A 50,043-nucleotide genomic window follows, 5' to 3' on the forward strand; every position below is an offset into this window, starting at 1 on the left:
TGCTAATTTTTCAATGTTACTTTCTTCCTTTTTCTTCCTCTTTACCATTTAAAATACCCCCTTCTTGGTTTTATTTTACCATACCAAGAAGAGGGTTACCTATTTCCTATATTTTTCATTTACACAAAATTTTTTATGGTCTCTTTCTGCTCATCCTAAAATGATTAGATTGATTGAAAAATAATTTTTACATTGGCCAGGGTGACTTAGTGTCCTGAGTTAATAGTTTGTATTACTACAATTATTAACTTAATTTAAATTTTTGAACAGTTTCTACAAGCTTTTCTGCAATATTTGATAAACTTTCTGATAGGTTACTAATATTCTGACTAGAATCAGATAATTGTTTTAATGCTTTTGTTATTTCTTCTATTTCTTGTGCAACAGAAGTAATTGAATGTGTTGCTGAGTCCATTGCACTACTCATTTCTTCAGTTGCTGCGCTTTGTTCTTGCGTACTTGCTGCTAGATTTTCTATTTGCGTTACTATAGTTGATATTTCATTGGTTATTTTATTAAATTGATTAACTACTATATCTGCACTTTCACTTATGCTTTCAACGACTTTTACCGTTTCTTTTGTTGCTTCGTTTGCTTTTAATGAACCTTGGCTTATTTGATTTAAAATATTGCCAATCTGCTCTGTTGCATTTTTACTTTCTTCTGCAAGTTTTCTTATTTCATCAGCAACAACTGCAAATCCTTTTCCGGCTTCACCGGCTCTTGCAGCCTCTATTGCTGCATTTAATGCAAGTAAGTTTGTTTGTTCTGCTATAGAGTTAATTGTTTCAAGGATTTGGCCTATGTTTCTTGCGTGTTCACTAAGTTCTTCAACTACATTTGCTGTTTGTGAAACGGTATCTTTTGCATGTTTGATTTTTTCTACAATATTTTTTACTGCTTCATCTCCTTCTTTTGTTGCGTTATTCACTTCTGTAGAACTTTCTGATAGTTCTTGTGCTGCCTTCGAAACATTTTGTGCACTTGATGCAATTTCTTCAATTCCACTGGTTACTTCTTGGATAGAGGCAGATGTGTTTTGAATTGATAGATTTATTTCTTCCATTTGTGAAGAAATTTCTTCTGAAGATGCACTCATTTCCTCTGCAGTAGATGCAAGATTAGATGAAGAGGATGAAACTTGGATTGAAGAATTATTAATAGCTGTGGCAGTTTCTTTTAAATCTTCAACCATTTTATTTAAATAAGTTCCAATTTGACTAATTTCGTCTTTACCGTTAACTTGAAGTTGAACAGTAAGATCTCCTTGTGATACTTTTTCAAGTGTGGCAATAATTTCTTTAACCTTGGTTACCATAGTTTTTGCAAGTAAAATTAGGAATAAAAGAGTAGCAACTAATACAATAATTGATGTGATTATAGTTAATTTATAACCTTTTATCTTTTCATTAACAACTTTGCTTACATCAGATTTAGTCAAGATTGCAGCCACAACATTTCCAGAAAAATCTACCAAGGGAAAAGCTTGGTAGAAGTGTTTATCTATAAGTTTATATTCGCTTTTACCTTGAAGTATTTTTTCAAAATTAAATTCATTAGAATAGTCTGTTATTGAGTCATCTTCTTTAATAGCAATATCAATACGTTCACCTTTATTATTGTAAAAAACGTAAAGGATGTTTTCGCCTGGAAGTCGTTTAAGAAAAGTTTTTCCTAAATCTGTACCAAGTTCTACGGTTCCAATATGCATGCCGTTGTATTCAAGAGGTTGAACTACCCTGAGTCCTAACCCTTCAACTCCAACCTCGATTCCGATCACTATTTGCTTTTTTTGGTTTGCTTCAACTACAGTTTTTCGAAATGCAGATAGATCATCACCATATTTTTCAGGTTTTTGAACACGAAGAAAACTATGATTATCTGGTGTGTGAAAGTGAAGTTTGGGAACCCCTTCTTCCTTTAAAACTTTAAAAGCATCTTTTGTCAGTGAGTATAATTTTTCTCTATCATGTTTTGCAAATGCTTCAATAATTTCTTTATTAGAAGTAATTATCCCAAGGGCTCTTTCTAACCCCTGAAGTTCACTATTAAGAGTTGTTTCCACAAGTTTTTGGAAACTACTAGAGTAATTATTCATCCATGCATTGTCAAGATTATTCTGAGTTGTTTGATTTATAAAGAATATTATTCCTATAGCAGCTACTAAGATTATTGGAATAATAAAGTAAAGTGCAGTTGATAACTTCATTGTATCACCTCCTATAATTTCAAAAAAACAATTAAAATAAGATATAACATCTAGGGAGTACAAAAAATTACTTGCCAATTAATCTAATTATTTTTGATTAAATATATGTAATCTGTCTATTATCCTTGCTTATTTATCTTGCTTGCATTAAATTGCAGTTTTATTTATATATATATTTTATTTTGGTAAAATACACCTTGGCCAAAGTAAAAATTATTTTCAATCAATCTAATCATTTTTGGATGAGCAGAAAGTGTGCCTTTTAACATTGTTAACTGCTGCCCTAGTAACATATATATATAATCTGTGCCTTTAGCGTCCTTTCATTCATTCATACCTCTTATCTTTATCCTCTGTTTCAGCCTTTCTATATACCATTCTATTTCCCATCTTTTGCTATATATCAACCTATTTATTTCTCTTTCCATAAATTCTTTCCCTTTTCTTCCCCTAGGTTTGTTTTATTATGGAATAACAGACCTATTTTAAATTACCTTTAAACTCATTGTAATTTTATCACGAATAAAGTAATTTTAAAGTTTCTTATATATTTCTTTTTTGTTAATGATGTAGAAAAATAAAAAATAACCTTTTGTATGATTGTGAATAATTGATTTGTGAGTAAGCTGTTTTCAGAATAATATTTTATTGATTTGTTTTTTTTAGCAATAATAAAAATTTCAATAAAAATATTGAAAGATATGGAAATTCTTATTAATAAAATGTTTTATTGAAAATTCAAGATATCTGTGTCATTTAAATTTATGAAATTATATAAGAAAGATGTTATAATAAAAAATATGAAAATAGAAAGAGAGAAAAAGTATCTTGTAGATGAAAAACTTTTTCAAAATCTTAGGAAAAAAGCAATATATAAGCTGGGGGTTATCCAGTGGTATCTGGAAAAATGTGTATTTATTAAAGAAGAAAAATGTAGAATAAGGTATACTATAGATTCACAGGGCTGTGAAAATTGGATTGTTGCTTTTAAATCCTCTCTCTTTGGTGATTATAAAAGACTTGAAGAAGAATATGAAGTAAAATTGCAGGATTTATCCATCTTGAGTGGAAAGCCGGTAATTGCTAAGATAAGATATCTTCTATTGATGGAAAAAGCAGAAGTAATTGTTGATGAGTTTATAGAGCTTGATTATCCATTAAAAGTTAAATATTTAGCAGAGATAGAAACAGATGAAGATTTTAAAAAATTTGAAGAGATGTTTTCTTTGTCTAAGGCAGTTAAAGATTTTGAAGAATATACTAACAAAAATCTTGCAAAAGTTAGTAATTTTTCCCCTGAAGAGATTATTAGAAAAGTACAGACTATGCTATAATCAATTAGACACAAAAAAGAGGAGGGTGAATATGAAGGCTTTGATTTTATGTGCTGGAAAAGGGACAAGACTTAGACCACTCACATTCACTATAGCTAAACATTTAATTCCAATAGCAAATAAACCTGTAATATCATACAGCCTTGAAAAAATAAAGAGTGTTGGAATTGAAGAAGTCGGTATAGTAGTAAATCCAGAAAATATAAAAGACTTTAAAAATTTTTTTGGAAATGGTGAAAAATTTGGTTTGAAAATTGAATATATTCTTCAGCAGGAGCCAAAAGGACTTGCTCATGCTGTTATGGTTTCAAAAGATTTTCTTAAAGATGATGATTTTTTGATGTATCTTGGAGATAACTTGATATTGGATGATATAAGTTCATTTGTTGAAGAATTTGAAAGTGATGAGGATATGAAAGCTTCTATATTACTTTCACCAGTTAAGGATCCCTCAAGGTTTGGTGTGGCTGTTGTAAAAGAAGGAAAAATAATAGAAGTTGTAGAAAAGCCAAAAGAACCAATATCTAACCTTGCTATAATAGGACTTTACTTATTTAGAAATACAATTTTTGAAGGAATTGCAAATATAAAACCTTCATGGCGCGGAGAACTTGAAATAACAGATGCAATTGGATATTTGATAAAGAATAATTATAAAGTAAAAGGGCATGTTGTTTACGGTTGGTGGAAAGATACTGGAAAACCTGAAGATTTAATAGAGGCCAACAGAAAAATTTTGGATGATAATCATTTTAAAGTGCAAATTGATGGTATAGTTGACACTTCAAGTGTAATACAAGGAAGGGTATCCATTGGAGAAAATAGTGAGATTATAAATAGTACTATTAGAGGCCCTGTGGTAATTGGTAAAAATTGTATAATTAAAGATTCTTACATTGGGCCATACACGTCAATAGGAAATAATGCAGTGATTGAAGATTGTGAGATAGAAAACAGCATATTGATGGATCATGTAAAACTAATGAATCTTCCATACCCTATTGATTCATCTCTTATAGGTAAGAATGTGCAGATAGTAAATAATGAAAAAAAGCCAAAAGCTATGAAGTTTGTTATTGGTGATATGGGAAAAGTCGAAATAGTGAGGTGAAGTCTGTATTGATAAAGTTAATAATTACTGATTTAGATGGTACATTATTAGATGATCAAAAAAACATACCACCCCAAAATGCTTTTGCTTTAAGGAAAGCTATGGAAAAAGGGATTCATGTAAGTATTGCAACGGGTAGAAATTATTATTCAGCTAAAAGGTATATTGATGAATTAGGTTTGGATGTCCCTGTTATACTGCAAAATGGTGCTTTTGTCTACATGCCTTTGGAGAATAAAGTTTTGTACGAGTCGTTATTAGACTCAGCCATTGCAAAAGACCTTATAAATTATGCAAGAAAATTTGATCTTGATTATATTTTGTATTCATATTTTTTAGATGAGATTGATATGTATATGGACAAGGAGCATAACGGTGGATTTGTAACCTATATTAAGCAAAATAGTTGGAGAATAAGGTATGTGGATGATGTTTTAAGGTATATAACGAGGGAGAAGGTAGCACAAGTAGTTTTAATAGGAGATGAATCAAAGATTTGGTATATAAATGATATAATAAAGCAAAAGTATCCAGGAAAATATAGTGTTGTAAAAAGTACAGTTGTTGATGGCTGGAGCTTTATAGAATTTTTTGGTCCAGGATCTTCAAAGGAAGAGGCTGTAGCTTTTTTGATGAATTATTTTAACGTAAAAGGTGAAGAAACTATGTTTTTGGGGGATGGATATAACGACCTAGGAGTTATGAAATTGGTTGGTTTTCCGGTTGCTGTAGATAATGCCTGTGACGAGGTAAAAAAAGAAGCGCGATTTGTTACCCTTTCAAATAACGAAGGGGGAGTAGCTTTTGCAATTGAAAAGTTTGTTCTTTAGCTTAATTTTACTTTCTATTTTTTCTTTTTCGTACGATATGCTAGATCTTCAGATGGCTGTTGGTGAGAGAAATCAAGAAAAAGTATTGAGTATACTTAATTCATTGGAATATAAAAAATTACCTCTTGAATTTAAATGCGAAGTGATTCTTGCATATACAGATTTATATTTTTGGGGTGAAAATATACCAAAAAAAGATTACCAAGAATTAGCAAAAAAATACGTAGATGAGCTTTTAGAAAAGGATCAAACCTACTGGAAAGTTTATTACACAGCAGCTCTTGTATACGGGCATTATGTTCAAAAAAACTATCTTTTAGCACTTTTTTATTCGTCAAAAGTTTTTAATTATGCAAAAAAATCGGTAGAACTTGGGCAAGATCAATACCTTGCCCATCTTTTATATGGTATATTAAACCTTGAAACACCATTTGGAAAATTAGAACTTGCTGAAAAGCATCTTTTAAAAGCACTTGAGCTTAATCCTAACCATGTTTATACCTATGTAGAACTTGGAAAGTTGTATGAAAAGAAAAAAGAATGTAAAAAGGCAAAAGAGATGTATGAGAAGGCACTTAAAATACCTGGAATGAAAATTTGGAGTTATATAAACAAAGAGGGTAAAATAGAAGCAAGGCAGAGACTTTCGGAGGTGGAAAAACAGTGTACAAGCGAATAAAAGGTACAGAGGATATTTTTGGAGATGATATTAAGTACTGGTATTATATTGAAAATGCTGTTAAAGAGACTGTAAGGCTATATGGTTATTCAGAAATAAGAACTCCCATTTTTGAGGCTACAGAGTTATTTATAAGAAGTGTTGGAGAAGAAACGGACATAGTTCAGAAAGAAATGTATACTTTCGAGGATAAGGGGCAGAGAAGCATTACGTTAAGACCTGAAGGAACTGCCCCAACCATTCGAGCTTTTATTGAAAATTCAATGATGGCAACGGGATTGCCAAAAAGATTATTTTATATTGGTCCTATGTTTAGGTATGAAAGACCTCAAAAGGGTAGGCAAAGACAATTTCACCAATTTGGTATAGAATTAATTGGTTCTTCTTCGCCGCTTGCAGATGCAGAAGCAATAATTGTTGCTGATAGAGTTTTAAAGAATCTTGGACTTTTAAACTATACTATAAAGATCAATTCTATTGGTTGTGATAAATGTAGGGCAAATTATAAAAATGCATTAAAAGAGTACTATTCAGATAAATTGGATAATGTGTGTGATGACTGTAAAAGAAGATATAATACCAATGTTTTAAGATTGCTCGATTGTAAAGTTGATGTTGAATATGTAAAAGGCGCTCCAAAGATTACAGATTATCTATGTGATGATTGCAAACATCACTATGAAGAAACTAAAAGATTGTTAGATAATTTAAAAATTAAATATGTAGAAGATCCACTTCTTGTAAGAGGTCTTGACTATTACAATGGTGTAGTTTTTGAAATTCATCATGGAGACCTTGGAGCGCAAAGTGCAATTGGTGGTGGGGGAAGATATGATAAATTAATAAAGGAACTTGGAGGAAGTCAAACACCGTCTTTAGGTTTTGCAATGGGAATAGAAAGGCTGATTATAGCGTTAAAAAATGAAAAGATTCCAGTTGAAGATATAAAGAATAACGAGATATTTGTTGCTCACCTTGGGCAGCAAGCAAGAATTGAGGCATTAAAAATAGCCGAAGATTTAAGGGACAATGGCATATCTGTAGTATTTAGTACAATGGAAAGAGGTTTAAGTGCCCAATTAAAACATGCATCGAGGTTGAAGTGTAAACTCTGTGTAATTGTTGGTGAAAATGAACTTGAAAGGAATGTTGTGATACTCAGAAACATGGAAACAGGGGAGCAGATAGAAATAGAGAGAGATTATGTTGTAGGAACAGCTAAAGAATGGATTGAAGAGTGAGAGTATGAGTTATATAGAGGCAGTTATAGCTATTGTCCTTGTTTTTATAGCTGTAACTGCCGTTTTCACATCAATTGAGTATCAACAAAAGATGTATTCTGAAATACTTGAGCGTGAATTACTTCAACTATATTCAGAAGATCTTTTCTGGATAACCCTTTATAACCTACCAAATACCACACCTTTTGATTCTTTTGAATCCTCCTATTCAACCAAAAGTGCATATGTAGTTAAAGATTATGAAAAGGTAGAAAAAGAAATTAATTGTATAACCTTTACTTTTCCTGGTGAAAAGTCAGTGAAGATATATTATTTTAATAAATAATATTGAATATGAGGTGATTCATATGAAGAAGTTATTTTTAATTTTGGTTTTAGTAGTTGCTTTTATTTCGATTTTTAAAGTAGTAAATAATGTACAGAATATTTCAGAAAAAGATTTGATTTATAAAAATATATCAAGTCTTTCGGTTGATAAAAGCACTTTTTCTTTTTGTGTGTTGGGAGATAATAAAAATTCTATTTCGACTTTTAATGAGATTATAAAAAAACTGAATGATGATTCTTCAATTAGTTTTGTTATAAATACCGGAGATTTGGTTTTTGATGGTAGTCCAATAAAATATTCCTTTTTTTTAAAACAAGTTGAAAAATTGAATAAACCATTTTTTGTTGTTCCTGGAAATCATGATGTTTCTGACAATGGAGTTGAAAATTATATTAGAATATTTGGACCACTTTATTATTCTTTTTATGTTAATAATTCTTATTTTATATTTTTGAATAATTCAAATGAAAAAAATTTAGACTTATTTCAATTAAATTGGCTTGAACAAGAGCTTGTAAAGTCTCAAAGATTTAAATATAGATTTGTTTTTCTACATGTTCCATTATTTGACCCAAGGGTGAAAACACAACCGGGACATTCGATGAAAGATTTAGAAAATGCCCACCTTTTACTTTCCATGTTTAAAAAATATAACGTTACCATGGTTTTTGCAGGGCATATTCATGGATTCTTTAAAGGAAATTGGGAAGGAGTACCATATATCATAACTGGTGGTGCTGGTGCAGAGCTAGTTGGTTTAGATAAAAATCACTATTTCTATCATTATGTTAAAGTTAATGTTTCAGAAAATGAAGTTTCATATGAGGTAATTAAGATGGACTCACCGGATTTTAATGTGTTTGATAGGATATTTGCATTTATTTGGTTGTATTTATATTCATTTGTTGTTATTAATTATTGGGTTATTATTTTGCTTATTTCATCATTTTCTTTGGGAGTTATTCTATTTTCATATGATAAATTTAGGAGAATTGTGTTGGCATTTTTAAATAGAGTTAAAAAGGCGAAAATAGTAAAATTCTTGAAAAGCCTCCATGAAAAAATGAAAAAATTATAGATTAAAAGTTACTTGACATATAATTTCATATAGGATATAATTTCAATGGAATTGAAATAAATAGTAATAAGGTGATAATATGAATGAACTTTTAAAGGTAATTTCATCACCACAGCTTTTTGAAGTGCTTAATTTTTTGAAAAATAATCCAGATATGAACCCAAGTACAATTGCAAAAAAACTAGGTTATCATACTTTTACAGTTCAGAGGTACCTTGAAGTAATGGAAAAGTTTAATATAGTATCATTTAAAGAGGAAAGAAAAGTCGGAAGACCTTCAAAAAAGTATAGATACATTGGTGGAAAAATAACTATTGATATAGATGAAATTTTGAACATTTTTAATCTCAAAGGAAAAAGAGTAAGGGAAAAGGCTGGAGATTTTAAATACAGTTATGATTTAAATAAAGAGACAATAAAAGGTGTAATTTTGAATAATAAGAAGATTAAATTTAATGAAGTAGAGGGGAAAATACTATTTTTAATTCCACCAGTAAATTCAAATGGGATAACAGCTTGTGAAATATCAAACAAAATAAGCATCAATGAATTTGATATTTTATTTGCAATTAAAAAATTTCTTTCCTTGGATTTGATTGAGGTGGTTGAATAATGCTTGAAGTAATATTTACACTCATTTTTATAGTACTTTTTAGGTTTATTATTTTAAAGTTTCTAGGATACGATAGAAAAAGTATCTTGTTAAGAGATAGCGAGTTTTGGTCAGCCTTGATATTTATTGGTATTGCACTTTCCATATTTTTGGACAAAAGTAATTATTTGTTGTATATTCTTGTTTTATTAGGTATTTTGATGAATGTTTTTAATTATATTAGTTATAGATTAACATTTACTTCAATGCTTTCTAGAATATTTATATTTCTAATTTTATTGTTTCCTAAATATATTTGGATAGTATCTATTTTTGCAATATTTAGTGTTTACAGAATGAAGAAAATGCCGATATATAATTGGATTTATAATTCTAAAGTAGCAGAGCAAATTGCAAAAACTTGTGAAAAAGGAGAATATACAAGAAAGCCAATAATTGTATTTGCCCCTTTTAATAGATCTGCTATTTTCTATGGTAAAGGATTTACAGTAAATGTAAAGGAAGATAAAGCTATTTTTAGAATTTCTCGTAAAACACATAGATTGTTGGGGTCTCCAAAATTAAGTGAGTTTTGTGAAAAATTTTCCGAATACATTAGGGGGTGGTTAAATGATAAAGGCAAGGAATTTAACTAAGAAATTTGGAAGCTTTGTAGCAGTGGATAATATTAATTTAACGGTTGAAAAGGGAAAAATCTTTGGATTTCTTGGCCCAAACGGTGCAGGTAAAACAACAACTATTAGAATGTTAACTGGTTCTTTAAGGCCAACAAGTGGCGAAATTGAAATTCTTGGACTTAATATGAAAACACATGAGCTAGAAATAAAGAGAAGAATAGGTGTAGTTCCTGATGAGCCTAGGATTTATGATCATTTAAAAGGATATGAATATTTAGAGTTTGTAATGGATATTTATAGAGTAAATGGAAAAGAGGTAAAAGAGAGAATACAAGAATTATCTGCAGCATTTGGAGTTAATTATCTGTTTAAACAGGTCTCTGATATGTCTCACGGTATGAAGCAAAAGTTAATGCTCATTAGTGTTTTGATGAGAAAACCGGAAGTAATATTTTTAGATGAACCCACGGTAGGTCTTGATGCAAAAAGCGCAAAGATTCTAAAAGAGCTTTTGAAAAAATACTCTTCTCAAGGTACTACGATATTTTTGACCACACATATTTTGGAAATTGCCGAAAAAATGTGTGATGAAATAGCAATAATTGATAAAGGAAAGATAATTGCTCAGGGAACTATGGAAACTTTGAGAAATGGTGAAAATAAATCTCTTGAGGATCTATTCTTAGAACTTACAGCCCAAGAAGAAGATATAAAAAATATTGTTGAAATGCTATAAGGGGTGAAATAATGAGGGAGTTTATAATTTTATTAAAGTATCTTTCCAATCCTTATATGAATACTACAAAGAGTAAAAAATCTTCTGTTAGTAAAAATTTTTCAAAGCAACTTCTTGGTTATGCAATTGGTTCTATACCCCTTGGAATATTTGTGTTTGTTTTCTCAAAACAGATCTTTGAAAAACTTTATATGGCAGATCCTGCGGCTTCAAGACTTATGTTTCTTTTTTGGGTTTCGATCTTGTCTTTATTTTTCATTGTAGGATTTATAGGTCTTGCAATGTATTCTCTTTCTCGAAACGATGAATTAGAAATTTTATTGACAATGCCGATTTCAAGAACTACCTTAACGGTATTTCAGATATTTACAGCTACAATATCTCAAATTTATGTTCTCGTCTTTTTTGTATTTGTGACATTAGCTTATTTAATTGCAACTAAAGGAAATATTCTTTTAGGGATTGTACAATTAATTGTTCACCTATCATTTTTACTTTTATTATCATCTACAATAGCAATATTGATTGGTGGAAAAACTTCTAAATCATTTACAAGAAGGTTTTATATGATAATTGTTCTTTTATCAATATTCTTTTATTTCTTTGTAGTTGCACTAGTCGATGTTGATGTTGCAGAATTACAGAATTTAGTGAAAATGTTTTTGTTTTCTACAAAAGAATATAATATTTTGGCATGGAGTTTTATTTCAACAAAAACATTGATTTTTTCAATTATATCATCTGCAATATTATTTATGTTATTTAGAATGATATCCAGCAAAATTGGATTTGAACCTATTCAAAGAAGTTCTAAAAAAAGATATGATATAAAAGGAACAGGTTCAGTTTTGAATGCGATAATAAAAAAAGATTTAAAAGCTACAATAAGGTATGAGCAATTTTTATACTTTGTTTTGTATCCAATTGGTTTTGGCATTTTCATGATGTTTATTAATAAAGATATTTTAAGTCCACTTATGTTTACAATTCCTATTTTCACTTTTTATATAGCACTTGAAACAGGAATATTAATGATATCTGAGATTTCAAAAATAGAGTATGTATCGGTATTCCCAGTTAAGTTTTCAACTCTTGTATTTTCAAAAATAGCTATACCAGTTTTTATTAATATTATACTGCTTCTAATTATTTTTATTGTATCAAGCATCTTCTATTCATTAGATTTGTTAGTGCTGTTAGGTTTGCTTTTTGCACTTTTGTTATTTACAATGAGTTCTATATTAGGAGCATATTTTGCAATTTCATCTTCTAATTTGAAGATTGTTAATATGAATAGAATTTTTTCTATCTCCCAAACTCTTATACTTGAAGCAGTTACCATGGGGCTTGCGTTTGGTTCAATAATTCCGCTTGGTATTTTGATTCAACAGCAAAGCTTAGAATGGTGGGGTTGGTTAATAATGATTTCTTCACTAGCAACAATAGTTTTGATTTCTATCTTGTTTTTTGGAAAATTAAAAAAGAAAATGGAAGTTAGATTATCATAAATAAGAACTCCCCTTACAAAAGGGGAGTTCTTTAAAGTATATTAATCATTGCCTTTTTTTCCATTAATAAACCTTACTTCACCCTCACTCTTTAGCGGTATGGTTTTATATTTTAGATTATGATGTGATATTATCCTTCTTAGTGTTTTAGTTTTTGATCTCATGACAAGAGATTCGGTTATAGCAATGTTTTTTGAATACTTTACTCCTCTTAATAGATCTCCATCTGTAACACCAGTAGCTGCAAATATTACGTTATCACTTTTTATTAAATCATCTGTTTTATATACTTTTTCAAGATCATAACCTTTTTCGATTAAATCATTTCTTTCTTTTTCATCTATTGGCCATAGTTTAATTTGTATTTCTCCACCTAAAGATTTTAATGCAGCAGCAGCTAAGGTAGCTTCTGGAGATCCACCGATTCCTATGTAAATATCAACGTAACTTTCAGGCAGAGCAGTTGCTATTGCAGCAGCTATATCGCCATCGCTAATGAGTTTTATCCTTGCACCAACTTTTCTAACTTCTTCTATTATTTCTCTGTGCCTATCACGGTTCAATATAACAACTGTAAGCTCTGAAATATCTATATTTAATATAGCGGCTGCAACCCTCAAGTTTTCTCTAATCGACGCATTGATATCCAATTTTCCTGCAAGTTCTGGCCCTACTGCAAGTTTGTAAGAGTAAAAGGTCGGTAAATATTCTATAGCCCCCCTATCTGTAGCAGCAATTACACTGATTGCATTCGGAAGTCCGTATGCAACAAGTCTTGTGCCATCTATTGGATCTACTGCGATATCTAGTTCTGGAGTGTTTGGTTCCCAGTTTCCAACTTGCTCTCCGATATATAGCATTGGTGCTTTGTCTTTTTCGCCCTCACCGATTATAACAACACCTTGCATATCTATATAGTCTAGCATTCCACGCATGGCATCACTAGCCAATTTATCGACCATTTCTTTGTCGCCTCTACCTAAATATTTACTAGCCATAAGTGCGGCTGCTTCAGTTACTCTTACTAGTTCTAATGTAATTTCTTTAGATAGTTGACTCATCGTTACACCTCCCCACAATTTACGGAGAAATTATAACATTATGTAACTTAAAAGTAAAACTTTTTTGATGAGTGTTTTTTGAAAAAAATTACACTTTATCAAAGATAATTATGATTCAAGAGCCTTTTTCGCTGTATTATAGTCTATTTCTTTCCATTCCCCCAAATTTAGGTTAAAGTCATTTAAATTGAGTTTTCCTATTCTAATCCTTTTAATCTTTTTATATTTAAGACCTAAGAAACCTACAATTAACTTTACTTCATGGAATTTTCCTTCTGTAATAACTAACGAGATAGTTTCATCGTCAATTTTTGTGATCTTTGCCGGTTTAAATTTGATACCATTATTGAGAGTTATGCCATTACTTGCAATTTCAATCATTTTTTTGGTTAGTACTCCTTCTATTTTTACAATATATTCTTTTTCTACATTTGATTTTGGTGATATTACTTTGTGGGTAAAGTTCCCATCGTTGGTTATTAAGATCAGGCCTTCTACGTCTTTATCAAGTCTACCTACTATATGTAATTCGTCAAGGTAAGGATGATCTATAAATTCAAAGATGTTTCTTTCATATTCAGATTTACTTGATGTAAATCCTGAAGGTTTGTTAAAAACAATATAAACGTCATGATGAGGTGTTACCTCAATATCATCCACAAATACCTCATCATTTTCATCTACATTAAACTCAGGTTTTGTTACAACGTTTCCATTTACTTTTACTCTTTTTTTCTTTATTAGTTTTTTTACTTGTTTTCTTGAACCAACTTTTGCGTTGGATAGAAATTTATCGAGCCGCATTTTTAATCGCCTCAATTACTTTTACTACTCTATAGTTTTCTTTTACGTCATGAACTCTTATTATATCTACATCTTTCATTACTGAATATGCTGTTATGGCTAAAGTTCCTTCGAGTCTTTCTTCGACAGGAAGGTCCAATATCATACCTATCATAGATTTTCTACTTGCTCCAACGAGAACAGGATATCCAAGTTTTTTGAATTCATCAATATGTTTTAGGATTAAAAGGTTATCTATTAATCTTTTTCCAAAACCAATACCTGGATCAATTATTATTTTTTCTACTCCGTGTTTTTTTGAAAATTCAATTCTTTCTTTTAAGAATGTAATTATTTCACCTACTGTGTCTTCATAGAAAGGATTTTGTTGCATATTCCTTGGTGTTCCTTTCATGTGCATTAATATTACGGGGCAATCATATTTTGTTGCGACGTTTACCATGTTTTCATCGAATCTAAAAGCACTTATGTCATTTATTATATCGGCTCCTAATTTAAGGCTTTCCTCTGCAACCTTTGATTTATAGGTATCAACTGATACGATTATGTCAAAGTTATTTTTTATAATCTCTATTGCAGGAACGACTCTGTTTAATTCTTCTTCTAAAGATACTTCTTGTGCGCCAGGCCTTGTGCTTTCACCACCAACATCTATTATTTCTGCTCCATTCTTAATCATTTGAGAGACTGTATCGATTAGCCTATCACGATCAATTCTACTTCCAGGATAAAAAGAGTCTGGAGTTACATTTACTATTCCCATTATATAAGTGTGATCAAAATTAATTTCTTTTCCATTTTTTAATGAGTATTTCATACTCTCCCTCCTCTCTAATTATATTTTACCTTTTATATTGAATTTGTACAAATTAATAAAAAGCTGGTGTGCTTTTTAATATTGGAGTATAATAATAGAGTATATAAAATTTTTGAGGGGGAATTATATGAATTTATTAAAATTTAGCACTAATATAAAAACGGTGGAAGTATCACAACCAATTTTTCTTGAGGGGAATAACGGTATAGGTGTTTTACTTATCCATGGTTATACTGGCAGTCCTCATGATATGAAATTTTTGGCAGAAAAATTAAATGAACAAGGTTTTACCGTTTATGTTCCAAGACTTCCTGGCCATGGTACATCAAGCGAAGATTTTTTAAAAAGTAATCACAGAGATTGGCTTAGAAGGGTCATAGACAGTTATTTTGATTTATCTGGAAAGTGTAAAGAAGTTTATGTAGCTGGTCTTTCCATGGGAGGCGTATTAACATTAATTCTTGCAAGTATTTTTAATCCGAGAAAGATTGTTAGCATTGCAGGCGCAATTTTTACTACTGAAAAAAAGATAGCGTTAACTCCATATATTTCTCTTTTTTTAAAGAAAATAAAAAGGGAAGGATATAACGGAACTTATGAAAATAAAGATTTGCAGTATCTTTCAAAAGAATATTGGTCATATAATTGGCCACTTCAGGCAAAGTATTTGTATAAATTAATGAAAATTGCTAGAAAAAGATTAAAATATATAAACTCTGATATTTTAATTCTTGCATCAGAAAAGGATTTGACGGTTCCGTTAGAAGCTGCGCATTACATTTATAACAACGTTTCTTCAAAAAGTAAAGAGTTGAAAATCTTTAAAAAAACAGGACATGTAATGACAAATGATATAGAAAAAGAAGAGGTTGCAGAAACAATTATTGAATGGTTTAAAAAATAGGGGGTGGAATTATTAAACTTTTTACCGTTGGTCCTGTTGAGATGGAAGAAGAAATTTTAGATATAGGCGGAAAGCCTATACCATATTTTAGAACACCTGAATTTTCTAAAATGATGTTGGAGATAGAGGATATTTTTAAAGAGGTAATAGATGCACCTGAAGATTCAAAATTTGCAATTTTGACTGCTTCAGGTACGGGTGCAATGGAAGCAGCTGTTATGAATATTTTTTCAAACAAAGATAAAGTACTTGTGATTAACGGAGGAACTTTCGGGGATAGATTTGCTAAGCTTTGTAAAATTCACCAAATTAGTTATGATGAAATTAAATTATCCTTTGGTGAAAAACTTACAAAAGCTCATTTTAAAAAATTTAATGGAAAAGATTATACGGGGCTTTTAGTAAATATTCATGAAACATCTACAGGACAACTATATGATATAGAACTTTTATCGGAATTTTGCCGTCAGAATAACATGATGCTTGTTGTTGATGCAATTAGTTCTTTTTTAGCCGATGAATTTAGTATGAAAAAGTATAATGTTGATTGTGTGATTTTAAGTTCCCAAAAAGCTTTAGCTCTTGCTCCGGGGTTATCATTTTTGTTTTTAAGTGATAGAGCTTATAAAAAAGTTTTAGAAAACGAAGTTAAAAGTATGTATTTTGACTTAAAAGATTACTTTCAAAACATGGAAAGAGGACAAACACCGTTTACACCAGCCGTTTCAATTGTTTATCAATTATATGCAAAATTAAAGAGTATAAAAGAAAATGGGATAGAAAGTTATATTTTAAAATCAAAAAGTCTTGCACATCATTTTAGAGAAAGTGTTAAATCACTTGTAAAGATACCAGATTACCCACTTTCAAATGCACTAACGCCAATTTTAGTTGACAATGCATTTGATATATTTTTAAGACTAAAAGAGGAAGGAATATATGTGACACCAAGTGGAGGAAAGTTAAAAGACAAGCTTCTTAGAATCGGACACATAGGTAATCTTACAAAAAAGGATAATGAAGTTTTAGTATCATATCTAGAAAGGATGGTAAAATGAAAGCTATACTTCTTGCTGCAGGAAAAGGGACAAGAATTTCTAGAAAGATATCTAATATTCCAAAATCTCTTGTAGATATAAAAGGTAAACCACTTATATTGAGAACGATTGAGATGTTGAAGCATAATAACATAGATGTTTCGGTAGTTTTAGGTTATAAAAGAGAATTATTTTTAGAAATACTTGATGAAGTTAAAATTTATTATAACCCTTTTTATTCTGTTACTAATAGTATAGCTTCACTTTGGTTTGCAAAGGATGAATTTTCTGGGGAAGAAGATATAATAGTTGCAAATGCCGATGTTTACTGGGATGAGGAAATTTTGAAAACTTTGTGTAATTCAAAAGAAGACATTTTAATGTTGTACGATTCTTCTAGAAAAGAAGAAGGTGATTATTTATTTTATGTAGAGGATAATATACTAAAAGATCACGGAAAAGAGCTTTTGCCTGAAAAAATTTCAGGAGAATATGTAGGTGTGTCTATAATAAGAAAGGAATTTCAGGAAAAGTTTAGAGAAAGATTAGAACTTTTGGTTTCTCAAGAAAAGTACGATCTTTGGTGGGAAAATGTTTTGTATTCTTTCATTAATGAGAGAAATGTTTATGTTAAAGATATTAAGGGGTTATTCTGGGGAGAAGTAGATTATATAGAAGATTACTATAGAATTGTAAATCATCTTAATGGGTTTGAGGTGAAAAGATGAGATATAAAGAGGTTATGAAGTATTTTGATACTCCAGCTGCACCAATTTGTTACGTTTTTGTTGATAGAGTGGCTTCACTTTTTGTTTGGCTTAATGTTAACTTTTTGAAGATACATCCCAATTATATCAGTATTTTATCTGGAATTTTTACAGTATTTTCTATTGTTGATTTTTCAAAAGGATTATTTGTTAAAGGGGCTGTCTTTTATTTTCTTGCGTTTTTATTTGATGCTATTGATGGCCCTTCGGCAAGGGCATTAAATAAAACGTCTATGCTTGGAGTAATACTTGAAGTTTGGACAGATTCTTTAAGACTTGTTGGGAGTACTGCAGGGATTTCATGGTACTTGTATAAAAGTACTTTAGATGAGAGATGGTTATTAATATTATTTATATGGCTTGTTTCATTTTCAGCAGGTCTTTGGCTTTATCCTAAAGCAAAAGAAAGTTTTAAAGATTTCAAAAAAGAAAAGAAAGTAGAAGGATACTACATTTCACCTGTCCCGACCTGGATGGATTATGAAATGTTGGCATTTTTCTTTTTACCTTTGTTTGGTCAAGTTAAGTTGGGGATGTACATACTTGTGATTGGTTATTTTATTTCTTCACTTGGCATGTCCGGATATTTACTCCTTTTGGGAGGTAAAAAGAAAGAATGAAGAAAAAATTAATATTAAACGCAATAATTGCAATTGTACTTAGTTTGGGAATAATAATTGCCATACAATTTTTTCAAGGTGATATATCTGGATTAAAAAATATACCAGCATATATATTTGTTTATACGCTAGTAGGTTATATTTTAATGTACCTAATTGGAGGGCTTAGCACAAAAATTTTTTTAAAGGTTCTTGGATACAAAGTAAGGTATATAGATTGCTTTGAGAATTATTTTTTTGGTAACTTTTTTTCTTACATTACGCCCCTTTATGTTGGAGGGCAGCCTTTTCAGATTTATCATCTTTCAAAATTGGGAGTTAAGAGTGAAGATGGTACAAATTTTATTTCAACTAGGTTATTTGAGACTTTTGTTGTAAATATAATTTTGGATGTTTGGATTTTTAAATATGCATTTAAAAATTTGAATTTTGGAAATGTTAGTAAAGTTATAATTTTAATTGGTTTTATAGTTCAAGTTGCATTGACTGTAGCGATTTTAATTTTCATGTTTTTCCCACAAATCTTTCGCTTTTTAATAAAACCGCTATCAAAATTATTTAAACTGGATTTGACAAAGTTAGAAAATTGGCTTTCAAATCTAAAAGAAAGTGTCTTTAATATGTGGAATAAGAATGCATACATAGTTTTGATTGATACGGCCTTTTGGTTTGTTATAGTTTGTTTACATGCCGTGCCATTTTATCTCATGTTCAAACATTTTGCACATATGGATATTTCTTTTTTGAGACTGGTGGGAATTTTATCACTTATAAACACGGTTGCATATTTTGCCCCTACTCCTGGCGCAGCAGGAGGAATTGAGGGGATGTATCAACTATCTTTAAGAGGGATAATTTCTTCGTCTATAATTTCTCGTGCTATACTTTTGTGGAGACTTTTTAGCTATTATATTCCAATATTTTTAGGTCTGATATTTATATGGCGTATTAAAGATTGGATGCAAAGATAAAATATATAACCTTCTTTTTATACAAAACAATTTTCTAGCAAATTTGATACCAAATACATTAAAATTTAAAATACTACCACCATCTTTTTACTCTTTCCTTTTTTAGAGGAACTTTTTTTAATATATAAGCACTTTCAATTTTTGCATTTTCATATATTTTTTGTGTTGGTCGTCTTGAAATTACATTCAGTACATTAAATACAAAGAGAGTTGGAGAAACATACTTTTGCGTTTTAACAGATGCAAATATTGGAATTGCAAGGAGCCTAAGTATACCTTCAATTACAAAGTAAATTTGTATACCAAATATATGATAGTCATTGATATAAAAATTGTATTTGTTAAATATTGCGGCAAAGTATCCACCTGAGAGTGACCCTATAAGTCCACCAAGTCCTCCAAAAAAACCAAATACTGCAAAATACATAGGGGATATTCTCTTTGCAGCTTCCATTGGAAGTATTAATAGTGAGAGGTTTATGGCGGCCCAGCCTATCCCAGATATTACGGCATCAAGTCCCATTGCAATTGGCCAATATTTTTCATTCATTAGTATCCATATAAATGGCGTAAATGATACAATAAGGATACCAGAGACCATTATAGTTTTATTACCTAATTTATCACTCATTTTTCCCCATATGAAATAGAAAAGCATGGATATAAGTGTCATTACTATAGTTGCATAACTTATATATGTCATGGGAATATGAAGGTTTTTAAGCTGATGGTATGAAAAAAATGGTGCGGTTAATAATAAGATAAAATTCCAATACATATTTGCAAATGCTAGTTTCAAGAAGTTTTTTTCACTAAAAACTTCTTTTAATTCACTAATAGTTCCTAAACTCTTTAAAGGTGGATCATCTACGGGAATTAACGATATAAGTCCCAAAATTGTTCCTATTAACGTTATTGAAATTACGTATATATAATTATATGGTTCAGGAACATTGTCTATAATATATGAAAATAGATAGAAAATTAGCAGTGTTGAAAAAGAAATTAAAACACTTCTAATACCAAAATATCTTCCCCTTTTTTCAGAAGGAATTATATCCGAAACAAGTGAAGACCAGGTGTTCCCTGCCAATGAAGTAAAAGCTTGTGAAATTGCAAATGTAAGTATTAAAATTACTGGGGATTTTTTACCAAGCATTATTGAAATGACAACAACAAACCAAAGTAGCTTGAACGAATTGAATAACATTAAAAGTCTTTTACGGTGTTTGAATTTTTCTATAATAGAAGGAGTGACTATTTGAAGTAGTTGGAATACCATAGGAAAGGCAGCTGTTATACCCAAAAGCACTTCATTAAAATTAAAGAAAAGTGCAATAGAGGTAAAAACAACTCCCTGAGTCAGAATAAAATAAAAATTTGAAAATATCCCTTCCACTATTAATAAAGATTCGTTTTTGGTCATCCTTTAATAACCCCCAGAGGAATTAATTTGGCAACTTTTTTAGAAAGATTTAATTTGTCTACAATTTCAACAACTCTGTCTATTTTCTTATAAGCATCAGGAGCCTCTTCTAATATTGTTTTTTTAGATTTACTTTTAACTATTATACCTCTTTTTTGAAGATTTGAAAGGACTTGGTTTAAACTAAGTTTTTTTAAAGCTTGTCTTCTGCCTAAAACTCTTCCTGCTCCGTGAGCTGTGGAAGAGAATGCAAAATTTTTGTTTGTCCCTACCATTACATACGAAGCAGTTCCCATATTGCCAGGAATTAAAACAGGCTGGCCGATGGATTTATATTTTTCAGGAATATCTGGATTGTTTGGCCCAAACGCTCTTGTTGCACCTTTTCTATGAACTATTACCTTTTGATTGTCATGTATTTCAACTTTTGCAATATTGTGTGCAACATCGTATACGATTTCAACTTTTGAATATTTGGAGAAAACTTTTCTTATGTAATGTGTGATAATCTGCCTATTAGAAAACGCATAATTTGCCGCACAATTCATCGCAGAATAATATTTTTGCCCTAGATCACTATCAAAATAAGCGTAAGCAAGTTGTTTGTCTGGAAGGTCGCTGTTTAAATTTCTCATCAGCTTTATATAATCAGTTGCAATTTGGTGTCCAAAACCTCTGCTACCTGTGTGAATCATTATTACTATTTGATTTTTATAAAGCCCCAAAATATTTGCTTTTTTCTCATCATATATTTCTTCAACTTTTTGAATTTCAATAAAGTGATTTCCAGCACCAAGTGTACCTAGTTCTTCTCTGCCTCTTTCATATGCTGTTTTAGAGATGTCTTCCATACTTGCAGGAGAAATTTTTCCAAAGTCTTCAATGTATTCTAAATCTTCAGAAAGCCCATATCCCATTTCAATTGCTCTTTTGGTGCCTTCTTCTATTATTTTTTTAAAAGATTTTTTATCAAATTTTTTTGATGTTGCTCCAACTCCAACAGGTATTACATCATAGAGTTCTTTAATAGTGCTTTCTATATATTTTTTAAAGTCATTATAGTCTATTTGTGTTTTAAGCAATCTAACTCCACAGTTAATATCAAAGCCTACACCACCAGGACTTATTATGTTAGAAAAAGCAGCAACACCTCCAATCGGAAATCCATACCCCCAATGAATATCAGGCATTGCATAAGCGGCTTTCACTATAGTTGGAAGAGAAGCCACGTTTTTAAGTTGTTCAATTGCTTCGGATATTTCTGATAAGTTGTCAGTTAAAACAAAAGCATCAACTTTCATATTCCCAGTCTTTTTAATCTTGTGAATGTACATTTTTACCCACCCCACAACTTAATAATTTCATTTGACAGGTCAGATTCATTGATTTGACTGGTTAAAAACTCTTTAATGATTTTTGCAGGTCTGTTTGAAAGAACGTATATTTTATCGGATAACATTAATGCTTCTTTTAAATCATGAGTTACAAGAATAGTAGTTATATGATTTTTATCTATTTGAGTGTTTAGATCCTTTATTAAATTCCATTTTATGTGGATATCAAGAGATGAAAATGGCTCATCAAGTAATAGTAATTCTGGTTTAATAAGTAGTGCCCTTGCAAGATTTACCCTTTGCTTCATACCTCCGCTAAGTTTAATAGGATAATAATCTTTAAATTCATATAGTTTTAGAGATTTAAGAATATTATCAATCTTTTTACTATCTTCAGATACAAATTTGAGATTTTCATATATTGTTTTCCATGGGATTAGTCTTGGTTCTTGAAAGATATATCCTATTTTATCAAAATTTTTCTCAATTTTTCCATCGGCATTCTCTAGACCTGCTATTATCCTCAAAAGTGTAGTTTTACCACATCCGGAGGGTCCAAGAAGGGCAACTTTTTCTCCTTTTGAGATTGAAAGGTTTATGTTTTTAAAAATGCATAATTTTCTAAAGTTTTTGGAGACGTTTTCTAATTTAAGAAGCATAATAAAATTCCTTCCTTTTTATAATGAATTTTATTAGCCTTTCTGAAGATATTCCCAGGAGTATAGCAAATATAGTTAAAGCATATACTTTTGGAACGTTTACATATTGTCTTGCCCAAGCAATTTGAACACCAATGCCTTCATTCCCTGCTAGATATTCAGAGACTATTATAACTTTCCATATGTTTCCAGAGATGACCTCTAGTGCGGTAAATAGAAACGGGATTACTGAGCCTATGTAGATATCTTTTACTATTCTTTTTTTTGGAACATTATAAACATATGCCATTTCAATTAGTTTCTTGTCAGTATTTTTGACTCCTTGAGCTATTGCAAAGGTCGTGTTTGGAAGAAGTGATAGAACAGATATTACAATTGGTCCTTTAAAACCAATCCCCCAAACAAATATTACTAAAACAAGCCAGGATATTACAGGTACTGATTGAAAAATAGTAAATGCAGGTCTAAAAAGTTCGTATAGCACATCAAATATTCCCATTAAAAAGCCAAAGAAAAAACCAAGAATGATTGTAATTATTAGTGCAATAATACCTTTAAGTACTGTTGAAAGCAGAGAAGACCATAAGGTTTTGGTTTGGGCAAGATCAATAAAAACCCTCCCTACAGAGATTGGTGTAGGGAGGATGAGTTGAGAATCTATTATTATCGAAAAAATCCACCAAATAAGGATGAATAAAATTAGTCCGTATAAAAATTTCATTTTAGATAGAAACCCTCGTCAGGTACTTGTGGAATGCCTTCTGGATAAAGCTCATGCATTGTTTTCAAAAAGTAATGAACTTCATTTTTACATTCGTTAATTGGTATATATTTAAATGTTGTTCTTTCCAGTGATTTTTTTAGAATAACAGATGGAATAGGAAGATATTTACTTGTAATTTCAAGTGCTTCATCTATATGACTATTTGCATATTTAACGCTTTTTTTGAATGTTTTTTCAACATCATTGATTACGTTTTCAAATTCTGTAATTTTACCTACTACAAATAATCCTGCAATAGGAATACCTAATGATGAATTTGATATTTTATTCCATTCTTGTTGGAAGTCAAGAACTATTTTTCCACTATCAAGACACATTGATACAAAGGGTTCTGGAAGAGCTGCATAATTTATTTTCTTTGATTTAAAAAGTGCTACAATTTCTTGAGGAGCCGCATATGCAAATTTTACGTCAACATCTGGTTTAAGGCCGTTTTGTACCAAAAGATATCTAAGTAAAACATCAACTGTTTGTCCACGGCCGTGAGCAGAATATACTGTTTTTCCTTTAAGTGAACTTAAATCTTTAAAGTCTTCGTTTGCAATTAAATAAAAAACTTTCCATTCATGTACACCAACTAATTTTATATCTACTCCGCTTGAATATATATTTGCTGCCGTTGTAATTGGAAGTACTACAAACTTTGAATAATTTGATGATACCTTTGAGATTACTTCATCTAGATTTTTCCAAAGCTCAATTGAAATTCCAACTTCTCCTTTTACTTTTTCGCCAAGGATAGGTGCTACTGGAAAAATAGTTGGGCCAAAAGGATTTAATAAACTGATTCCAAATTGTAAAATGCTAAATAATAGTATAATAGTAATAACTAATTTTTTCATATACATCCCTCCCGATTAATCGTTTAAAATCTTTATTATAGCATCTTTAAATCTTTTACCCCAAAAATATTCATTGTGTTTTCCATTTTCATCTATTCTAAAATAAATTTTAACAGAAAAATCGTTTAAAAGTTCTTTCATTTTGTTTGCAAGTATTACCATTTCTTTATCTTCAAGTTTTCCTACATCCATATAGATTTTTCCTTTTGGAGGATTATCTTTTATATATTCAAAAATTTTCCTGTTTGCAAAAAACAAAGAAGGACTCATTACAATTGCACCTGAAAATATTTCTGGATATTTTGCCAAGGCATATAAAGATATCAACCCCCCCATAGATGAGCCACCAATGAAAATTTTCTCTTTATTTGTTTTAAAATTATTGTCAATAAAGGGCTTGAGTGTTTCAACGATAAATTTTATGTAGGAATCACCTTTACCACCAGCTTTAAATTTCTCATCATACCATGGGCTATACTCATAAAGTCTATTTTCTGTGTTGTATATTCCAACAACAATGATTGGTTCAATTTTTCCTTTATTTATTAATTCATCTAATGTTTCATCTATTTTCCATTCTATTCCTATAAAAGATGTTTTTTTATCAAATAGATTTTGCCCATCGTGCATGTAAATTACTGGAAGGTTTTCTTTGTGTTTTGGTGGGATATATACAATAATATCTCTAAAATTTTTTAGTTGTGGGGAATAAAAATTTTCATATTTTATTAATTTTCCTTTCATATCACTAAATCCTTTTACAAATAACTTTATTTTAATATTATCCTTAAATATACGTGCAATTCTGACACTTCCAATTTCAGATTTATCTTTACTACCTCTATTTACTGTAAATTTTATAATCCCAGAAAGTTCAGTCTTTAGGATATATTTTCCATTTTTAAATTCAAACTTGAAATTTGGATCACCATATTTCCAACTATTAAAAGAACCAGCTAAAAATATGTCATCTTCAAGTTTTTCTAAGTTTTCTATTTCAAAATATACAGTATATGAAAATATGGAAATTGTAATGGATAAAGTCAGAACTAAGGAAAAGAGTATTTTCAAAAGAAAAGCCTCCTTATATATTATAACACAAAAAGGCCTCTTAAAAGAGGCCTTTTGGAGCAGGCGGTGGGACTCGAACCCACACCCTCCTCCTTACCAAGGAGGCGCTCCACCTCTTGAAGCTACGCCTGCAACCTGAAAATATTTTAACAAATTAACTTTTAATTGTCAATATCTTCGTTTTCATCATCAACTATCTCAAAGTCGGACATTTCTTCAAACATTTTTGCAACTCTGTTAAATTCATCTTCGTCTTCGATAGTATCAAGGAATACGTTTCCTTCTTCATCAACGGTCTTTTTGAATATGTAAAGTTCTCCAAAATCTGTTATTTCTTCGTTTTCCACAAATATTTCTTCACAAGCCCAATAATCTGAACCTTCATTTTCAATTTCGGCTAATAGTATAAAGTTGTGTTCGTTTCCTTCTTCATCATAAAGTGTAAAAGCCTCTAAATGTTCGTGTTCATGCTTATGTTCGTGATGGTGATCATGCATACTCTTCAACTCTCCTCTTTAAAAATTGTTCAGAATAAGTATATCATAAATAAAATTGTTTGTATAGTCTAGATACCGAAGCCAAAGCTAAAACTCAAACCAAATGAGTTTGCACTGAATGGTGAGATATCGTGAGAAATGAGTTTTAAGTTAACATTTAAGTAAATAATGTGAATATCAAACTCGCTTCCAATAGTGTGTACAAATGCTTTTGCTGGATTTATATAATCAATAAAATAATAAGGATACAGAATTTTAAAGTTACCATTAACAAATAATCCTGCTTTCCAGTTGAGATTTGTTTCATCTAATACATAATTTCCTCTAACGCCAAGGTTTATAGTTTTTCCGGAAGTTTGTAAATATGCACTTATATTAGGAACTTCAAAAACAGAAATGCCGTTTTCTTGAAAATTTTCTAGCGTGGTAGTTGCATCAAAATTTGGAGATATATCCAAATTGGAAGCTTCATATGTTAAGGTAGCAAGCATAGTAAGAGTAGTTCTGTATTTTGCAGTAGATGGTTTTATTTTTACGTTGTTTATGGAAAAGCCGAAGTTATCCGAATTATATCCTAATGAAAGAGAAATGCCTAAGTCATTCGTGTCGAGCGAATTGATAAAGTTATTTAAGTCAAAATTATCAGAAGATATTTGATCCAACGGTAAAATTGAATATATACTTGCTTTGCTGTCTAGATTAAAATAGATTTTTGCAGGAGATGATGAAGAAGTGTATTTGAAATATAATGTTTGTTGATCGTTTTTAACAGGTGTATATAGTATAGGGACATAAAAATAGGGAGCGATAAAGATTTTTCCAACGTTTATTGTTAAGCCAATGTTTGAAAAAGAATTTGCAAGCAAAAATCTTTTTCTATCATCTAATTGATATTTATATGTTTTATCTATTTCTATGTCTTTGTTGAGAATAAAATTTTTAATTTCATCTGGAATGAACAATCCAAGATTTCCATCAACATTAAAGAAAGGAGAAACTGCAAAACCTCCAAGTTTAAATGTTCCGTATGCTGAGCTGTTAACTGATGAATAAAATGAAATCTTTTTTATATTGTTTAAATTTAATATTCCTTGATTAAGTAATATATTTAAATCTTTAATTGTTAATAGGTCTTGTTTAAAAAACAAATCAAAATAAAAGTTAGCACCAGCAAGATAGAAATTCTGTTCTAGCACAAGACCAGGATTTGTATAATTTCCAAAAGGATTTAAAACACTCGCAAAAATTGAAATAGATAGCACAAATAAGAATATCAAGGTCATCTTTTTCATAATTACATCCCTCCTTCAAATGTAACGTTTGTTGCAACTTTCAAATCTAATATTAAATACGGTGCAATATCAATAAAACCTTCTGAATTAAATTGTATGAAATTATCTTTAGGTAAGTAAATAGCAATATTTGGAGAATTTATTAATCCTTCTAATTCTGTCTTTGTTAAAGAAATTGTTGGTGTGGATTTTCCAATTAAGAGTTCTTTTCCGTTAATTGAAGCTTTTGCTTCTAATCCAGTTGAATTTTCCCATTTAGCAAACGTGATTGTTGCTGAGTCAATTATATTAACCAATGGAGAAATGTTGCTTAAGTCTAACGAATTATCGTTAGAACTATTGTACAATTCAATATTCTTTGTTGGTGTTCCGGCAAGAGGTATAGATACTAATGCATCAAAACCAAAGATAGAATCTTTTGTTAAAACCCCATCACTTGTCACAAGTGATGCTGATATAGTGATAGGTGAAGCATTTCTAAGCAATTGTTCAATATAATTACCTATGTTAACAGTTCCACTATTTGATGCAATTTCAAATTTTTTATTAGATAATAATAAACTTAAGGTTGCATCTATTGAAGTGTTTGTTGCTACGAATTTTAAGGGCATGTCAATATCTATATCAAGGCTAGAAAGAATATCAGAAGCATCCATTGTTGATAAGTCAACGAGTGTAGTTTGTGGTAATATTTCTAATTTTTGAGATTTTACGTTGAAATTGTCGAGATCAAAATTCGGAATAGAAATTGTCAAATCAATACCATAAGTTTTTCCCTTTTTTATATTCCTTATTATAGGTGTTCCGGTTGCCTCTATAGAAATGTTTATTTGGCTTAGGGAGTTAAAATCAAGAGTGTTTATATTATTACTTATTGTAGCATTTCCAGAATCGCTGAGTAGAATTTCTTTGTTTTCAAAGAAGTTCGATTGGACAATTAACTTTAAGTCAGATATATTAGTTGCTGCATAATCCATGTTTATTACAATAGTTGCATCGACAGAATTTAGAAAATCTTTAACTTCAGTAGGAATTTCAAATGATAAGTTTTGCTTTGAAGAATTTAAAAATTCGTTTGAAATTTTTGCTTGTTCAATTTCAAAATCATCAGATAAGAGCCCAGAAAAAGAAATTTGATTGCCTGTAATTTTTCCTGAGATAGTTTGTAGATTTATAGTAGCCGGCAGAGAAATGCCTGAGAAATCTATGTATGCTATTGTACCTGAAGATGTTATTGAATTAGTAGTCGTGCTATCAAAAACACTTCCAGTAACTTGTAGATCTGAGAGCCCACTAAATTCTAAATTAACAGTGCCTGTTCCTATTTTTGTTTCAATCAAATTTGCTGGAAGCTCTATAGTTTGTCTAAAGTTAATTGGGTAATTTTGTATTTCTGTAATTGAGGTATTTGGAATAATTGAGTAAGTAATCGGTTTTGAAATATCTAAATCTACACTACTTCCCGAAAGTGTCAATGTAGCTTCTATTGTAAGAGGAATCGTAGAACTTATTGATTTACTTTCGTCGAAAGTTACAGGGCTTCCTGAAGCAATGATCTGACTTTCGGATTTAATAACGATTTCTTTTTCTAAATTCAAATTTGTAGCGTTAATTAAAAAGTCAGATAAAACATTTCCAGAAAGTTTTATCTGATATTCTTTAGTATCGAGTGCGTTTAAGGATATAGGTGTTATTGTTACTTTGGAATTTATACTGTTTATACCTGTTCCTTTGTCAATTTTTAAATTGACGAGTTTTACTTCAACATCTGCTGTAGTATATACTTCTGAACCTGTATATGTTCCGACTAATGTTATTGTTTGGCCATTTTCCAGTGTTAAATTTGCAACAGAATCATTGTTTTTAAATTCTTTACCAGATATTATTATTCCCAATTCAAGATCAGGGTTAGTGCTTGTTAAAATTACGTTTCCTGCATTAAAATGTATAGAAGAAAATTTGTCTGTTTCAAATGTTACATCAGTAGACACAGAACTTTGAGAACTACTTAATGGGATCTTAAGTGATAATAGAGATAAGTCATTAAAAGATATAGGATCTAAGTTAATTTCTCCTGTCAGTGATGGAACATTAGGTAAAGTGATCGCAGTTGATTGTGCAACAATATCAAAGGCTTGATCAGCAGAGAATGAAAGACTTACACTATTTTTAAAATTTTCCAAAAAGCTGTTGATTTGTTGTTCAAAATCATTTAGCAAATCTTTTGGTGAAAATTCTATGTTTGTAGCGTATTGCAATGTTACGGGATTACCATTAATAACACTAATACCTTGTTCTTGCATGCTATTAACTAAACTATTAGTGATATCTTTTGTTTCAAATTTAAATGTTGTTATAGGTAACTCTACGTGTTTTGTATACTTGACTTCAATATTTTTAGGAAGTTCATTTGGAATTCTCAATCCACAGGACCAAAATAGAAAAGTTAAAGCTATAAAAGAGATTATTAAATAAATAATTCTTTTCATATAAACCACCTCCAAAAATTAAATTTCAAATTTTGGTTTTACAAATTTTTCCCAATATGCAACAACAAATATCAAAAGTGGAACAGCAAAGAAGGTACCAACAAGCCCAAATATCTGATTAACAATTATTATAGCAATTATCATTAAAACAGGATTCAAGTTAAGATTCATCTTCATAACATTTACAAAAATTATGAAAAGTGCAAGATGAATAGCTATAACAAAAATATTTACAATTATAAATCCTTTTAGGCCGAGTGTTAGTGAAAATAAAAACACAGGTACATACTCAAAAAATACTCCAACTATTGGTATCAAATTTGTTATACCTGCCCAAAATGACAATATAGCTGCAATTTCCTTAAAGTAAAACGATGACACGATATAAAAAGCTATAGCTGTTATTACCGCATTAATTACCACAACGTTTACAAAATTAGAGAGAGTAGAGTATACTTTGTCAAAGAAAGTTGCTACATCGTTTCTAATATCTTTCGGGAATAAATTAGGGAATGTGTTTTTTAACCATGAAGAGTACAGTAGGATGTATATTGTAAGTAGGATTGAGTAGAATATAGTTATAAAAAATGTAGGCGTTCCTTTTGCTACGTTATTTAGCAGAGAAGTTGTCAGATCATTCAATTTTGGCCTTACCCAATTCATAACGTCATTTACTCCGCTGAGAAGTTCGGGGTTGTTCTCTAGATAACTTTCCCATGCTTTATTCTCAAAGACCGAATTTATTGTAGCAATAAATTCTCCAAATTGTTGAGCCACAGATGGGATTATTAATATTATACCATAAATAATTATGAAAAAGTAAATTATCAATCCCAAAATTATGGAACTCTTTGTAGAAATCTTAATGAGTTTAAAGAATTTAGCGATCAGATTCACAATCAAAACAGACATTAATGTAAAAACAAAGATATTTAGAATTGTATCGAAAATAATACAGAAAATAAGAAAAATTAAAGCGTATATTCCAACAAAAAAAGCAGCCTTTAAATCTTTATCCTTCATGTAGTATAATCCTCCTTGAAATGTTGGGTTCAAAATACTGTCTTATTTCGTCTAAGTTATTTGTTTTTCCAAGGACAACCATCAATTTTATCTTTGCTTTTTGTCCTATTGGATGTTCACTCATAATAGCACCTTTTTTCCTCAAATCAGCTCCTCCGCCATCATATCCATACACAGGGTATACTCTACCTTTAAAACATCTTGAGGTAATTATTACAGGTATTTTCTTTTCTTTTACAATTTCCTCAACCGCTTCTGCTACTAATGGTGGAACATTTCCTCTTCCAAATCCCTCAAGTATTATTCCTTTGTAACCTATTTCTGCAGCATATTTTAATAGTCTTCCATCGTCTCCAGTAAAAGTCTTTATTAGTGCCACCTTCTCTTCTATTTTATCGACTAAAATTTTTTCCCTTGTAAGAGATTTTCTGTAAAATATGACATTATCTTCATCAACAATTCCTAAAGGTCCATAGCCTGGAGAGTCAAAAGTTGCCACGTTGCTTGTATAAGTTTTTGTTACTTCTCTTGCTGCGTGGATTTCATCGTTTAAACAAACCATTACCCCCATTTGATTCGCTTGCGGAGATAAAACTGTTAATACAGAAGAATAAACATTTCTTGGACCATCTGTTCCAAGTTCTCCGATATTTCTCATAGCTGCTGTACAAACAACAGGTTTTTCAGATTTTAAAGTCAAGTCTAAAAGATAAGAAGTTTCCTCAAGTGTATCTGTACCATGGGTTACAACAACACCAATAACATCATCATCTTTTTGAATTTCATCTATAGTTCTTGAAAGCTCCCACATTTTCTGTGGAGTCATATGAGGACTTGGTATATTTGAAAATTCTCTGACTTCAATTTTAACACCGAGATTTTTGAGCGAAGGTATTTCACTTATCAAAGCACTACCCTTGTCGTATGGGACTACACCTTGTTCATTTTTAACCATTGCAATTGTTCCACCGGTTGTTAATATTACCACTTTTTTCATATATAATACCTCCTCCTTACCCTACTACCAATAATCATTCCGTATATGAAACCACCTGCGTGAGCCCAATATGCAACACCTGAACCTGTTATGTTAGATAATGTTCCATTTAGAATTTGTATAGTAAACCAAATAAAAAGATAAATAAATGCGGGAATTTCGATTAAAAATGGAACAAACCATATTACCAGGGAGACAATTTTTGAATACCAAAAATTAACAAAGTATGCTCCCATAACTGCGGAAATAGCGCCTGATGCACCTACAAGAGGGTAAGGAGAGAAAAGATTGAAGGCCATGTGGAAAAATAATGCAAATAGTCCACCTGTTAAATAAAAAAGAAGGTAGTTAAAATGTCCCATCCTATCTTCAACATTATCACCAAAAATCCACAAAAACCACATGTTTCCCAGTATGTGTGACCATCCACCGTGTACGAACATATGGGAGACAAAAGGAAAAATAGGGTTTGAATAGATTATATTTTCTATTAGATTCCATTGGTAAACATACTTTATTTTATTTGTTAATACGTGGGTATATCTTAGTGGAACTACACCATAGTTGAAGAAAAATTGTTGAAGCTCGGCGTTATTAAGCATTAGTTCATATAAAAATACAACGATATTTATAAATATAATAGTATATGTAACATACGGTTTTTTTCTACTTGGAATGGTATCATACAATGGAAACATAAACTCACCGTCCTTTCGTTATGGAGTACCATTAAATCGCAAATATAATAGTTGCCAGATTTTTAATAGTATAAAACTACAGATTAAGAACACAATTAACACTATAGAAATCAAGCTTCCTTTTTTCATTTAACCACCCTTTAGAATCCCAAAAAATTCATGAGTAATTTGGGAAAATGTATAAAGTGCTTCTGCAGAGGGAAGGTAATCTAAGAAACTGTTTCTATAGTCTATTGGATAGTCACATACAATAGGAATTATATTTTTTTTTGAGTATTTTTCAAAGAGCATAATACTTCTTTTCATGTGAAGAAATGAAGTTACAAGTATAATATTTTCAAAATTTTTTTCTTTTGATAGTTTTGATACAAAAATTGCATTTTCTTTTGTTGTTCTTGCCTTGTCTTCAACAATTATATCATTAATATTTACACCGAAAGTTACTAAGATTTCTTTCATTATAGCACTTTCGCTAATTCCTTTTCCAATTACACCACCACTAATTATTATTGGAGCATTGGTTTTTCTATAAATTTCAAAGCCTTTTAGAAGTCTTTTAAGCGTATGATTTCCTACTTCATATTTTCCGTCAAAAAAAGTAATACCGCCGCCCAATATTACAATTACCGAATTTTGTGAGTTGGGAATATTTTTTTCTTTTATATAGAAACTTGTTGAGAGAAAATATACGAAAAATGGAGAAGAAATAAGATAAAAAATTATTGATAAAATAAGAAAAAATCGCCAAATTTGGCGTTTTTTTAAAAAGTAATATATAGTTAAGAGAGAAAAAAATACTATTAAAATTCCAGGGAATTGAACAAAGCTTCCAATAAACTTGTACAAGTATATCATTTTTCCCCTCCAAAGAAGTGCTTTCTTTCGGCTATTTCGTCTATATTTTTAATGTCTTTTCTTTGAAGTTCTATATATTCTTTATTTTTAAACCTTTCTTTAAGCTTTTCCAAAGACTTTCTTTCTTTTCTTTTTTCAAGATAGTCTTTTAAAACTTTTTCTTCCATTAATGATATTTCGTAAAGCTTATCTTTTAAGCTTTCTATGTATTTTTCTCCAGAATTTTTAATTTCAAGGAGCATATTTAAATATAAACCGTTTATTTGTTTTCCGAAAATTTCATTGTCCAGAGATTTTAAGTAATCTACGGTTTTTTGAATTTCCTCTTCAATTTTCTTTTTTTCCAGCCTTACTTTAAAAAGCTCTTGTTTTATTAATTCTTCTTGTTTAGATGCAAAGTCAAGCAATTTTTGTAATCTAAATTTCATATTCCTCTAAAAAATTCGAGAGTATTTTTACATATTGCTCTAGAATTTTTTTACTTTCACTTGAAAAGGAAATTCCTGAAAAATTATCTATTGAAATATTTCCTATAACGCTATTTCCAACTTTGAATACTCCCAAAAGGGGTCTAAAATTTGGATCGAACATACCGTATTTTTTAAATGTTTCTGCAAGTGGGCTTGTTGAAACTAGATCTTTTGCACCTTCAATTTCGAATACTGTGTATCCTTCTTTTATCATTTCCTCAATTTTTTGACCGTATGAGGTTTTTTCCGGCGGAAATTCAAGCTTTGTGGCATCTTTGTATCCTACTTCAGCAATACATTTGTACTTTCCATCCTTTATCAACCACACAGTTCCCTTTTCTGCTTCAGGTATAATTTGGACAATATCTTCAAGCACTTTCTGAAGAAAATTCTCAAGTTTTTCTTTTTTCCATGAAATAACAGCTTCAACCATTTTTTCCATGGTTGTATAATATTGTTTTTTTCTTGCTTCATTTTCTATCTTTGACAAAACATTTTCAACCTTTGGTAATACTAAAGGAACTATGTAATTAGTAAGTTTAAGTATAATTGGAGAGCTATTGATAACAACTTTATATTCGTCGAATGGTATGACAATGTATTTTACAGTATTTACACTAAATTCTTTTATTCCTTCCTTAGTCATTGCTTTCAAACACACATTTTCTGGAAAGAAACTTTTTATAATTTCATCATTTTTTATTAATGCATACTTTTCCAAGTGCATTTTTTCTTGAACTTTATCAAGGAGCCTTTCAACAAAAAAATCTTTACTCTCAAGCGGTGAAACTAAAAGTTCTCTAATTATTTCTGATACTTTTAGGTTGGCTTGAAGTACTAAATCGTTAAAATATTTCTTTGTTTCGTCAAATTCAATTCCTGCAACACCGTATGTTCCATCGCCAAGCCTAATTGGAATAACCACGACTCTGAAGAATTTGTCTTTGTATTCTTTTTCATACTCTTGATTTTTTTTCGATTTAATAACTTTTGATTCAATTTTTTCAGAAATAGTATTTCCGAAAATTTTTTGATCGGTTTTTCCTATAACCTTTCTATCATCAAGTTCATAAGTTTTTTTCCATTCCTTGTTAATCCAGACATATCTGAATTTGTTGTCTTTTATAAATGCTGGTGATGGAAGTCTTTCAAAAAATTGTTGTAAATAGAATAGATGCCTCATACTACCTCCTCCAATCTTACTGGAACAATAGTTGAAATGTCATCAACTTTTGTAATCCCAACCATTATTTCTGCTGCTTCCATTACATTTTTCTTGTGCGTTATTAGTAAAATCTGTGCGTTTGAATTTTGCAATAATGTTTTGAATCTTTCAGCGTTAAATTCATCTAATGGAGCATCTGGTTCGTCTAAAACATAAAGTGCACTCGGTTGAGCTTCAAGAAGCGACATTAAAAGCGCAAGGCCGACCAGTGCTTTTTCGCCACCCGACAAAAGCTGCAGCTTTTGTGCTCTACTATTAACTTTTGAAATAACTATTTCTACACCACTTTCTAAAACATTTTCTTTATCAAGAAGTTTAATATCTCCTTTTCCACCAAAAAACAGCTCTTCTATGTATTTTTTAAATGTCTTTCTTACAGTATTAAAGGTATTCATAAATACTTGAGTTGCTTCTTCGTCTGTTTTTTCTATTAATTCAATTAATTTTTGCTTTGCATTTTCAAGGTCCTTTTTTTGAAGCTCAAGCTCTTCGTATTTTTTTACAACTTCTTTGTATTCTTCTTCTGCTTCAAAATCAACTGGTCCGATGTATTTTATTTTATTTTCAATGTCATCCATTTCTTTTTTTATGTTATTTACCTCATCTTTTGAAAGCCTTATGACCTTTCTGTATTTTTCATCGATATTTTCAATTTTCATCTTCTTGGCCTGAATTTCAAGCTCAAGAGAGTGCATTTTTTCCCTGATCTTCTCAGTTTCTTCGCGTAGTTTTTCCATCTTTTCTTCCGCTTCTTTTAGTTCTTTAACTTTATCATTTTTTCCACTTTTGTCTTCATTCATGCTTTTAAATAAAGCTTCAGTTTCTGATTTTAATGTATTTAATTCTTGCTCTAATTCTTTTATGTTTTCTTCAATTGAGTCAATTTCGTCTTTCAAACTTTTTGCTTCTTTAGAAAAAGTGGATATTTCTACTTCAATTTCATCTTTTCTTTTCAAAGCTCTTGTAATTTCACCTTCGTATTGTAATTTCCTTTCGTGTAACGATCTAATTTCACTTTGAAGTTCCATGTATTTTTCATTAATCTCTTCCAGTTTTTCTTTATCTTCAAACATTTCTTTGTTTGAATCTTCCAACTCTTTCTTTAAAAGCTTTAATGTATTGTTAGAATTTTCTATTTCAGACTCTATAACTTTTATCCTTTCACTCATTCCTTGCACTTTCAATGAATAATCATTTTTTAACTTTTCAAGATTTTTAATTTCTTTACTCAGTTCATTTTCAGACCTTATTAATTCTTGTAATAGTCTTTTTGAAGATGAGCTTTTGCTTGAATATTCTAAAAGTTCGCTGTTTACTACTTCACTGTAATTTCTAAGTTCATCTAGCTTTATCTTAAGACTCTCTAGTTTTTTTATTATTTCCGTTTCTATCCTTTCCTTTTCAGTAAGTTCGTTTTTTAAATTTTCTAGTAAGTTTTTCCTAGCAAGGAATGACGTAGAATTTTCATATTTTCCTCCCGTCATTGCACCACTTGAACTTATTATTTCACCATCTAAAGTTGCTATTCTTAGATTGTGTTTTCTTTTTATATCCACAGCAATATCTATATTGTCTACTACAATGTCATTTCCAAATAGGTAATTTAATAATTTTTCCTTTTCGGCTATTTTTACTTTTACAAGATTTTTGGCAAAATCAATTGCATTTTTTGGAAGATTGATATTTGATGACTTTGTTGATATTAAATCCAAAGGTATAATAGTTACTCTACCAATTTTTTCGTTTTTTGCAAAATTTAATATTTTTTTTGCGACCTCGGCACTTTCAACTACTATATGTTGTAATCTTCCCCCTAATAAAGCTTCTATAGCCTCTACATATTTTTCATCTGTTTCTATAATGTTTGCAACGACGTCAATAATACCGGGAAATTGATCTTTTTGTTCAAAAATCCTTTTAATAGCATTCGAAAATCCTTGATATTCATTTAGTTGCTTTTGAATGACAAAAATTTCAGATTGTATTTCCTTTTTTCTGTGGACAATTTTTTCAAGATTTTCTTTTAAAAATTCTCTTTGACCTGCTATGGATTGCATTTCCTGTTTTAATTGTTCTATTTCTTCAAGCAATTCCTTTGTCTTTTTATCATATTTTTCTGAGTTTTGCGAAAGCTCACTTATTTCTTCGTTAAGTTCTTTTGATCTTTCTAGCTTTGTTTCAAGCTGTTCTTCAACCATATTTAGTCTTTCCGTCAGATCAATTATTGATTCTGTTAGAGACTTTTTTTCGTTTTCAAGTTTATTTAAACTTTTTTCTAGTTCATCGTATTCATTTTTCTTTTTTAAAAGACTCATCTCTTTTTCAGAGTATTTTGAAGTTAATAAATTTCTTTCTTCTTCTACTTTTGATAAAATTTTTTCTTTTTCAAGGAGTTCTTTTTTTAAACTTTCAAGAATTAGATGTATTTCTTTTTCCCTTTCTGAGATTCTTTGAGTTTCTTCTTTTAGTGAATCAATTTTTGCCATTTTTTCAACATAAATGCTTTTAAGATCGTTAAGTCTGTTTGTATATGAGTTTTTGAGTTCAAGCAGTTGGTTTTGTCTTTGCTTTTGAGTTTCAAGAAGACTGGTGAAGTCCTCCATTTTCTTATTTAATTTGTTAAATTCTTCTCTTAGTATTGACCATCGACTTTCTGTTTCTGCAAGTTCATTCATCTTTTCTTTATATAGATTTTTATTTTTTAAATATTGTTCTTCTAGTTCTTTTAGCTTTTCAGATTCAAAGGTATAAATAGCTCCAAAATATTTTTCTTTTAATGCTTCTAACCTTTCAGAATATTCTCGGTATTTTTCAGCCTTTTTAACCTTTATGTATAGACTTTTTTTATTTCGCTCAATTTCATAAATTATATCTTTTAGCCTTTCTATGTTTGCTTCTGTACCTGCAAGCTTTGAAAGAGCTTCTTTTTTTCTTTCAATATATACTGATGTTCCTGCAGCATCTTCAAATATTTTTTTAAGTTCTTGCGGAGTTGCCATTGCTATTTTATCTATTTTTCCTTGACCAATTATTGAAACAAGAGCGTTAGATCCCAGTAAGGCTGTTATATCTTTAAGACGTGCACTTTCCCCATTTAAATAGTAAGTATTTTCTCCACTTGCATCCAATTTTCTCGCTATTTTATATTCTTGACCATTGAAATCGAATGTAAGTTCCACAAAAGCACTTCTTGCTGAAGGTGTTTTTCCATTTCCTTTAAATATCATGTCAAATTTTTCTGAAGCTCTTAATTGCTTAAGTGAGTGCTCTCCAAAGACCCATTGTATAGCTTCGACAATGTTTGATTTTCCTGAGCCATTGGGCCCAACAATTGCTGTTATCCTAGGAGATATTGGAATCTTTACGGGTCTGCCAAAGGATTTAAATCCATTTATATAAATTTCCTTCAGCTTTATGCTCAAACTTTTAGCCCTCCTACTTTTTCTTTAAATTTCTTTGAAATTTCAATAATATCTCCTGCACCTGCAAAAATATATACTCCTGGTTCTGAAGGCAATATTTGCAGCAATTCTTCCTTTTTTTGAACAAAAATAGCGTCATTTATCTTTTCTACAATTAATCGAGCGCTAATACCATTTTTTGATTCAAATGCACCGTAAACTTCAGTAATGTATATCTTATCTGCTAATGATAAAGCTTCTGAAAAATTCTTCCATTCTCTTTTTAGCCTTGAGTATCTGTGAGGTTGAAAAATTATTGTAATTTTTTGGTCTTTAAAAACGCTTTTTGCCGTTGAAAGTAAACTTTTAATTTCTACTGGAGTGTGAGAATAATCATCTATTATTACAATGCCATTTTCATTAAATGATATATCAAACCTTCTTTTCGGAAGCGAAAAATCAGAAAATGCTTCTAGTACCAAATCTTTTTCATATCCCATTTCAAAGAGCAATGAAATTATTGAAAGTGCATTCAGTGCGTTATGAACCCCTGGAACGCTTAAAATAAAACTTTTCTCTCCGTATGGTGTATTTATTGTAATTTTTTGAGAAAATTTGTTATTTTCTATTTTATTTATTTTATAGTCCCCATCATTTAGCCCAAACTTAATTGAATTATTTATTATATTATTTTCAACATTGGACACACATATTTTAACATTTTTGCATGAATTTTCAAAACAACTGTTATAATGTTGTAAATTTTTGAAATTTTCTATGTGATCTCCCCGAATGTTAGTTATAATGAGAAAATCAGGGTTATAGTTTTCAAAACCTGGTTGACTTTCATCCATTTCAAAGACTGCTATATTGCTGCCTTTTCTGTAGTTTCCATGTTCTAACATTGGGTGCGTTGAGCCCAAAAATACTGTGGGATCCTTTCCAAGTTTTAACAAAACATGAGCAAGCATAGCAGTTGTTGTAGTTTTTCCATCTGTTCCGGTGATACCAATTTTAGTGTATGGTCTTAAGATAGATATATGGTGTTCTAGCCTTGAAATAACAGGTATACCCTTTTCTTTTGCTTTTTTTACTTCCACGTTATCTTCAGAAACTGCTGGAGTTCTAACTATTAGATCTGCGCTATCAATATTTTCTGGAAGATGTGATTTGAAAACTTGAATTCCAAGGCTTTTGAGATAATTTACACGTTCCGATGAATATGGGTCGGTTCCTGTAACTACATTTCCTGAGAAATGTTCGTGTATTGCTTGTGCACTCATTCCAATTCCACCAATTCCAAGGAAATGAATCTTCATTTTAACACCTCGTTTTTAATTTCTTTTGCTATTAAAATTGCTGGATTTGTCTTTGTTGAAACTTTTCTTTCGCGGTTTGAAAGCTCGATAATTTTCTTAACTATTTCGTCAATATTTGCATCTTTTTCTCTAATAACATATCCTAATCCAAGTTTTTCAATTTGCTTTGCGTTTTCTATTTGATGTGATTCGGTTGAGCCTTCCCATGGAATTATTATCGAAGGTGTATCAAAGAAAATTAATTCACTGACTGTTGTTGCACCACCTCTTGTAATAGCACATGAAACTGCTTTATAATAATCTGACATGTTTTCAATATAGTCCAAAATTGTTAAATTTTCACTTTTACAAGGTACTTCTTTTCTTCCACTTGATAATATAAAGTGATAATTCTTTAGTTTATTTGAAAGCTTGCATGCAAGTGAATTTAAAAATTCACTGCCACCGCTTCCTCCAACAATCAGAACGGTCTTTTTTTCAAAATTCAAATTTTCTTTATGGCGTATTAGTATAGGATTTCCAGTTACAACAATATCTCTTTGAAAGTATTTCTTAGATTCTTCAAAAGACACAAAAACTTTTTTGGCAAAGGAAGATAATTTAATATTTGCAAGTCCAGGAATTACATTTTGTTCTTGGATAAAAAGTGGAATTTTTAGTTTTTTTGCAGCTATTCCAACAGGATAGCTTACATATCCCCCTGTTACAAATACAATGTCCGGTTTAAATTTTTTGAGCTCTCTTAGAACAATATTTTTGGCTTTAAAGATTTTAAAAAGCCTTTTTATATTTTCAATAGAATAAATAGGTCTTTTAAGACCTTTGATTTTTAGAGAAACTGTTTTGTAATTGTAATCTTTTAAGACTTTTTCTTCGAGTTTTCCTGAAACTGTGAAGTATAGAACATCAATTGGAGTGAGCTTTTCAAGTTCTTTTAGAACGGCAAGTGCAGGATATAAATGTCCCCCTGTTACCCCGCCTGCAACCGCTATTTTTATCATTCTTTCCACACCAAATTTCTTGGAATTTTTCCCTCTAATGCATCTATTATATTTTCTGCAACCATTATAGACATCTTTTCTCTTGTCTTGTATGTTGCAGATCCAATATGTGGTAGTAGTACTACATTATCTAATTTTTCTAAACCTTCAGTAATTTCAGGCTCATTTTCATATACATCAAACCCTGCCCCTGCTATTTTTCCATCTTTTAAAAGTTCGTACAGTGCTTTTTCATCAACAATCGGACCTCTTGCCGTATTTACAAGGATGGCATTTTTCTTTAAAAGACTTAACCTTTCTTTATTTAGAAGATGATATGTTTCTTTGGTAAGTGGGGCATTTATGGAAATATAATCACTTTCTTTTAATAAGGTCTCTAGATCCACATATTTTGCGTTGTATTTATAATCATCTTCTGCCCTTTTTCTGTTATGATATATGATTTTCATGCCAAATCCCATTGCTCTTCTTGCAACTGCTTTTCCAATCCTTCCCATTCCAATAATTCCGAGTGTTTTCCCATATATTTCATATCCAAGAAACAGATTTGGTTTCCATCCTTCAAATTTTCCTTCCCTTGTGAATTTGTCAGCCGGAATAATTTTTCTTGCTACAGCAAGAATTAAAGCCCAAGCAATATCTGCAGTTGCTTCGGTCAAAACATCTGGGGTGTTTGTGATATATATTCCTTTTTGCTTTGCATGTTCCACGTCTATGTTATTAAATCCAACAGCATAATTTGCTATTATTTTCAATTTTCTCCCTGCGTCTATAAATTCTTTATCTACAGGATCCCTAAGTTGTGTTACAACTGCATCCGCATCTTTTACACGTTCTATCATTTCTTGCTTTGTCAAAAATCTTTCCCCTTCGTATACATCAACATCGAATTTTTCTTTTAATAGGTTTATTCCAGGTTCAGGTATTTTGTAAGTTATAAAAACTTTCATTTAATAACACCTCCCAAAAGATTATATCATTAATTCACAAATTTTGAGTAAAAATTTTAAAATTTTTATTTGCAAAATCTGATATACTCTTAGTGGAGGTGTAAATGTGAAAAGTAGAGAATTTTTAAAGTCTAACTGGAGGCAAATAAAAGATACTGATAGAGAAAAAGGTATTGAAAAACCGGAGGTTGAAAAAGATTGTAAAAAAATAATTAAAGTTCCAGATTTTGATTTAGGAAATAAACCTCTCAGAGAGGTTATAGAAAAGAGAAGGAGCATAAGAAAATATACGGATACACCTATGTCACTACAGGAATTGTCGTTTTTACTTTGGGCAACGCAAGGTGTTAGAAAGTATATTCAAGACAAAAAAATAGTTTTTAGAACAGTTCCTTCAGCAGGTGCAACTCATCCATTTGATACTTATTTGGTTGTATTTAATGTAGAGGGGTTGGAAAAAGGTATATATAGATATGTATCATTAAAACATGGACTTTGTAAAGTTAAAGAAGGAGATTTTAAAGATAAAATTATAGATGCAACATTAGGGCAGCAGTTTGTTGGAAATAGTGCTGTAGTTTTTGTTTGGGTTGCCGTTCCATATAGAACGGAGTGGAAATATGCAAATGAATCTTATAAGGCAATTGCAATTGACGTAGGACATGTTTGTCAAAACCTTTATCTTGCAGCAACAAGTATAGATTGTGGAACATGTGCGGTAGCTGCATATGACCAAGAGAAAATGGATAGTTTAATTGGTGTTGATGGTGATAATGAGATGGTAATTTACCTTGCACCTGTCGGTAAAATTGTGTGATATAATTATTTTAACAAAATAATATTAAGAAGGGGAGAAGAAACGTGAAAAAATTTTTGTTATTTATTTTTATATTATTTTCGGTTGTGTTGTTTTCAAAGGCTTTGATTTTTGAGCATGCTACAGTTTATTATCCGGAAGGTTATGAAGACCTTGCAATTAAGGTAGGAAGCATCTTTGAAGATATTAGAGATGATGTAGTAAGTATGTTTAAAAATGACCCTGGAAGAATTAATATATCTATAAAAACAAAGACTACGATAACTAACGGCTATGCAAACCCGCTTCAGAATAATACAATTGTAATTTATACTTGGCATCCTACTGGAGTGATGTATAATTATCTTCCTCTTGATGATTGGTATAGGTATCTCTTAATACATGAATTTACTCACATTGTAACTCTTAAGCCAAGTGACGGTATTTTAAAAACACTTTCGGATTTAAAAATGCCGTATACTCCAAGCTTAGGAAAATTTTCGGTTGAGGCTCCAACAGTATTTGCTGAATCAAGTTTTTCAGAAAATTCCGGAAGATTAAGAAGCCCGGTGATCTCAGATGCCCTTTTTTCGACATTTGGTGGGACTTTTCCTCAAGACAAAATTGCAAATGATTTTAGAGTAGGACAAGTTTTTTACAATGGAAATGGAGGTTTTTTTGAGTATCTTGTAAAAAAGTATGGAATGGAAAAGGTAAATAAATATTTAAAAGATTCTATAAATAAATCGTATAGTTGGTTGGAAATTATGCTGAATATTTCAATCCCATATGTTTCACTTATAAGACTTCCTGAAATTTTTACTGATGATTTTAGAGCACATTTTGGAAATAATTTTGAGGATGAAGTTTCAGAGTGGCTTAGTAGCTTAAACATAAAGTTTGATGGAGAAAAAATATATGAGGGTAAAAATGAAAGAATTTACAAAATAGAGAAGGTTAATAATAAACTGTATATTTTAAAGAGTAAGTTTGGGGCTGCAACAGGATATTTGGGCAATCCAATAAATGAGTTAATTGTATTAGAAAAAGGGAATATACTAGCAAAATATAAACTTTCTGCATTGGACTTTAAAATTGATTCTGGAGAAATTTACGCACTTGTGTCATCAAACAATAAGACAGAAATATGGAACATAGGCAAAAATGAAAAAATTGTGGATGGATTTATTAGTGCATTTGATGTGCTTGATGGCAAAGTCATTTATTCAATTTATGATGATAAGTCTGATGAATCAATAATACATGGGTTGAATGAGGAAATAGTTGTAAATGGATTTATAAGAAGCCTTGCATTTGATGGAGAAAATTTGTATTACTTGGTGGGGAATTCTCTTTACAAGGATAATAATTTAATAGACAATTATTATCTTAAAGGTGCCTTTTTAAAAAAGACAAATGATGGAATATATGTAACTATGAAATTTGATAATTACATGGAATTACTTGATGTAAAAAATTTTAGATTACTAAGCAAAGGTCTATATGCATTTGATGGAGAAGTTAGTAAAGATGAAGTTTACTATGTAAGTTATAGTCAGAATGGAATGGCGGTATATAAGACAAAGTTGTCAACAAGTACTATAGAAAGTGTAATAGCAAAGAATTCAAAATTAAATGATTATACATTTAGAAAAGCAAGTTTTTTGGAAGAAAAAAAGTATAATTTTGTACCATCTTTATTTGCACCATTTTTCTTAACAAGTTCTGCTTTGGGAGATTTCGGAGGGTTTGGAGGTTGGAGTGTTGGTAGCATATTTGATTTTAAAACTTCAATAGATTCTGATCTTGTTTTGGCACCTTATTATTTAAGATACTTTAAAGATTATACTAATTTTTACAATGAATATGGCCTTGGTTATGCCTATTTGTTATATAAGGATAGATTTAGCATATTAAATGCTGGACTTTTTAGAAATACGGAAGATTATTTTTATGGACTTACAGAAATTTCATTTGTGCCTTTTGTCTTTAGAGTGGGTTATAACTCTAATTTATCGTTAAATGTGAATGCTTCAGGTTTTTATTTTGCAACAGGAACGACCCTTGACTATAGCTTTAACTTTACTCCAGGTATTGTATATTCTAATAACACTTTTTCATCTAGTCTATATTTAACAGTTTACTCACAACTTGGAAATAGTGAAGTTTTTTCATTATCTTCTGGTGTTAATATGTTGAATATTCTTAATGAAAATTCATATGTATATGGGAATTTACTGTACAATTTTGAAACTTCTACATATTCTTATTCTGGAATTTTTATTTCAAACATTTTCCCATTTTACAAGCAATCTGGAATAGGTGTAGGCGTTAATGGGAAAAATGATTTAAATGGTCTATTTTATGTGTTTGTTGGTTTTCCAAATAGTAATCAGTTGTATTTACAGAGTGGATTTGAGATGGACATGAGTGGTAAGTTAACTCTGTTTTTTGGAATGGGAACTAAGCCACATTCTTTTTATTTTATTAATGAAGTTTATTAGTTTTAGAGGTGATTTATATGAAAAGATTTATATTCTTATTTTTGATTTTTTTCGTTTTAAATTATTTATTTGCAGATGTTTATACTGCAGAGTTCCCTGTTTCAAATTGGAGTCAGCAATATCCTGAAAAGGCATGGGGAGCTATTTTTGTAAAAAATGTTTCAACACGTGTTGTTGATAAAAAAATAGTTGCTGTTAACAAATTTGAAATAACCAGTATTTTTGCTACCCCTTCTTCAGAAGAATTTTCCCAAGTGGCAGGAACTTTTGGAATAGATTATAATAATGATGGTTTTGCGGACATAGTTTCTATGACTTATGATGGAAAAATTTATTTTTATGAAAATAAATCAGATGAAAATAACTTAAAATTTGAAAAATATGGACCAATTGAATTACCTGATCAAAAAGAATTATTTTATGGAACAATGTCAGTAGATGATTTTGATGGTGATGGAAAAATAGATTTGTTTATTTATGGTTGGGATAGAGAGGATATTTTTTATTCGGGATTTTGGAAAATATATCCATCTCATAGAGCATATTTTATTAGTGATGTTGTAAGTGTAGTAAAAAATAAAGAAAAAAGTAACAAAATTGCATCTGAATATATTAATATACACGAAAATGTAAAAAATGACTTTTACACTAGTTGGACAACTTCAGCTATGGCATCATATGATTATAACGGAGATGGATATAAAGATATAATTTATATTGATTTTAGAGGAAGAGTTTGGGCATGGCTAAATAATCCCAAAAAAGGAAATGATAGATTTTTCGATACAAGTAAAATAGTATTGTTATTCAAAGTTCCTGAGTTGGATTCTAAAGGTGGTGGTGGAGTTTTAGATGTAGGAGATTTAAATAATGATGGAACAATAGATATTGTAGTTGGCCACACAGATAAAAAAAGTATTTTTGTATATTTTGGAAAAATTGTTAATAATCAATTGACATTTGATGAGGATAGACGATTGGTTTTAACTAAAGATGATGGAAAATTAAGTGAATATGTTACAACAGATGCTTCAATAACAAATTCAAAATCTCCAGAAACTCTTCCTAGTTTTGCACCAACCATTATAAAGATAACAGATGTGGATAGGGATGGATATAAAGACATTTTTATTGGAACAGATGCTTGGAGGCAAGAAAAAGATTTTGGGGGAAGTGTGTATCTTTTTAAGGGAGTGGATATAACACCGGACAATAAACCTAAATTTTTAAGCTTAGAACTGGTACACGGTAGTTATTCAAAAGATAACAATCCGCCTTACGATTTTGATGCTGGAACAATTGCAGATTTGGATAACGATGGGATACCTGACTTTGTTGCAGCTGATGGGAATCACTCTGGTAATTACTATAAAATAGTGACTCAAACTCAGAAAGTATATGAAACTGCCCCTGGATATTTAATAAGTGATTATCTTCCTAATCTTGTTGGAATTTTACCAAAGGATCTTCCAAATAATTTTGTTAAGAGAATAAAGGTAAATATTGGTTTTGATTTGTCTTTGGGAAACGGTTCGTTTGAGATTAGATATATAAAGAGTGGAATAAAAGATCCAAACCTTATTGACCCATTTAGCTACCCTTTGATGCCTGATGCTAGTGGGGCAGTAGTAGAAAATTTTACCACGGAGATAGAATTTGATAAACCTATTCCAGATCCACAGATAATAATAATTTTAAAACCTGAAAGTCAGTTTTCTGCGCCACATTTAAAATATTTAAAGTATGAGATTGAAACAGCTCCATCACAAGTTATTATTAAAGGATTTAATTGGAATAGAGGGGATAATTAATATGAAAAAAGGATCACTGCTTGTTGAAGGTTTAGTTACTTTGATTATAATAGTTTTTGCATTCGGTGTTGCTTTTGTGCCATCGTGGAGTCTTTTGAGAAAAACAAAGGAAAATTCAGAATTAATATCTCTTGAAGAGTTACTTTTAAACAAATGTGAAGAACTTACATATTTGAATGTATCGAGCATAGTTCCACAAGAAAGTTATGAAGAGTATAATGGCGTGAAGTATAAAGTTAGTATTTCTAAAAAAAATATTGAAAGCAGTGACATATTTACTCTAACTTCAGATTCAACTTTTATTACTTTTCCTGAAATAACAATAGTTACTGTAAGGATTGAGACTGAAGATGGAAAGTATATTGAAACTCAGGTGGTGCCTCAGCAATGGTAAAAAGACATCAAGGATTTACGTTAGTAGAATTGTTAATTGTTATTGTAATAATTTCAATTCTAATGTCTGTTTCTTTTGTTGGCTTTCAAATGATGTACAAAAATTATTCCACAGAGTCAAAATTGAGTGGAATTTTACAAAATCTTCTTTTTTTGTTTATTGATGCAAGAAGAACGGCTATTATTGAAGATGATGTTGTGTGTATAAAATATGCTAATGGAGAATTTAGCTATTTTATAGATAGCGATTTAGACGGGGTTCCAGATTCAAATGTTATTTCATCATTTAAAACTAATGAAAATATTAAAGTATACTTAAATGATGAGGAAAAATCTTCTTTTTTAATTTATACTTACGACAGTTTATTTTTCAAAAACAACTCCGGAGTGTTTGAAAACTCATATTCAAACACTGAAATAAAAATATCGCTAGATTCAAGAGAAAAGATTTTAAAGATTGAAAATTCATTACCAAAGGTTTTGGAGTGATAAGATGAAAAAAGGATTTACTTTTTCAGAGCTTTTAGTTTCTATGTTGATAATAGCAATAACTTTTCAAATAGTTTATTATATTGTTGATAATTCGGTTGAATCATATAAAAATTCAAAGATAAATCTTCAAAATTTGTATGCTGAAAGTTCTATTTCACTTCTTTTCGACATACTTGAAAATGAACTAAAATATGCTGGAAGTGGAGGAGAACTTTTAAAAAAATTGTATAAACCTGATTTTGTGCCTGGAGATCAAGGAAGTTATACACAAAAAGGGGGCCTCTTTTCTCAAGTTACAGATCATTGTAAGATTGCAAATTCAATAGATTATTATGAAGATTCTCAAAAAAAAGAATTTTATATTACATATGTTGTAACTTATAAGAATTTTTTTGTTAGAAATGGTGATGGCACCTACTCCCCCTTGTATGGTGGAGATGTTGGAAATATAAATTGGGTAATAATTAAAAACAAACTTTCTTCTTCAGCAGATGGCTATTATACAAGAATTGCAAAGATAGATGCAAACAAACTTTCAGGTCCTGGAACTTATCCTGGTGAAATTACAACATCAGATATATTCGATTTTAAAGAGATAAACCTTGCAAAGACTAATAAGACACTCAGTTTGAGGGATGAAGACAAGTATATTTATCCTTTGTATGAAAAATCGGCATCTTTTACAGGTTATCCTAGTGCAATGATAAAGCAAACAAAGATAGTTTTTGAAAAAGAGAGTGGAAAAATTTATATGGAAAGATATTTTCCAACTCCCGACGCGACTTCAAATGTTTATATTTCAAATATACTTGAAAATGTTAAAGAGTTTGATATAAATGCAATGTATTATAGCAATGGTATAAAAGAAAAACCACTATCTGAAATAGACTCAAGTTTTGATTTTTCATCCATATTTGCTTTAAAGTTTATTTTGACATGGAATGCTCCCTGGAAGTATAAAAATAAAGATTTTAAAATAGTAAAAGAAAGAATTGTTGTTTTAATTCCAAACTTATAGGGGGAAAAGTATATGAAAAAAGGAATTATTAATATTTCATTGGGAATAATTTTGATATTTTTTTCAGCTTTGTCAGCCCTTTTGCTTTCATATCTTTTTAAAGATGCCATAAATGTAGAAAAGAAGATAATTGAGACGGTGGATAATACATATTCGAAAATACTTTACATTTCTGGGGCAAATATTTGGAGGAAGTTTTTAACAGAAAATGCAGCGTATTGGGATGATATACAAGCAGAATTAAAGGATGCAAGTATTTCTGGTAATTCTACAAGAACTCAGATGGTTCTAAATACATTTTTGGAATATAATTTAGGCTCCCAAAAAAAATATGATTATACTTTGGTTTCAACTACAACTACTTATATTTTTGAAGAAAAATATATAAATGTTATTTTTGAAATTCTGAAAGATGGTGTTAATGTCTCAAAAGGAATGTCTTTTGATTTTGGATGGCCAGGAATTTAATTAAAAATGGGGTAGCTTCCCCATTTTTACATTTCTATTTTTAATATTTTTGAAAGTTTGTTTTTTAATTCTTCTGGTCTTTCCAAATGAATTGTTTTAAATCCAAACTTTTCCCCTGCCCTTATATTTTCTATTTTATCATCTATGTACAAACTTTCTATAGGGGTTATTTTATATTTTTCTATAAGGATCTTGTATATTTCATCTTCAGGTTTGATTGATTTTACATGGCTTGATATTACCATTCCATCAAATAATTTGAAAAAATCATATTTTTCATACACTTTTTGAAAAGCAATTTTGCTAAAATTTGATAAGATGTATAGATTATAGCCTTTTTCTTTTAGTGTATAAAGAAGGTTTGTATTTTCTTCAATTGGGGTGAGTAGATCTAAAACTTTATTTTTCATGTGCTCAATTTCTTTTTTATATTCAGGATATTGATTTAATTTATTTTCCCAAAGTGTTTTTTCATCAATAACACCTTTGTCCATAAGGTTCCAATCATTAGTGTTGAATACTTTTTCCAGTAAAAAAGAAGTTGTCTTTTCATCAAAAACTTTTTTCATATATTTTTCAGGTTCCCAGTTAATAAGAACCCTTCCAAGATCAAAAATTATATTCTTAATCATTTTTAAACCTCCTCGATTCTTCCATCTTAATTCACATTTTGCTTTATAACATTATAGTATGGAAAATTAATTTAGACAATAACTTAAAAAAATCTCCACTTTTTTAAACGTGGAGATTTTTTGTATGATAACCATTAAATGTATATTCTTTCAATTCCTACAAGGTAAGGTACAAACCATAGATTACATTACACCCTGGCCAAAGTAAAAATTATTTTTCAATCAATCTAATCATCTTAGGATGAGCAGTGAGTGTGTCTATTAACATTGTTAACTGCTGACCTAGTAACATATATGTAATCTGTGCCTTTAGCGTCCTTTCATTCATTCC

General features: G+C 30.2%; 47 protein-coding genes and 1 tRNA gene. 23 read left to right on the forward strand and 25 right to left on the reverse strand.

Going from position 1 to position 50,043, the window contains the following annotated elements; translation table 11 throughout:
• Window positions 1–244: 244 nt before the first annotated feature.
• Complete coding sequence (locus EO083_RS08140; RefSeq protein WP_126993698.1) at window positions 245–2,209, reverse strand: methyl-accepting chemotaxis protein; 1,965 nt, start codon at window positions 2,207–2,209, stop codon at window positions 245–247.
• A gap of 800 nt (window positions 2,210–3,009) precedes the next feature.
• On the opposite strand from EO083_RS08140, the gene EO083_RS08150 reads away from it, so the two are divergent.
• From EO083_RS08150 to EO083_RS08200, 11 genes are all read left to right on the forward strand, one after another.
• Window positions 3,010–3,543, forward strand: a complete 534-nt coding sequence (locus tag EO083_RS08150) for a hypothetical protein (protein WP_241230026.1) — start codon at window positions 3,010–3,012, stop codon at window positions 3,541–3,543.
• A gap of 31 nt (window positions 3,544–3,574) precedes the next feature.
• Window positions 3,575–4,654, forward strand: a complete 1,080-nt coding sequence (locus EO083_RS08155; RefSeq protein WP_126993702.1) for a glucose-1-phosphate thymidylyltransferase — start codon at window positions 3,575–3,577, stop codon at window positions 4,652–4,654.
• An 8-nt stretch (window positions 4,655–4,662) separates the two neighbouring features.
• Entirely contained in the window at window positions 4,663–5,484 is an 822-nt protein-coding gene (locus EO083_RS08160) for an HAD family hydrolase (protein WP_126993704.1), read from the forward strand.
• Window positions 5,459–6,163, forward strand: a complete 705-nt coding sequence (locus tag EO083_RS08165; protein WP_126993706.1) for a tetratricopeptide repeat protein — start codon at window positions 5,459–5,461, stop codon at window positions 6,161–6,163. The genes EO083_RS08160 and EO083_RS08165 overlap by 26 nt, the downstream gene beginning before the upstream one ends.
• The gene (gene hisS / locus EO083_RS08170) at window positions 6,148–7,404 is read left to right on the forward strand and encodes a histidine--tRNA ligase (protein ID WP_126993708.1); all 1,257 of its coding nucleotides are present in this window, start codon (window positions 6,148–6,150) and stop codon (window positions 7,402–7,404) included. Before EO083_RS08165 ends, hisS begins: the two co-directional genes overlap by 16 nt.
• Before the next feature lie 4 nt (window positions 7,405–7,408).
• Entirely contained in the window at window positions 7,409–7,729 is a 321-nt protein-coding gene (locus EO083_RS08175) for a hypothetical protein (RefSeq protein WP_126993710.1), read from the forward strand.
• Window positions 7,730–7,751: 22 nt separating this feature from the next.
• Window positions 7,752–8,810 (forward strand): metallophosphoesterase family protein, encoded by a 1,059-nt coding sequence (locus EO083_RS08180; protein ID WP_126993712.1) that lies wholly within the window; start codon window positions 7,752–7,754, stop codon window positions 8,808–8,810.
• Window positions 8,811–8,889: 79 nt separating this feature from the next.
• Window positions 8,890–9,423 carry a helix-turn-helix domain-containing protein gene (locus EO083_RS08185; protein ID WP_126993714.1) on the forward strand — a complete coding sequence of 178 codons (534 nt, stop codon included), beginning with the start codon at window positions 8,890–8,892 and terminating at the stop codon, window positions 9,421–9,423.
• Window positions 9,423–10,058 carry a hypothetical protein gene (locus EO083_RS08190; protein WP_126993716.1) on the forward strand — a complete coding sequence of 212 codons (636 nt, stop codon included), beginning with the start codon at window positions 9,423–9,425 and terminating at the stop codon, window positions 10,056–10,058. Before EO083_RS08185 ends, EO083_RS08190 begins: the two co-directional genes overlap by 1 nt.
• Window positions 10,033–10,776, forward strand: a complete 744-nt coding sequence (locus EO083_RS08195) for an ABC transporter ATP-binding protein (protein WP_126993718.1) — start codon at window positions 10,033–10,035, stop codon at window positions 10,774–10,776. The genes EO083_RS08190 and EO083_RS08195 overlap by 26 nt, the downstream gene beginning before the upstream one ends.
• An 11-nt stretch (window positions 10,777–10,787) precedes the next feature.
• Window positions 10,788–12,284: a permease-like membrane multi-spanning protein gene (locus EO083_RS08200; RefSeq protein WP_126993720.1), complete on the forward strand. Its 1,497-nt coding sequence runs from the start codon at window positions 10,788–10,790 to the stop codon at window positions 12,282–12,284.
• Between the two features lie 41 nt (window positions 12,285–12,325).
• Here EO083_RS08200 and glpX read toward each other — a convergent pair whose 3' ends face one another.
• The 3 genes from glpX to folP all read right to left on the reverse strand — a co-directional run bounded on the left by glpX (window position 12,326) and on the right by folP (window position 14,966).
• Window positions 12,326–13,345, reverse strand: coding sequence for a class II fructose-bisphosphatase (gene glpX / locus EO083_RS08205; RefSeq protein WP_126993722.1), 1,020 nt, complete (start codon window positions 13,343–13,345; stop codon window positions 12,326–12,328).
• 108 nt (window positions 13,346–13,453) lie between these two features.
• Complete coding sequence (locus EO083_RS08210) at window positions 13,454–14,149, reverse strand: pseudouridine synthase (RefSeq protein ID WP_126993724.1); 696 nt, start codon at window positions 14,147–14,149, stop codon at window positions 13,454–13,456.
• Window positions 14,136–14,966, reverse strand: a complete 831-nt coding sequence (gene folP / locus EO083_RS08215) for a dihydropteroate synthase (protein ID WP_126993726.1) — start codon at window positions 14,964–14,966, stop codon at window positions 14,136–14,138. Before folP ends, EO083_RS08210 begins: the two co-directional genes overlap by 14 nt.
• A 127-nt stretch (window positions 14,967–15,093) precedes the next feature.
• Here folP and EO083_RS08220 point away from each other — a divergent pair, with 127 nt between their 5' ends.
• From EO083_RS08220 to EO083_RS08240, 5 genes are read left to right on the forward strand one after another with little or no spacing between them, the layout of a single operon-like run.
• On the forward strand, window positions 15,094–15,870 hold the full coding sequence (locus EO083_RS08220) for an alpha/beta hydrolase (RefSeq protein ID WP_126993728.1): 777 nt from the start codon (window positions 15,094–15,096) through the stop codon (window positions 15,868–15,870).
• Between the two features lie 41 nt (window positions 15,871–15,911).
• Window positions 15,912–16,928, forward strand: coding sequence for a pyridoxal-phosphate-dependent aminotransferase family protein (locus EO083_RS08225; protein ID WP_126993730.1), 1,017 nt, complete (start codon window positions 15,912–15,914; stop codon window positions 16,926–16,928).
• The gene (locus EO083_RS08230; protein WP_126993732.1) at window positions 16,925–17,635 is read left to right on the forward strand and encodes a phosphocholine cytidylyltransferase family protein; all 711 of its coding nucleotides are present in this window, start codon (window positions 16,925–16,927) and stop codon (window positions 17,633–17,635) included. Before EO083_RS08225 ends, EO083_RS08230 begins: the two co-directional genes overlap by 4 nt.
• Window positions 17,632–18,294 (forward strand): CDP-alcohol phosphatidyltransferase family protein, encoded by a 663-nt coding sequence (locus EO083_RS08235; RefSeq protein WP_126993734.1) that lies wholly within the window; start codon window positions 17,632–17,634, stop codon window positions 18,292–18,294. Before EO083_RS08230 ends, EO083_RS08235 begins: the two co-directional genes overlap by 4 nt.
• Window positions 18,291–19,265, forward strand: a complete 975-nt coding sequence (locus EO083_RS08240; RefSeq protein ID WP_126993736.1) for a lysylphosphatidylglycerol synthase transmembrane domain-containing protein — start codon at window positions 18,291–18,293, stop codon at window positions 19,263–19,265. Before EO083_RS08235 ends, EO083_RS08240 begins: the two co-directional genes overlap by 4 nt.
• Before the next feature lie 73 nt (window positions 19,266–19,338).
• On the opposite strand, the gene EO083_RS08245 is transcribed toward EO083_RS08240, so the two are convergent.
• The 20 genes from EO083_RS08245 to EO083_RS08340 form a co-directional block, all read right to left on the reverse strand.
• Window positions 19,339–20,691 (reverse strand): MFS transporter, encoded by a 1,353-nt coding sequence (locus tag EO083_RS08245; RefSeq protein WP_126993738.1) that lies wholly within the window; start codon window positions 20,689–20,691, stop codon window positions 19,339–19,341.
• The gene (locus EO083_RS08250; protein WP_126993740.1) at window positions 20,688–22,025 is read right to left on the reverse strand and encodes an RtcB family protein; all 1,338 of its coding nucleotides are present in this window, start codon (window positions 22,023–22,025) and stop codon (window positions 20,688–20,690) included. The genes EO083_RS08245 and EO083_RS08250 overlap by 4 nt, the downstream gene beginning before the upstream one ends.
• Before the next feature lie 2 nt (window positions 22,026–22,027).
• Window positions 22,028–22,684, reverse strand: a complete 657-nt coding sequence (locus tag EO083_RS08255; protein WP_126993742.1) for an ATP-binding cassette domain-containing protein — start codon at window positions 22,682–22,684, stop codon at window positions 22,028–22,030.
• Window positions 22,674–23,405 (reverse strand): ABC transporter permease, encoded by a 732-nt coding sequence (locus EO083_RS08260; protein ID WP_126993744.1) that lies wholly within the window; start codon window positions 23,403–23,405, stop codon window positions 22,674–22,676. Before EO083_RS08260 ends, EO083_RS08255 begins: the two co-directional genes overlap by 11 nt.
• On the reverse strand, window positions 23,402–24,310 hold the full coding sequence (locus EO083_RS08265; protein WP_126993746.1) for an ABC transporter substrate-binding protein: 909 nt from the start codon (window positions 24,308–24,310) through the stop codon (window positions 23,402–23,404). The genes EO083_RS08260 and EO083_RS08265 overlap by 4 nt, the downstream gene beginning before the upstream one ends.
• Before the next feature lie 15 nt (window positions 24,311–24,325).
• Entirely contained in the window at window positions 24,326–25,381 is a 1,056-nt protein-coding gene (locus EO083_RS08270) for an alpha/beta hydrolase (protein ID WP_126993748.1), read from the reverse strand.
• 55 nt (window positions 25,382–25,436) lie between these two features.
• Window positions 25,437–25,513, reverse strand: a tRNA-Thr gene (locus tag EO083_RS08275).
• A gap of 29 nt (window positions 25,514–25,542) precedes the next feature.
• Window positions 25,543–25,878, reverse strand: coding sequence for a DUF1292 domain-containing protein (locus EO083_RS08280; RefSeq protein WP_126993750.1), 336 nt, complete (start codon window positions 25,876–25,878; stop codon window positions 25,543–25,545).
• Window positions 25,879–25,946: 68 nt separating this feature from the next.
• Window positions 25,947–27,170, reverse strand: a complete 1,224-nt coding sequence (locus EO083_RS08285) for a hypothetical protein (RefSeq protein WP_126993752.1) — start codon at window positions 27,168–27,170, stop codon at window positions 25,947–25,949.
• Window positions 27,171–27,172: 2 nt separating this feature from the next.
• Complete coding sequence (locus EO083_RS08290; protein WP_126993754.1) at window positions 27,173–29,659, reverse strand: hypothetical protein; 2,487 nt, start codon at window positions 29,657–29,659, stop codon at window positions 27,173–27,175.
• Window positions 29,660–29,677: 18 nt separating this feature from the next.
• A complete protein-coding gene (locus EO083_RS08295) occupies window positions 29,678–30,682 on the reverse strand; it encodes an AI-2E family transporter (RefSeq protein WP_126993756.1) in 1,005 nt (334 codons plus the stop codon).
• The gene (locus EO083_RS08300) at window positions 30,672–31,679 is read right to left on the reverse strand and encodes an asparaginase (protein ID WP_126993758.1); all 1,008 of its coding nucleotides are present in this window, start codon (window positions 31,677–31,679) and stop codon (window positions 30,672–30,674) included. Before EO083_RS08300 ends, EO083_RS08295 begins: the two co-directional genes overlap by 11 nt.
• On the reverse strand, window positions 31,676–32,377 hold the full coding sequence (locus EO083_RS08305) for a rhomboid family intramembrane serine protease (RefSeq protein WP_126993760.1): 702 nt from the start codon (window positions 32,375–32,377) through the stop codon (window positions 31,676–31,678). Before EO083_RS08305 ends, EO083_RS08300 begins: the two co-directional genes overlap by 4 nt.
• A gap of 129 nt (window positions 32,378–32,506) precedes the next feature.
• Window positions 32,507–33,232 (reverse strand): YdcF family protein, encoded by a 726-nt coding sequence (locus tag EO083_RS08310; RefSeq protein WP_126993762.1) that lies wholly within the window; start codon window positions 33,230–33,232, stop codon window positions 32,507–32,509.
• On the reverse strand, window positions 33,229–33,660 hold the full coding sequence (fliJ, locus tag EO083_RS08315) for a flagellar export protein FliJ (RefSeq protein WP_126993764.1): 432 nt from the start codon (window positions 33,658–33,660) through the stop codon (window positions 33,229–33,231). The genes EO083_RS08310 and fliJ overlap by 4 nt, the downstream gene beginning before the upstream one ends.
• Window positions 33,650–34,885 carry a PAS domain-containing protein gene (locus tag EO083_RS08320; protein ID WP_126993766.1) on the reverse strand — a complete coding sequence of 412 codons (1,236 nt, stop codon included), beginning with the start codon at window positions 34,883–34,885 and terminating at the stop codon, window positions 33,650–33,652. Before EO083_RS08320 ends, fliJ begins: the two co-directional genes overlap by 11 nt.
• Complete coding sequence (smc, locus tag EO083_RS08325) at window positions 34,882–38,349, reverse strand: chromosome segregation protein SMC (protein ID WP_126993768.1); 3,468 nt, start codon at window positions 38,347–38,349, stop codon at window positions 34,882–34,884. Before smc ends, EO083_RS08320 begins: the two co-directional genes overlap by 4 nt.
• Window positions 38,346–39,647, reverse strand: a complete 1,302-nt coding sequence (murC, locus tag EO083_RS08330; RefSeq protein WP_126993770.1) for a UDP-N-acetylmuramate--L-alanine ligase — start codon at window positions 39,645–39,647, stop codon at window positions 38,346–38,348. The genes smc and murC overlap by 4 nt, the downstream gene beginning before the upstream one ends.
• Window positions 39,644–40,648, reverse strand: a complete 1,005-nt coding sequence (locus EO083_RS08335) for a UDP-N-acetylglucosamine--N-acetylmuramyl-(pentapeptide) pyrophosphoryl-undecaprenol N-acetylglucosamine transferase (protein WP_126993772.1) — start codon at window positions 40,646–40,648, stop codon at window positions 39,644–39,646. Before EO083_RS08335 ends, murC begins: the two co-directional genes overlap by 4 nt.
• Complete coding sequence (locus EO083_RS08340; protein ID WP_126993774.1) at window positions 40,645–41,598, reverse strand: 2-hydroxyacid dehydrogenase; 954 nt, start codon at window positions 41,596–41,598, stop codon at window positions 40,645–40,647. The genes EO083_RS08335 and EO083_RS08340 overlap by 4 nt, the downstream gene beginning before the upstream one ends.
• Before the next feature lie 106 nt (window positions 41,599–41,704).
• Between EO083_RS08340 and EO083_RS08345 the strand changes: the two genes are divergently transcribed.
• Genes EO083_RS08345 through EO083_RS08375 form a run of 7 tightly spaced genes read left to right on the forward strand, consistent with a single transcriptional unit; the run spans window position 41,705 to window position 49,080 of the window.
• Window positions 41,705–42,415 carry a SagB/ThcOx family dehydrogenase gene (locus EO083_RS08345; protein WP_126993776.1) on the forward strand — a complete coding sequence of 237 codons (711 nt, stop codon included), beginning with the start codon at window positions 41,705–41,707 and terminating at the stop codon, window positions 42,413–42,415.
• Between the two features lie 44 nt (window positions 42,416–42,459).
• Window positions 42,460–44,898 (forward strand): hypothetical protein, encoded by a 2,439-nt coding sequence (locus EO083_RS08350; RefSeq protein ID WP_126993778.1) that lies wholly within the window; start codon window positions 42,460–42,462, stop codon window positions 44,896–44,898.
• A gap of 17 nt (window positions 44,899–44,915) precedes the next feature.
• On the forward strand, window positions 44,916–46,709 hold the full coding sequence (locus tag EO083_RS08355; RefSeq protein WP_126993780.1) for an FG-GAP repeat domain-containing protein: 1,794 nt from the start codon (window positions 44,916–44,918) through the stop codon (window positions 46,707–46,709).
• Window position 46,710: 1 nt separating this feature from the next.
• Window positions 46,711–47,103, forward strand: coding sequence for a hypothetical protein (locus tag EO083_RS08360; RefSeq protein WP_126993782.1), 393 nt, complete (start codon window positions 46,711–46,713; stop codon window positions 47,101–47,103).
• A complete protein-coding gene (locus EO083_RS08365; protein ID WP_126993783.1) occupies window positions 47,097–47,591 on the forward strand; it encodes a prepilin-type N-terminal cleavage/methylation domain-containing protein in 495 nt (164 codons plus the stop codon). The genes EO083_RS08360 and EO083_RS08365 overlap by 7 nt, the downstream gene beginning before the upstream one ends.
• Before the next feature lie 4 nt (window positions 47,592–47,595).
• Window positions 47,596–48,612, forward strand: coding sequence for a type II secretion system protein (locus EO083_RS08370; RefSeq protein ID WP_126993785.1), 1,017 nt, complete (start codon window positions 47,596–47,598; stop codon window positions 48,610–48,612).
• Window positions 48,613–48,624: 12 nt separating this feature from the next.
• A complete protein-coding gene (locus EO083_RS08375; RefSeq protein ID WP_126993787.1) occupies window positions 48,625–49,080 on the forward strand; it encodes a hypothetical protein in 456 nt (151 codons plus the stop codon).
• Between the two features lie 26 nt (window positions 49,081–49,106).
• Here EO083_RS08375 and EO083_RS08380 read toward each other — a convergent pair whose 3' ends face one another.
• On the reverse strand, window positions 49,107–49,712 hold the full coding sequence (locus EO083_RS08380) for an HAD family hydrolase (RefSeq protein WP_126993789.1): 606 nt from the start codon (window positions 49,710–49,712) through the stop codon (window positions 49,107–49,109).
• Between the last annotated feature and the right edge of the window lie 331 nt (window positions 49,713–50,043).

The sequence above is a fragment of the Thermosipho globiformans genome, from assembly GCF_003990895.1.
Lineage (GTDB): Bacteria > Thermotogota > Thermotogae > Thermotogales > Fervidobacteriaceae > Thermosipho > Thermosipho japonicus.

What these genes read in the sequence shown, in the direction of transcription:
- EO083_RS08300 (WP_126993758.1), bottom strand. Translation starts at nt 31,679, where the DNA reads ATGAAAAAAGTGGTAATATTAACAACCGGTGGAACAATTGCAATGGTT.
- glpX (WP_126993722.1), bottom strand. Translation starts at nt 13,345, where the DNA reads ATGAGTCAACTATCTAAAGAAATTACATTAGAACTAGTAAGAGTAACT.
- EO083_RS08305 (WP_126993760.1), bottom strand. Translation starts at nt 32,377, where the DNA reads ATGTTTCCATTGTATGATACCATTCCAAGTAGAAAAAAACCGTATGTT.
- EO083_RS08155 (WP_126993702.1), top strand. Translation starts at nt 3,575, where the DNA reads ATGAAGGCTTTGATTTTATGTGCTGGAAAAGGGACAAGACTTAGACCA.
- EO083_RS08185 (WP_126993714.1), top strand. Translation starts at nt 8,890, where the DNA reads ATGAATGAACTTTTAAAGGTAATTTCATCACCACAGCTTTTTGAAGTG.
- EO083_RS08280 (WP_126993750.1), bottom strand. Translation starts at nt 25,878, where the DNA reads ATGCATGATCACCATCACGAACATAAGCATGAACACGAACATTTAGAG.
- murC (WP_126993770.1), bottom strand. Translation starts at nt 39,647, where the DNA reads ATGAAGATTCATTTCCTTGGAATTGGTGGAATTGGAATGAGTGCACAA.
- EO083_RS08335 (WP_126993772.1), bottom strand. Translation starts at nt 40,648, where the DNA reads ATGATAAAAATAGCGGTTGCAGGCGGGGTAACAGGGGGACATTTATAT.
- EO083_RS08190 (WP_126993716.1), top strand. Translation starts at nt 9,423, where the DNA reads ATGCTTGAAGTAATATTTACACTCATTTTTATAGTACTTTTTAGGTTT.
- folP (WP_126993726.1), bottom strand. Translation starts at nt 14,966, where the DNA reads ATGAAATACTCATTAAAAAATGGAAAAGAAATTAATTTTGATCACACT.
- EO083_RS08285 (WP_126993752.1), bottom strand. Translation starts at nt 27,170, where the DNA reads ATGAAAAAGATGACCTTGATATTCTTATTTGTGCTATCTATTTCAATT.
- EO083_RS08140 (WP_126993698.1), bottom strand. Translation starts at nt 2,209, where the DNA reads ATGAAGTTATCAACTGCACTTTACTTTATTATTCCAATAATCTTAGTA.
- EO083_RS08375 (WP_126993787.1), top strand. Translation starts at nt 48,625, where the DNA reads ATGAAAAAAGGAATTATTAATATTTCATTGGGAATAATTTTGATATTT.
- EO083_RS08225 (WP_126993730.1), top strand. Translation starts at nt 15,912, where the DNA reads ATGGAAGAAGAAATTTTAGATATAGGCGGAAAGCCTATACCATATTTT.
- EO083_RS08290 (WP_126993754.1), bottom strand. Translation starts at nt 29,659, where the DNA reads ATGAAAAGAATTATTTATTTAATAATCTCTTTTATAGCTTTAACTTTT.
- EO083_RS08210 (WP_126993724.1), bottom strand. Translation starts at nt 14,149, where the DNA reads ATGCGGCTCGATAAATTTCTATCCAACGCAAAAGTTGGTTCAAGAAAA.
- fliJ (WP_126993764.1), bottom strand. Translation starts at nt 33,660, where the DNA reads ATGAAATTTAGATTACAAAAATTGCTTGACTTTGCATCTAAACAAGAA.
- EO083_RS08175 (WP_126993710.1), top strand. Translation starts at nt 7,409, where the DNA reads ATGAGTTATATAGAGGCAGTTATAGCTATTGTCCTTGTTTTTATAGCT.
- EO083_RS08340 (WP_126993774.1), bottom strand. Translation starts at nt 41,598, where the DNA reads ATGAAAGTTTTTATAACTTACAAAATACCTGAACCTGGAATAAACCTA.
- EO083_RS08355 (WP_126993780.1), top strand. Translation starts at nt 44,916, where the DNA reads ATGAAAAGATTTATATTCTTATTTTTGATTTTTTTCGTTTTAAATTAT.
- EO083_RS08365 (WP_126993783.1), top strand. Translation starts at nt 47,097, where the DNA reads ATGGTAAAAAGACATCAAGGATTTACGTTAGTAGAATTGTTAATTGTT.
- EO083_RS08150 (WP_241230026.1), top strand. Translation starts at nt 3,010, where the DNA reads ATGAAAATAGAAAGAGAGAAAAAGTATCTTGTAGATGAAAAACTTTTT.
- EO083_RS08230 (WP_126993732.1), top strand. Translation starts at nt 16,925, where the DNA reads ATGAAAGCTATACTTCTTGCTGCAGGAAAAGGGACAAGAATTTCTAGA.
- EO083_RS08180 (WP_126993712.1), top strand. Translation starts at nt 7,752, where the DNA reads ATGAAGAAGTTATTTTTAATTTTGGTTTTAGTAGTTGCTTTTATTTCG.
- EO083_RS08255 (WP_126993742.1), bottom strand. Translation starts at nt 22,684, where the DNA reads ATGCTTCTTAAATTAGAAAACGTCTCCAAAAACTTTAGAAAATTATGC.
- EO083_RS08235 (WP_126993734.1), top strand. Translation starts at nt 17,632, where the DNA reads ATGAGATATAAAGAGGTTATGAAGTATTTTGATACTCCAGCTGCACCA.
- EO083_RS08310 (WP_126993762.1), bottom strand. Translation starts at nt 33,232, where the DNA reads ATGATATACTTGTACAAGTTTATTGGAAGCTTTGTTCAATTCCCTGGA.
- EO083_RS08370 (WP_126993785.1), top strand. Translation starts at nt 47,596, where the DNA reads ATGAAAAAAGGATTTACTTTTTCAGAGCTTTTAGTTTCTATGTTGATA.
- EO083_RS08200 (WP_126993720.1), top strand. Translation starts at nt 10,788, where the DNA reads ATGAGGGAGTTTATAATTTTATTAAAGTATCTTTCCAATCCTTATATG.
- EO083_RS08240 (WP_126993736.1), top strand. Translation starts at nt 18,291, where the DNA reads ATGAAGAAAAAATTAATATTAAACGCAATAATTGCAATTGTACTTAGT.
- EO083_RS08265 (WP_126993746.1), bottom strand. Translation starts at nt 24,310, where the DNA reads ATGAAAAAATTAGTTATTACTATTATACTATTATTTAGCATTTTACAA.
- EO083_RS08195 (WP_126993718.1), top strand. Translation starts at nt 10,033, where the DNA reads ATGATAAAGGCAAGGAATTTAACTAAGAAATTTGGAAGCTTTGTAGCA.
- EO083_RS08250 (WP_126993740.1), bottom strand. Translation starts at nt 22,025, where the DNA reads ATGTACATTCACAAGATTAAAAAGACTGGGAATATGAAAGTTGATGCT.
- EO083_RS08320 (WP_126993766.1), bottom strand. Translation starts at nt 34,885, where the DNA reads ATGAGGCATCTATTCTATTTACAACAATTTTTTGAAAGACTTCCATCA.
- EO083_RS08360 (WP_126993782.1), top strand. Translation starts at nt 46,711, where the DNA reads ATGAAAAAAGGATCACTGCTTGTTGAAGGTTTAGTTACTTTGATTATA.
- EO083_RS08260 (WP_126993744.1), bottom strand. Translation starts at nt 23,405, where the DNA reads ATGAAATTTTTATACGGACTAATTTTATTCATCCTTATTTGGTGGATT.
- EO083_RS08380 (WP_126993789.1), bottom strand. Translation starts at nt 49,712, where the DNA reads ATGATTAAGAATATAATTTTTGATCTTGGAAGGGTTCTTATTAACTGG.
- EO083_RS08220 (WP_126993728.1), top strand. Translation starts at nt 15,094, where the DNA reads ATGAATTTATTAAAATTTAGCACTAATATAAAAACGGTGGAAGTATCA.
- EO083_RS08245 (WP_126993738.1), bottom strand. Translation starts at nt 20,691, where the DNA reads ATGACCAAAAACGAATCTTTATTAATAGTGGAAGGGATATTTTCAAAT.
- EO083_RS08295 (WP_126993756.1), bottom strand. Translation starts at nt 30,682, where the DNA reads ATGAAGGATAAAGATTTAAAGGCTGCTTTTTTTGTTGGAATATACGCT.